Origin of the sequence: Halococcus saccharolyticus DSM 5350, from assembly GCF_000336915.1 — an archaeon.
GTDB classification, from domain to species: domain Archaea; phylum Halobacteriota; class Halobacteria; order Halobacteriales; family Halococcaceae; genus Halococcus; species Halococcus saccharolyticus.
Window position 1 is genome coordinate 1 of the sequence record NZ_AOMD01000005.1, and the last position, 56,876, is coordinate 56,876.

55 protein-coding genes, 2 pseudogenes and 1 riboswitch (1 of these 58 running past the window's edge) are annotated in these 56,876 nt (G+C 64.3%); of the genes and pseudogenes, 19 read left to right on the forward strand and 38 right to left on the reverse strand.

The window, feature by feature from the left end; all coding sequences use genetic code 11:
• Positions 1-760 (forward strand): GNAT family N-acetyltransferase (locus tag C449_RS01370; RefSeq protein ID WP_006076080.1); only part of this gene is annotated, 760 nt, incomplete at its 5' end.
• A gap of 23 nt (positions 761-783) precedes the next feature.
• Here the strand turns inward: C449_RS01370 and crcB (C449_RS01375) are convergent.
• Together crcB (C449_RS01375) and crcB (C449_RS01380) are read right to left on the reverse strand one after the other, a co-directional pair.
• Positions 784-1,149, reverse strand: a complete 366-nt coding sequence (gene crcB, locus C449_RS01375) for a fluoride efflux transporter CrcB (RefSeq protein WP_006076081.1) — start codon at positions 1,147-1,149, stop codon at positions 784-786.
• Entirely contained in the window at positions 1,146-1,538 is a 393-nt protein-coding gene (gene crcB / locus C449_RS01380) for a fluoride efflux transporter CrcB (RefSeq protein ID WP_006076082.1), read from the reverse strand. The genes crcB (C449_RS01375) and crcB (C449_RS01380) overlap by 4 nt, the downstream gene beginning before the upstream one ends.
• 6 nt (positions 1,539-1,544) lie before the next feature.
• A riboswitch (Fluoride riboswitch) is annotated at positions 1,545-1,612 on the reverse strand.
• 93 nt (positions 1,613-1,705) lie between these two features.
• Between crcB (C449_RS01380) and C449_RS01385 the strand changes: the two genes are divergently transcribed.
• Positions 1,706-2,188, forward strand: a complete 483-nt coding sequence (locus tag C449_RS01385) for a DUF456 domain-containing protein (RefSeq protein ID WP_006076083.1) — start codon at positions 1,706-1,708, stop codon at positions 2,186-2,188.
• Between the two features lie 56 nt (positions 2,189-2,244).
• Positions 2,245-2,409 (forward strand): hypothetical protein, encoded by a 165-nt coding sequence (locus C449_RS18190; RefSeq protein ID WP_006076084.1) that lies wholly within the window; start codon positions 2,245-2,247, stop codon positions 2,407-2,409.
• A 23-nt stretch (positions 2,410-2,432) separates the two neighbouring features.
• Here the strand turns inward: C449_RS18190 and C449_RS01390 are convergent, their stop codons facing one another.
• The 9 genes from C449_RS01390 to C449_RS01430 all read right to left on the reverse strand — a co-directional run bounded on the left by C449_RS01390 (position 2,433) and on the right by C449_RS01430 (position 12,899).
• Entirely contained in the window at positions 2,433-3,176 is a 744-nt protein-coding gene (locus tag C449_RS01390; protein ID WP_006076085.1) for a GNAT family N-acetyltransferase, read from the reverse strand.
• 190 nt (positions 3,177-3,366) lie between these two features.
• A complete protein-coding gene (locus C449_RS01395) occupies positions 3,367-5,055 on the reverse strand; it encodes a potassium channel family protein (protein WP_006076086.1) in 1,689 nt (562 codons plus the stop codon).
• Positions 5,056-5,195: 140 nt separating this feature from the next.
• On the reverse strand, positions 5,196-5,564 hold the full coding sequence (locus C449_RS01400) for a hypothetical protein (RefSeq protein ID WP_006076087.1): 369 nt from the start codon (positions 5,562-5,564) through the stop codon (positions 5,196-5,198).
• Between the two features lie 43 nt (positions 5,565-5,607).
• Complete coding sequence (locus tag C449_RS01405) at positions 5,608-7,281, reverse strand: FAD-dependent monooxygenase (protein WP_049913805.1); 1,674 nt, start codon at positions 7,279-7,281, stop codon at positions 5,608-5,610.
• Complete coding sequence (locus C449_RS01410) at positions 7,274-9,250, reverse strand: electron transfer flavoprotein subunit alpha/FixB family protein (protein ID WP_006076089.1); 1,977 nt, start codon at positions 9,248-9,250, stop codon at positions 7,274-7,276. Before C449_RS01410 ends, C449_RS01405 begins: the two co-directional genes overlap by 8 nt.
• 3 nt (positions 9,251-9,253) lie before the next feature.
• Positions 9,254-10,126 (reverse strand): electron transfer flavoprotein subunit beta/FixA family protein, encoded by an 873-nt coding sequence (locus C449_RS01415; protein WP_006076090.1) that lies wholly within the window; start codon positions 10,124-10,126, stop codon positions 9,254-9,256.
• A 119-nt stretch (positions 10,127-10,245) separates the two neighbouring features.
• The gene (locus C449_RS01420; protein ID WP_006076091.1) at positions 10,246-10,575 is read right to left on the reverse strand and encodes a 4Fe-4S dicluster domain-containing protein; all 330 of its coding nucleotides are present in this window, start codon (positions 10,573-10,575) and stop codon (positions 10,246-10,248) included.
• Between the two features lie 119 nt (positions 10,576-10,694).
• Entirely contained in the window at positions 10,695-11,126 is a 432-nt protein-coding gene (locus C449_RS01425; protein WP_006076092.1) for a hypothetical protein, read from the reverse strand.
• Between the two features lie 57 nt (positions 11,127-11,183).
• Positions 11,184-12,899 (reverse strand): glutamate--tRNA ligase, encoded by a 1,716-nt coding sequence (locus C449_RS01430; RefSeq protein WP_006076093.1) that lies wholly within the window; start codon positions 12,897-12,899, stop codon positions 11,184-11,186.
• A 391-nt stretch (positions 12,900-13,290) separates the two neighbouring features.
• Here C449_RS01430 and C449_RS01435 point away from each other — a divergent pair, with 391 nt between their 5' ends.
• Positions 13,291-14,889, forward strand: a complete 1,599-nt coding sequence (locus tag C449_RS01435; protein WP_006076094.1) for a class I adenylate-forming enzyme family protein — start codon at positions 13,291-13,293, stop codon at positions 14,887-14,889.
• Between the two features lie 8 nt (positions 14,890-14,897).
• On the opposite strand, the gene C449_RS01440 is transcribed toward C449_RS01435, so the two are convergent.
• The 15 genes and pseudogenes from C449_RS01440 to C449_RS01510 all read right to left on the reverse strand — a co-directional run bounded on the left by C449_RS01440 (position 14,898) and on the right by C449_RS01510 (position 30,636).
• The gene (locus C449_RS01440; protein ID WP_006076095.1) at positions 14,898-15,905 is read right to left on the reverse strand and encodes a transcription initiation factor IIB; all 1,008 of its coding nucleotides are present in this window, start codon (positions 15,903-15,905) and stop codon (positions 14,898-14,900) included.
• Between the two features lie 179 nt (positions 15,906-16,084).
• Positions 16,085-16,432 (reverse strand): helix-turn-helix transcriptional regulator, encoded by a 348-nt coding sequence (locus C449_RS01445; protein WP_006076096.1) that lies wholly within the window; start codon positions 16,430-16,432, stop codon positions 16,085-16,087.
• A 24-nt stretch (positions 16,433-16,456) separates the two neighbouring features.
• The gene (locus C449_RS01450) at positions 16,457-17,206 is read right to left on the reverse strand and encodes an NRDE family protein (RefSeq protein WP_006076097.1); all 750 of its coding nucleotides are present in this window, start codon (positions 17,204-17,206) and stop codon (positions 16,457-16,459) included.
• A 150-nt stretch (positions 17,207-17,356) separates the two neighbouring features.
• Entirely contained in the window at positions 17,357-18,349 is a 993-nt protein-coding gene (locus tag C449_RS01455; protein WP_006076098.1) for a formylglycine-generating enzyme family protein, read from the reverse strand.
• A gap of 77 nt (positions 18,350-18,426) precedes the next feature.
• Positions 18,427-19,311: a bile acid:sodium symporter family protein gene (locus tag C449_RS01460; RefSeq protein WP_006076099.1), complete on the reverse strand. Its 885-nt coding sequence runs from the start codon at positions 19,309-19,311 to the stop codon at positions 18,427-18,429.
• A gap of 66 nt (positions 19,312-19,377) precedes the next feature.
• Positions 19,378-21,696, reverse strand: coding sequence for an arylsulfatase (locus C449_RS01465; RefSeq protein WP_006076100.1), 2,319 nt, complete (start codon positions 21,694-21,696; stop codon positions 19,378-19,380).
• Between the two features lie 248 nt (positions 21,697-21,944).
• The gene (locus C449_RS01470) at positions 21,945-23,183 is read right to left on the reverse strand and encodes a cation:proton antiporter (RefSeq protein ID WP_006076101.1); all 1,239 of its coding nucleotides are present in this window, start codon (positions 23,181-23,183) and stop codon (positions 21,945-21,947) included.
• A 274-nt stretch (positions 23,184-23,457) separates the two neighbouring features.
• Positions 23,458-24,219 (reverse strand): annotated as a pseudogene (locus C449_RS01475) (SDR family oxidoreductase); the annotation flags it as partial.
• Between the two features lie 180 nt (positions 24,220-24,399).
• Entirely contained in the window at positions 24,400-24,807 is a 408-nt protein-coding gene (locus C449_RS01480; protein WP_049913806.1) for a (R)-mandelonitrile lyase, read from the reverse strand.
• A 48-nt stretch (positions 24,808-24,855) separates the two neighbouring features.
• On the reverse strand, positions 24,856-25,533 hold the full coding sequence (locus C449_RS01485) for a helix-turn-helix domain-containing protein (protein WP_006076104.1): 678 nt from the start codon (positions 25,531-25,533) through the stop codon (positions 24,856-24,858).
• Positions 25,534-25,772: 239 nt separating this feature from the next.
• A complete protein-coding gene (locus C449_RS01490; protein ID WP_049913807.1) occupies positions 25,773-26,363 on the reverse strand; it encodes an HdeD family acid-resistance protein in 591 nt (196 codons plus the stop codon).
• Between the two features lie 324 nt (positions 26,364-26,687).
• Positions 26,688-27,011, reverse strand: coding sequence for a YbjQ family protein (locus C449_RS01495; protein WP_006076106.1), 324 nt, complete (start codon positions 27,009-27,011; stop codon positions 26,688-26,690).
• 171 nt (positions 27,012-27,182) lie between these two features.
• Entirely contained in the window at positions 27,183-28,661 is a 1,479-nt protein-coding gene (menE, locus tag C449_RS01500) for an o-succinylbenzoate--CoA ligase (protein ID WP_006076107.1), read from the reverse strand.
• Complete coding sequence (gene menC, locus C449_RS01505; RefSeq protein ID WP_006076108.1) at positions 28,658-29,695, reverse strand: o-succinylbenzoate synthase; 1,038 nt, start codon at positions 29,693-29,695, stop codon at positions 28,658-28,660. The genes menE and menC overlap by 4 nt, the downstream gene beginning before the upstream one ends.
• Complete coding sequence (locus C449_RS01510; protein ID WP_049913817.1) at positions 29,692-30,636, reverse strand: 1,4-dihydroxy-2-naphthoate polyprenyltransferase; 945 nt, start codon at positions 30,634-30,636, stop codon at positions 29,692-29,694. Before C449_RS01510 ends, menC begins: the two co-directional genes overlap by 4 nt.
• Positions 30,637-30,799: 163 nt before the next feature.
• On the opposite strand from C449_RS01510, the gene C449_RS01515 reads away from it, so the two are divergent.
• From C449_RS01515 to C449_RS01530, 3 genes and pseudogenes are all read left to right on the forward strand, one after another.
• Positions 30,800-32,023 carry an MFS transporter gene (locus tag C449_RS01515; RefSeq protein ID WP_394295346.1) on the forward strand — a complete coding sequence of 408 codons (1,224 nt, stop codon included), beginning with the start codon at positions 30,800-30,802 and terminating at the stop codon, positions 32,021-32,023.
• Positions 32,024-32,123: 100 nt separating this feature from the next.
• Positions 32,124-32,812: pseudogene (locus C449_RS17320) on the forward strand (MFS transporter).
• A 103-nt stretch (positions 32,813-32,915) separates the two neighbouring features.
• A complete protein-coding gene (locus C449_RS01530; RefSeq protein ID WP_049913818.1) occupies positions 32,916-33,377 on the forward strand; it encodes a nucleoside deaminase in 462 nt (153 codons plus the stop codon).
• 53 nt (positions 33,378-33,430) lie between these two features.
• On the opposite strand, the gene C449_RS18040 is transcribed toward C449_RS01530, so the two are convergent.
• The 4 genes from C449_RS18040 to C449_RS01545 all read right to left on the reverse strand — a co-directional run bounded on the left by C449_RS18040 (position 33,431) and on the right by C449_RS01545 (position 36,914).
• Complete coding sequence (locus C449_RS18040) at positions 33,431-33,568, reverse strand: hypothetical protein (protein WP_161606427.1); 138 nt, start codon at positions 33,566-33,568, stop codon at positions 33,431-33,433.
• Between the two features lie 119 nt (positions 33,569-33,687).
• On the reverse strand, positions 33,688-34,962 hold the full coding sequence (locus tag C449_RS01535) for an MFS transporter (RefSeq protein WP_080504874.1): 1,275 nt from the start codon (positions 34,960-34,962) through the stop codon (positions 33,688-33,690).
• Between the two features lie 290 nt (positions 34,963-35,252).
• A complete protein-coding gene (locus C449_RS01540) occupies positions 35,253-35,882 on the reverse strand; it encodes a TetR/AcrR family transcriptional regulator (RefSeq protein WP_006076113.1) in 630 nt (209 codons plus the stop codon).
• A gap of 99 nt (positions 35,883-35,981) precedes the next feature.
• Positions 35,982-36,914 (reverse strand): 1,4-dihydroxy-2-naphthoyl-CoA synthase, encoded by a 933-nt coding sequence (locus C449_RS01545; RefSeq protein WP_006076114.1) that lies wholly within the window; start codon positions 36,912-36,914, stop codon positions 35,982-35,984.
• A gap of 287 nt (positions 36,915-37,201) precedes the next feature.
• Between C449_RS01545 and C449_RS01550 the strand changes: the two genes are divergently transcribed.
• The 4 genes from C449_RS01550 to C449_RS01565 are packed head-to-tail and all read left to right on the forward strand — an operon-like array spanning position 37,202 to position 40,623.
• A complete protein-coding gene (locus C449_RS01550) occupies positions 37,202-38,146 on the forward strand; it encodes a glycine betaine ABC transporter substrate-binding protein (RefSeq protein ID WP_006076115.1) in 945 nt (314 codons plus the stop codon).
• 37 nt (positions 38,147-38,183) lie between these two features.
• Positions 38,184-38,900: an ABC transporter permease gene (locus C449_RS01555; RefSeq protein ID WP_006076116.1), complete on the forward strand. Its 717-nt coding sequence runs from the start codon at positions 38,184-38,186 to the stop codon at positions 38,898-38,900.
• Positions 38,897-39,952 (forward strand): ABC transporter ATP-binding protein, encoded by a 1,056-nt coding sequence (locus C449_RS01560; protein ID WP_006076117.1) that lies wholly within the window; start codon positions 38,897-38,899, stop codon positions 39,950-39,952. Before C449_RS01555 ends, C449_RS01560 begins: the two co-directional genes overlap by 4 nt.
• The gene (locus tag C449_RS01565) at positions 39,949-40,623 is read left to right on the forward strand and encodes an ABC transporter permease (RefSeq protein WP_006076118.1); all 675 of its coding nucleotides are present in this window, start codon (positions 39,949-39,951) and stop codon (positions 40,621-40,623) included. Before C449_RS01560 ends, C449_RS01565 begins: the two co-directional genes overlap by 4 nt.
• Positions 40,624-40,859: 236 nt before the next feature.
• On the opposite strand, the gene menD is transcribed toward C449_RS01565, so the two are convergent.
• Both menD and C449_RS01575 read right to left on the reverse strand, forming a co-directional pair.
• On the reverse strand, positions 40,860-42,722 hold the full coding sequence (menD, locus tag C449_RS01570) for a 2-succinyl-5-enolpyruvyl-6-hydroxy-3-cyclohexene-1-carboxylic-acid synthase (RefSeq protein WP_006076119.1): 1,863 nt from the start codon (positions 42,720-42,722) through the stop codon (positions 40,860-40,862).
• The gene (locus C449_RS01575; protein WP_006076120.1) at positions 42,719-44,167 is read right to left on the reverse strand and encodes an isochorismate synthase; all 1,449 of its coding nucleotides are present in this window, start codon (positions 44,165-44,167) and stop codon (positions 42,719-42,721) included. Before C449_RS01575 ends, menD begins: the two co-directional genes overlap by 4 nt.
• Before the next feature lie 255 nt (positions 44,168-44,422).
• On the opposite strand from C449_RS01575, the gene C449_RS01580 reads away from it, so the two are divergent.
• Both C449_RS01580 and C449_RS01585 read left to right on the forward strand, forming a co-directional pair.
• Complete coding sequence (locus C449_RS01580; protein WP_006076121.1) at positions 44,423-44,638, forward strand: DUF7120 family protein; 216 nt, start codon at positions 44,423-44,425, stop codon at positions 44,636-44,638.
• Between the two features lie 71 nt (positions 44,639-44,709).
• On the forward strand, positions 44,710-44,988 hold the full coding sequence (locus tag C449_RS01585) for a UPF0058 family protein (RefSeq protein ID WP_006076122.1): 279 nt from the start codon (positions 44,710-44,712) through the stop codon (positions 44,986-44,988).
• 237 nt (positions 44,989-45,225) lie between these two features.
• Here the strand turns inward: C449_RS01585 and C449_RS01590 are convergent, their stop codons facing one another.
• Genes C449_RS01590 through C449_RS01600 form a run of 3 tightly spaced genes read right to left on the reverse strand, consistent with a single transcriptional unit; the run spans position 45,226 to position 46,711 of the window.
• Positions 45,226-45,825, reverse strand: a complete 600-nt coding sequence (locus tag C449_RS01590; RefSeq protein WP_006076123.1) for a flavin reductase family protein — start codon at positions 45,823-45,825, stop codon at positions 45,226-45,228.
• A complete protein-coding gene (locus tag C449_RS01595; protein ID WP_006076124.1) occupies positions 45,822-46,310 on the reverse strand; it encodes a VOC family protein in 489 nt (162 codons plus the stop codon). Before C449_RS01595 ends, C449_RS01590 begins: the two co-directional genes overlap by 4 nt.
• Before the next feature lie 29 nt (positions 46,311-46,339).
• Complete coding sequence (locus tag C449_RS01600; RefSeq protein WP_049913811.1) at positions 46,340-46,711, reverse strand: DoxX family protein; 372 nt, start codon at positions 46,709-46,711, stop codon at positions 46,340-46,342.
• 289 nt (positions 46,712-47,000) lie between these two features.
• Between C449_RS01600 and C449_RS01605 the strand changes: the two genes are divergently transcribed.
• Positions 47,001-47,339, forward strand: coding sequence for a winged helix-turn-helix transcriptional regulator (locus tag C449_RS01605; protein WP_049913812.1), 339 nt, complete (start codon positions 47,001-47,003; stop codon positions 47,337-47,339).
• Positions 47,340-47,350: 11 nt separating this feature from the next.
• Here the strand turns inward: C449_RS01605 and C449_RS01610 are convergent, their stop codons facing one another.
• Both C449_RS01610 and C449_RS01615 read right to left on the reverse strand, forming a co-directional pair.
• The gene (locus tag C449_RS01610) at positions 47,351-48,385 is read right to left on the reverse strand and encodes a tyrosine--tRNA ligase (protein WP_006076127.1); all 1,035 of its coding nucleotides are present in this window, start codon (positions 48,383-48,385) and stop codon (positions 47,351-47,353) included.
• A 526-nt stretch (positions 48,386-48,911) separates the two neighbouring features.
• Positions 48,912-51,143 (reverse strand): glycoside hydrolase family 3 N-terminal domain-containing protein, encoded by a 2,232-nt coding sequence (locus C449_RS01615; RefSeq protein ID WP_006076128.1) that lies wholly within the window; start codon positions 51,141-51,143, stop codon positions 48,912-48,914.
• 136 nt (positions 51,144-51,279) lie between these two features.
• On the opposite strand from C449_RS01615, the gene C449_RS01620 reads away from it, so the two are divergent.
• Complete coding sequence (locus C449_RS01620) at positions 51,280-51,735, forward strand: universal stress protein (RefSeq protein ID WP_049913813.1); 456 nt, start codon at positions 51,280-51,282, stop codon at positions 51,733-51,735.
• A gap of 69 nt (positions 51,736-51,804) precedes the next feature.
• Here C449_RS01620 and C449_RS01625 read toward each other — a convergent pair whose 3' ends face one another.
• Complete coding sequence (locus C449_RS01625; protein WP_006076130.1) at positions 51,805-52,182, reverse strand: hypothetical protein; 378 nt, start codon at positions 52,180-52,182, stop codon at positions 51,805-51,807.
• Positions 52,183-52,409: 227 nt separating this feature from the next.
• Here C449_RS01625 and C449_RS01630 point away from each other — a divergent pair, with 227 nt between their 5' ends.
• The 4 genes from C449_RS01630 to C449_RS01645 form a co-directional block, all read left to right on the forward strand.
• Positions 52,410-54,314: an ABC transporter substrate-binding protein gene (locus tag C449_RS01630; protein ID WP_006076131.1), complete on the forward strand. Its 1,905-nt coding sequence runs from the start codon at positions 52,410-52,412 to the stop codon at positions 54,312-54,314.
• 156 nt (positions 54,315-54,470) lie between these two features.
• A complete protein-coding gene (locus C449_RS01635) occupies positions 54,471-55,472 on the forward strand; it encodes an ABC transporter permease (RefSeq protein ID WP_006076132.1) in 1,002 nt (333 codons plus the stop codon).
• Positions 55,459-56,487 carry an ABC transporter permease gene (locus C449_RS01640; RefSeq protein ID WP_049913814.1) on the forward strand — a complete coding sequence of 343 codons (1,029 nt, stop codon included), beginning with the start codon at positions 55,459-55,461 and terminating at the stop codon, positions 56,485-56,487. The genes C449_RS01635 and C449_RS01640 overlap by 14 nt, the downstream gene beginning before the upstream one ends.
• Positions 56,487-56,876 carry the start of an ABC transporter ATP-binding protein gene (locus C449_RS01645; protein ID WP_006076134.1) on the forward strand. It continues 699 nt past the right edge of the window, so the window shows 390 of its 1,089 coding nt (coding positions 1-390); its start codon is at positions 56,487-56,489; its stop codon lies off the right edge, out of view. The genes C449_RS01640 and C449_RS01645 overlap by 1 nt, the downstream gene beginning before the upstream one ends.

The following is a 56,876-nucleotide window of genomic DNA, read 5'->3' on the forward strand; positions in this document are numbered from 1 at the left end:
CCTCCTGCCGGATGTGCTCACGAGCCAGTGCCGGGATCTCGAGGCCGGGAAGACGACGGGCGAGCGCGTGCTCCGGATCGCCACCCATCCTGCCGTGCGATCCCAAGGACTCGGGTCACGACTACTAGACGAAATCCGCGCGGCAAGCGAGCACGATGCGATCGACTGGCTCGGGGTCGGATACGGCGCGACGCCCGACCTCGTCAGTTTCTGGGACCGCAACGGCTTTTCGCCTGTGCATCTCGCGATCACCCGCAACGACCGCAGCGGCGAGCACTCCGCGCTGATGCTCGCACCGCTCTCGGAGCCCGGCCGCGATCTCCGTGACCGCCACGCTCGGTGGTTCACAGAGCGGATCGGCGGCCTGCTGACCGACTCGCTCGCCGACCTCGATCCAGACGTCGTTCGCGCCGTTCTCGGTGCGAATTCGGTCGAAGCGCCGCTCGATCTCTCGGCCCACGAGTGGCGCACGGTCGCGGCCGCGGCCTACGGCCCGGGGCTCGCCGCCATCGATCCCGACGCCTTCCGCCGGCTCGCACTCGCTCATTTCACCGATCCCGAGAGCGACCGGCTCTCGGCTCGTGAAGAACGCCTGCTCGTCGCCCGAATTCTCCAGAGCCGCTCGGTCGAGTGGGTGGCGGACGACCTCGGCTACGTCTCGACCCGAGAATGTCTGCGTGCGCTCGGCGACGCCTACCGGCCGCTGGTCGATCGGTACGGCGATGCAGCGGCCCACGAGGAACGCGATCGCTACGACTGATAGCCCCGACTCGGCCCCGCCGATCAGCCGAGAACGGTCCGCACCACGAGCCACGCGACACCGATCGCTGCCAGCGAGCCGAGGAGATTGACGATGGCGTTCGCCGCCGCTGCGGCAGACTCCCCCTGTTCCACGAGCCGAACCGTCTCGAACGAAAACGACGAAAAGGTGGTGAAAGACCCACAAGCGCCGGTCCCAAGGAAGAGGAGGATCTCCTCGCTAGCGCCGGCGAACGTCACGAGACCGAGCACGAAGCTCCCGAGAACGTTGACCGCGAGCGTTCCGAAGGGGTAGGTTTCGCTGTCGACGCGCTGGCTCACGTAAGTCCGACAGAGCGCGCCGACCGCGCCACCGGTGCCGACGAGATAGGCTGGATCGAGCGGGATCACTCGCCAGCCCCTCCGTCGACGCGCCGGGCGAGGCTGCGGCCCGCGAGCACCCCGGCGAATCCGAGCGTGTAGGTGACGAGCACGTTCGCAATCATCCACACCGGCTCGGCGAGCAGCGTGGTCTGGAGTGCGAACGTGCTGTAGGTCGTCAGCGAGGAGAGAAAGCCGGTGGCGACGACGGCCCGCGTCCGCTCGGCGAGCACGCCGGCGTAGACCGCCTCGTAGAGGACGAACCCGAGAGCGAAGCTTCCGACGACGTTGACGACGAGCGTTCCGGCGGGCCCGGGAATCATACGCGCCACGAGATACCGGAGGTTCGAGCCCGCAAACCCGCCGATACCGATCAGTACGATCGATTCGAGCGTCCGAAGCGGATGGGGTCCCGACATGGCTGTCTCCGAAAAGGAGTCATCAGCTGGGTAACCAGCGGTTGGGGCAGGCGGACTCCATCGCCCGATACCGTTCTCTCCGGAGCGACGGTATATCCGCGCTACGGAATCGTTCACGCCACGGTCGACACCGGTGTGACTAACCCGCGCGCCGTCCACGCTCCCGCATGGTCGATCCCCTCACGATCGTCGCGCTTGCGCTTCTCGTCGTCGGTGTCGCCGGCAGTGTCGTTCCGCTACTCCCGGGGGCGCTGCTGTCGCTCGCCGGTGTGTTGCTCTACTGGTGGCAGTCCGGGTACGCCGAACCAGGCCCGATCCTGCTCGTCGTCTTGGTGCTCGTGGGTCTCGTCGGTGTGATCGCCGACTACTTCGCCGGTGCGGTCTCGGCCGCAGCGGGCGGCGCGTCGACGGTCACGACCGTGTTCGCGGCGATCGTCGGCATCGTCCTCTTCTTCGTTGTCGGCCCGCTCGGCGTCATCGTCGGTGTGATGGGAACCGTGTTCGTCGTCGAGTTCTACCGCCACCAAGACCCCGAGCAGAGCCTCCGAACCGCGATCTACGCCGCCATCGGGATGCTCGCCTCGACGGTGATCCAGGCACTGCTGACAGTGACGATACTCGTGACGATGGTGCTCGTCCACTTCCTCTGAGACCGACAAGCGGATCGCGCCATAACGGTTGTAACATCGCGCCGCGTACGTCGCCTATGACGACGTGCGCCGAGGCGGAGTGCGAGGAGCTGGCAGCGGTGCGGCTCCACGTGCCGTGGGACGCGAACCGAGAGGTCTGTACGGCCCACGCTCGCGCGCTGGTCCAGCAAGAAGGCATCGTCGCGGAGCCGCTGGAGGATGCGGCCGAGGAGTGGCGTTGATCGTTCCTGATTTCCGACGTTGGCTACGGTCCGAGCGCCATCATCACCTCGTCGATGTACTCCTCGCCGATCTTGTAGTGACCTTCGCGCGTGGCCTCAACCTCGCCGCCGTGGGCCTCGAAGAACGCGATCGCGTCCTCGTTGGTCGAGGGGATCGAGTTGTAGATCTTCTCGTAGCCGTTTTGCTCCGCCCAACCGAGCCCTCGATCGAGGAGTCGGCCGCCGATCCCGTGTCCTTGATACTCTTCAAGCACGCCGAGGGTGAGCTCGGCGGTATGAGAGAGCTTTTCGAGCTCGGGTGCATCGAGGTGGATCCACCCAACCACCTCGTCGCCCACCGTGGCGACGAAGAACATCCGCGAGCGGACCGCGTTCTCCCGCACGAGGGCCTCCTCGTGATCGACAACGTCCGCGACGCTCTCCGCGACGGTGTAGGTCTTTTCGCCGGCGACCTGACGGATCACGCCAACCAGTCCGGAACGGTCGGTCTCGATCGCGGGCCGGATGGTGTACTCCACGCCCTCCTGCTCGAACGTCTCCTCGTCGGCCGCGTCGCTCCCTTCGAACGCCGCCTCGACCATCCCGGCGGATTCGTGGACGAGACCGTCGCGCTTCAGGATCGCGAGGTGGTGTCTGAATCCGCTGGGATCGAGTCCGAGTCTGTCCCGGACCTCGGTAGCTTCGACCGGATCGTCGGCGTCCTCGATGTACTGGTAGATGCTCTTTCGGTCCTCGTGGGTGAACTCGAACGCCTCCGATACTTGCATGGAACCCGGTAGCACACCACGTCACTTAACGGTTCCCCGGTTCCACGAAGACACCCCGAGCCCGAAATCCGTCGGTGATCTCGTCCGACGTTGCAGTCACACCGGATCGGTGGTCCTGTTTCGTGGGATCGGTTAGCAACCGTCCGCGTCGGACAGGTCTTCGGGCCCCGTTCTGCAGCCACGTTCACAGTCACTCAGAAACTGCTTCGGTCGGCGAGACGTCGAACCGTTTCTCGAACTGCTGGACCGCCTCATCGGTTCCAACGATCACGAGCCGTTCGTCGCCCGTGAACTCGCGCTGGGGGTCGACGGTGCTGGAAAACTCAGAGTTGTCCGTCACAGCGATCACCCGACAGCCAGTGGTCTCGTAGATATCCGACTCGGCAAGCGTCGATCCGGCAAACGGGGACGCAGAAACACGGACGAAGCGGACCTGACTCGCCGGTGCGAGCACGTCCTCGCCGCGAAGCTCCCTTGCGATCATCCTCGCACTCACTCGGGGAACCGAGAGAACGTAGTCGGCCCCGGCGCTCAACGCTTTTCCCGTCGTATCCGTATCGCTCACCCGAACCAGTATCTCGATGTCCGGATTCAGCGACCGCGCGAGCACCGTGGTCAACAGCGATGACGAGTCGTCAGGAAGTCCGATGATGATCGCACCCGCGGTTTCGATACCGGCTTCGTACAGCACCTCTCTCTCTCCCGCATCGCCGACGACGTCGACCGACTCGCGGTCTTCGATATCGATCGTCACGTTGTCGATTCCCGCCTCGGCGATGGTCGACTGTGTCGCCTCACCGCCTTCGCCCAAACCGGCGAGGACGACACGCTCGTGGTGACGGAGCGACCGCGCGGGCCTGGTGAAGTCACTCACCTCCTCCAAGGCACTGTGCTCGCCCGATACCAACAGCACCGTGTTCGGGCGGATGATCGCGTCGGGAGACGGCGGTAGTTGGAGTTCTCCGTCGATCCACGCACCGACGATGTTTGCCCCCGTTCGTTCCCTGATGTTCGAGTCGCGGATCCGCGTTTCGACCAGCTGGCTCCCCGGATGAACCGGTATCTCGGTTACTTCGATGTCGCCTCCCAGGCCGACTGTGTCCGTGAGTTGGGATCGCAACGAGGAAACCGCCTTCTCGGCGAGTCTGTAACCCAACACTCCGCGCGGCGAGAGAACGGTGTCCGCACCCGAGTCCAGCAACACGTCCCGCATGTCGTCGTCATCAGTGAGGACGATCGTCTCGATGTCGGGGCGGAGGGTTCGCACCGTCAGAATCGTGTCGACGTTCGCATCGCCCGCATCGGCGATGACTGCCCGAGCGGAATCGATACTGGCTCGCTCGAACGCCTCCGTGTCCTGCGGCGAGCCATGGATGACCGAATACTCCTCGTCGGAGAGGTCTCTGGCGTTTTCTTCGGAGGACGAGATCAGCACGTACTCGATATCTAGCTCCCGGAGTTCGTCGAGAAGCACGGCTGAGTCACGCCGATACTCGCAGATGATGACGTGGTCCTCCTTGGGCGTGAGTCGACTGTCGAGGTCGACCTCGGTTCGGCTGTACAGCGGGATCACGAGGACTCGAAGCGTGAAGAAACTGACCGCGATGCCGGCGATCTGGGCCAGTACGACGAACAGGAACATCAGTGGATGGCTCCATATCCCCGAGTCCTGACCGTAGCCGGTCGTCGTCATCGTTTGGATGACGAACTCGAGCGAGGCGAAGATCGATTGATCCACCCCCTCTAGCCGTTCCAGCGCGACGTTGTACGCGACCGTCGACCCGACGACGAAGAGCCCGAGCCCGACGAAGAAGTAGGCGACGCGTCGATTCCGCCGAGAGAGTTCGATTTCCGATAGTGACGTGGGGAAGGAGACCATCGTGAGCTAGTGGCGATTTTCGACCGTTCCGGATGAAAAGCGTTCGTACTCACCACTCTCGTCAAGGCCAATAGAACGGTGAGTGGGGGGTGTTTCGTGTCTCTGGAGCAGCGCGAATCGAGTCGCCGCTATCGGCCGGGTCACGTGCGTGCCGGCACCCGTGTCAGCAACTGGGCGGTATCCCGGATGTTGTTAGTATCGAGCAACAGCTCGGCCGCCCGCCGAACCGTGACGTCGGGCTCCATCTCGACACCGTAGCAGCGGGCGTACAGCGCGAGCCAGGCGTTCGTCGCTCGGTGAATCTGTTCGAGTTCCGCGGCCGAGAACTCGACATCCCACTCGGCGGTCCGCGCTTCGAGGTACAGCGCCACAAGCGGGCCGAGACCCTCCCGAAGAAACGCCATCGCGCGCGCCTCGTCCGGCGGATCCGAAGGCGGATCGAACTCCCGACGGTCGCGCTCTGCCTGCTCTGCGAACCCCGCGATCCGGTCGGCGTAGCCCGACGTCATCTGCGATGAGGACCGGCCCGTTCCAGCACCGAGTGCCGGTCCATCAGCCTTCCCTGAACTCGACGCCCTTGCCGCCACGGGGGTGTTCCCACTGGGTGTCGGCGACGATGGCGCAGGTCCCGCACTCGACGCAGGGCTGGGTGTCGAGGCTCACGACGCGCTTCTCGTCACCATTGGTTTGGACCGTCTCGTCGCGGTAGCAGCCGCCGCCGTAGTCCATCGCGCTCACCGGGCAGGCCGTGACGGCCGCGCCGCTCGCCTCGAAGGAGTTGTCATCGACGACGATGTGAGGGTTGCCCACGTCCGTGTCGTAGGTCAGATCGCCGATGCGTTCCTCCAGGCTCGGCGGTTCGACGGTGGACTCGGCTTCGACTTTCGCGCCGAGTTCCTCGCCGATGAGGGTGGGTAGGGTGACGTACGGCGTCTTGGTGTCGGGCATCATCGTCGCGAGGTACGGCGAGCTATATGCCTTTTCGAGCAACCCAGCACGATCGGCCATCCGGACACCGAGCCGGCCGACCGACGAGTCGAGCGCCCGCTCGGCGAGTTGGGTCGCAGTATCGTTCTCGCCGAGCGTGCTCGCCACCTCGTACCGCGCGGGCCGGAGCTTCGCCATCACGCCCTCGTCGTGGAGCCGGCGCTCGTAGCGCTCGCCGGCCGAGTCCGGCTCCCCTCTGGAACGCGCCTCCACGAACGCCTCCGCAGCGAGCGCGCCAGCCGTCACCGCATGGTTCATTCCCTTGATGATCGGACCCTGGGCCTGCATCTGGCCACCCGCGTCGCCGACGAGTACCAACCGGCCCTGATGCGGCGACGGGTTCGCAGCCTTCTTCGAGTCGGGGACGAGTTTCGCCGAATACTCGCGCTCGTCGTATTCGTCGCCGAGCCATTGGGCGAGTACCGGATGGGTGAGGAGTGCGTCGAGCAAGTCCTGAACCTCGGCCTCCTCTTCCACGATACTGTCGAGGTGGAACACGTTCCCGATACAGAGTGAGTCCTGGTTGGTGTAGAGGAACCCGCCACCCCGGACGCCGTCGTAGAGGTCGCCCGAGAACAGGTGGGCCTCGCCCTCGTCGTCATCGATTCCGAACCGGTCGTTGATCGTATCGCCTGGCATGTCGACGACGGCCTTCACGCCCTGGAACCACTCCTCGGGCTCCTCCCAGTCCATCAGCCCCGCTTCGCGCGCGAGTTCGGAGTTCACGCCGTCCGCAGCGACGACGAAGTCGGCCTTTATTGGATCGAGCTCCTCGCACGTCACGCCGACGATCTCGCCGTCCTCTCGAAGAAGGCCGTCAACTTTCACCTCGGTCAGGAGGCCGCCGCCGGCCTCGCGCGTGATCTCGTGGACCTGCTCGGCCATCCACGAGTCCATCTTCCGCCGAAGGACTGCGTCGGCCCACTCGGTGTCGTGCTCGTGGCCGTCGGTGATGTCGAACGTTCGGACCTGCTCGCCCGCGATGTTGTGGATGTAGTAGTCGGTGACAGGCCGCTCGGTCGCATGCTCGCGAAAGCCCGGGAAGATGCCGTCGATCGTGTACGGCGCTGATTCCTCGGCGTAGATCAGTCCCCCCGTGACGTTCTTCGAGCCGGCGTCGACGCCCCGTTCGAGAACGACGGTCTCGACGCCGTTGCGCGCGAGCGTCGCGGCCGCCGCCGCGCCGCCCGGTCCCGCACCGACCACCACCGCCTCGTAGTGTTCGTAGTCGTCAGTCATCGGTTGCCCCTCCATCGGCCGCAACCGCCTCGACATCTAACTCGCCCGATTCCAGCGCTGCGGTGAGTTCCGGCAGCACCTCGAAGAGGTCGCCCTCCACGAAGAAATCCGAGAAGTCCCGAATGCGTGCGTCGGGATCGGTGTTGACCGCGACGATCGTCTCGGATTCGTCCATGCCGACCTTGTGCTGCACCGCCCCGGAGATCCCGGCGGCGATGTAGAGGTCGGGCTCGACGACCTGGCCCGTCTCGCCGATCTGGCGCTCCTCAGCCGTGTAGCGCTCGACGTGCCCGTCGAACTCATACGAACCCGTCACGATCCCGCGCGAGACCCCGAGTCCGGCATCCTCGAACGCGTCGGCGAGGTCGATGCCGAGTTCCATTCCCTTCGTGGGATCGTCGCCGATCCCCCGGCCCATCGCCACCACTACCTCGTGACCGGTCAGATCCACGCCCTCGTCCAACTGGTCGTGATCGGTGACCGAGACCCGGAGCCAGTCGTCGTCGAGTTCGAGATCGTGTTCGACCACCTCGCCCTCACGGTCGTGGTCGGGTTCAGGAAGGTCGAAGCTCCCTGGGATCACCGACGCGCCCTGGGGGTGGAACTCTCTGGTCGGATTGTCGAGACACAGGATGGTGGAGTACTCGAACCCCGAGAAGTCGGGGCGCTTCATGTGTAGCACCCGCTCGAACTCCTTTTTCGTGCCTGGCCGCCCGGTCTTCGCGGGGTTCGAGATCATCGCCTCCTCGATGTAGAGGTCCGAGCAGTCCGAGGCGAGTCCCGAGTCGAGTTCACCCTGGACCAGCGCCGAGAGGTCCCGCCCGTTGTTGGTCGCCGGGAACACCGTGTACCGGGGTTCGTCGTAGTCGCGCCAGTCCGCCTCGTTCGGTCCCTCGTCGGCGGTCGGGTCGCCACCCCACCGAGCCATGTCACAGAACAGCTCGGTGTAGGGCTTGTGCTGGAACCGTTCCAGCCGATCGTCTTCGTGATGAACCACCACGTCCGCACCGTAGGCGATCACGTCCTCGATGTGCTTCTCGACGTCGCTGCCGATCAGCACCGCGACGACTCGTTCGTCCGTCTCGTAGTCGTCGTTGTATGTGTCCATCAGGTCGCGAGCCTTCCCGAGCATCTCCTTCGAGACATCGATCAGCTCGCCCGCCTGAGTCTCGCAGTAGACCCACATGTCGCGGTAGTCGCCGTCCTCGATCGCCTTGACGTACTGCTTGTCCGCCGTCGGGTGGTCGAGATCGGGGTGTTTCTCCTCCGGCGGCACGACCTCGATCTCCTCGGGCGCTTCCTCCTCCTGGACCGAGTCGATCCGGTTCTGGATCAGGTTGACCGCCGCGCTCCGGTCCTCCCCGGACTGTTCGGCGTCGAGCACCTCCTGGAGTCGCTCCTCGTCGTCGATCCCCTGGAGCGCGTTGCCGAGTTCGGCGGTCGAGAGGTCGCTCGGATCAATCTCGCCCTCGGTCTCTTCGGCGTCCTCGGTGACCTTGTCGATCCGGCTCTCGATCAGCGTCTTCACGTTGTCGCGGTCCTCGCCGCTCTCCTCGGCCGCGAGGATAGCTTCGAGTTCGTCGGCGTCGTCGACGCCCTTGATCGCGGGGCCGAACTCCGCGATGTCGTACTCCGCGGGATCGAGCGCGAGATCGTCAGCGTCGCTTGCGCCGCTCGACTCGCCAGCGCCCTCGTCGCTCGCGGAGGTGGCCCCCTCCTGATCACCCTCGACCTCGTCGGCGGACTCGCGGTACTCGCCCTCGGTTTCGGTTCCCTCCTCGACCACCTCGCCCTCGGCGGGACCGACCTCGCGCATCCGCGCGCGGATCGCCTCTTGGGCCGTCTTTCGCTGCTGGCCGTCCTTCTCTGCATCAAGCATCCCTTCGAGCTCGCGAGGGCTGTCGATTGCGGCCAGTTCGTCTTGAAGCTGTTCGACGGTGTGCTCGCCAGGGTCGGTGGTTTCACTCATGTATCAATCACCCGCCGCCTCCGATCGTCCGCCAGCGAACGGCTGCATCGCTTCGAACACCTCGCTCATCTCCTCGCCGTCGTCGGGGTCGACCATCGTCGCCTCACGCTCGGCGGGCGCTTTCGGGATCGGGTCGACCGACGAGACGATCGTGGGCGATCCATCCAAACCGATGTAGTCCGGGTCGAGGTTCAGGTCCGCGTGATCCCACGTCGTCAGGTGCTCCTCGTGATCCTGAGCGCGCTCCTCGGTCTCCGCCTGAAGATCCTTGAGCGTCAGTCGGTGCGAGGCCTTGCGATACGTCGGCTCGAACTCGGGATCGGCGACGATGAACGCGGGCATCGGGGCCTCGACGGTCTCGATCTCCTCGATGTCGCCCTCGACGAGACGTTTTGCGCGGACCGTACCCTCGTCTTCGTCGACATCGAGCGCGACGACGTGGGTGATGATCGGCCAGTCGAGACACCAGCACGCCTGGGGGCCGGTGTGGCCGGTCTCGCCGTCGGCAGTCTTGAACCCCGCAAACACGAGGTCCGGCGTGTCGTCGAGTTTCTGGAGGCCGGTGGCGAGCGTGATCGCGGTGGCCCACGTGTCGGAGGCGGCGAGTTCACGATCCGAGAGGAGGTAGAGGTCGTCGGCGTAGACCGTCTCCATCGCCTCTCGGAGGACGTCGCCGTAGCCCGGCGGCCCCATGCTCATCACGCTGAGCTGGCCGCCGTGGCGGACCTTGGTCTGGAGGGCGGTCCGCAGCGCATGCTTGTCGTTGGGGTTCATCACCGTCGGAGTGTTTCCACGTTCGAGATGACCGTCCTCGTCGAACGCGACCTGTCCCTCGCGGAAATCCGGTACGCCTTTCGTCAGAACGACTGAGTGCATTGGTATGGATACTCCCGGGTGTCTCTCTCTGGCATAGCCTCCCGCCGACTATTACCGTGTTGGTCTGTCGTAGATTCTTGCCGGTACTCGATCGACGGTCCGCCGTCCAGTTCCTCGGTTCAGGTACGGCCTGCCCGGCCGGCGTCGACGTCGATTGCGTCCACGGGACAGACGTCGACGCACAGCATACAGTCGATGCACTGGGCTTCTTCTGCTGGGTCGGCCTTGATCTCGCTCTCGGGGTGATCGGGCGAGTCGACCCACTCGAAGACATCGACAGGACAGTCCTCCAGACAGGCCCCGTCGGCGATGCAGAGGTCGAAATCGACCGCGACGTGGGTACCGTGGATTCCCAGCTCGTCGGGTTCGTCCACCGGCCCCCAGACGTCGTGGCCCTCGTGTTCGTCGACGATCTCGCGGTTCTGTTCGAATTCGGGATCAATGGCCATCGGTACCGAAGGTCACGACAGGAGTCTACTTAAGCTTTGGACCAGCGACGCCTTCGGCAGGATCGATGCGTGGGTGGTGACCGACCACCGTCCAGGGACCAGGGTCAGTTCGGAATCCGCTACGAACCTGGTGAAGAAAACAGCGTCGACACGCGCGCGTTCTCCTTGAGGCGAATCCCGCCTGCCGGAACCGACAGCGGAACGCGTTCGAGTTCCCGGACGAACAGTGTGGGATGGAACGCGCCGCGATCGCGAACTGCATCGCGCGTCTGGCACACGAGCGGTTCGTCGGCGTGCACCGATTCGTTGAACAGGACGAGATACTGGCCCTCGTCGAGGTTCCACCACTCGTAGTCGTCGTTTGGGTTTCGTTTCTCGGTTTCGTGAGGCGTTGTCGTCGCGGCTTCGAGTTCGCCGCCGCCGAAATCGACACGACCTGATTCCTCGATTTCGTGGATGGCCGCGACCGTGAGATCGAGACCGTGGTCACCGACCTGAGTGTCCTCGTGGACGATCCCCTCGACGTACTCCGTAAGCGCTGTTCCGCTCATGATCGCCGGCCGTAGGGCCTACGGGCGGCAAAAGGTTGGTGGCCAGCGGGCCGATCCCTACGGATGCGCGAAGTACGCGACCGTCCGATCGTCTTCCTGGCGGTCGATCCGGGCGAAGCCGATCCGCTCGAACTGCACCATCTCGTCGGGGTCGTAGCTGGCAATTCCGGGTTCGGCGTGGCCTTCGACGTCGCCGTCAGGCGTTCGCAGGCGGAGGGGGTGATTGCTGTCTGCGGGGACCCAGTGGATCACCGGGACGTCCTCCTCTCGGACGACTTCGATCCCGTCACCGGTGAACTCGAAGGCGTCGCGGGTGTGGCGCACGGAGCCGTAGCCCTTGAGCCAGGCGCGCTGCCCGTTCGGCGGCACGTCGTCGGGTTCGACCAGCACCCCGCCCTCGACCGGGATCTCGCGGACGCCGCGCTCCTCGTGGTTCGGGTGGACCGGCGGTTCGCCGGTCTCGGGGCCATTGATGACGGCTTTCTCGACTCCATCCCGAACGAGAAAGGCACGGTCCGTCGCGTCGTCGATCCGGTCACGGTTTGCGGCGTAGATCGAACTCATCGCGAGATCCACATTGGAAGTCGATGTCCCGAGGTTCGCCATCGCGTCGGTGATGGCTCCGCCGCGAATCCCGCGCCGGCGGAGGCTCGCGATGGTTGGCGCGCGCGGGTCATCCCAGCCGTCGAGATCGCCCGTCTCGATGAGCGCCTTGATCGTCGAGGTGCTCATCTTCACGTCGTAGGCGTCGATCTGGACGTGGCCCCAGTGGAGCACTTCGGGGTACTCCCAGTCGAAGTAGTCGTAAAGGAATCCCTGGCGCTTTGCGGAGTCCTGGAGGTCGATTCCGCGGATGACGTGAGTGATTCCGAACAGGTGGTCGTCGATTCCCGACTGGAAGTCGAGCAGGGGCCAGCAGCGGTACTCGCCCGCTTCCTCACGGGGGTGTGGCGTATCGATCATCCGGAAAGCGACCCAGTCCCGGAGTGCAGGGTTCTTGTGCTCGATGTCGGTTCGGACTCTGAGGACCATCTCGCCTGCCGCATACTCGCCGTCGACCATCGCTTCGAACTCCTCGCGGGTGGTTTCGGCGTCTTTGTCGCGGTGGGGACACGCCTCACCGTTGTTCTTCAAGTCGGAGAACTCCGCGGCAGGGCACGAGCAGGTGTACGCGCCGCCGTGGTCGATCAATGCGCGCGCGTGCTCGTAGTACGTCTCCATCCGGTCGGAGGCGCGAACCGCCTCGTCGGGTTCGAACCCCAGATAGTCGATCGCGTCGAGGATCGCGTCGTAGGCTTCGAGATCGGGGCGTTTGGTTTCGGGATCGGTGTCGTCGAACCGGCAGAGCATCCAGCCGTCATAGCGTTCCTTGTACCGACCGACGACGGCGGGCATGCGTGCGTGACCGATGTGCCACGGGCCGTTGGGGTTGGGTGCGAGGCGCATTCGAACATCCGTGTCCTCGTCGACGTTCGGCAGGTCGGGGAGTGCGCGGTCGTCGGTCTCGTCCTCGCTTTCGAGTTCGGTGAGCTGGTCGGGCGCGACCACTTCGAGACGCTTCTCGCGACCCTCGGTGTCGAGTTCGTTCACCCGTTCGACGACCGGTGCGACGACGCCCGGTACCTCGTCGCCGTATTCTCGGAAATCGGGGTTTTCGCCCATCAGCGGGCCGACGACCGCCCCGACATCGGCCTCGCTGTCGTGTTTGACCGCGTTGAGCAGGGCGTGTTTCTCGGCCTCGTGTTCGATTCGTTCGCGGAGTTCGTCGTTCATTGGCGATACCTCAGCCGCCCGCGACGAAAACCCGTCGGGTTCGCGCGGCGGTTGCGGTGCGGCTGCGGTGGCGGTCGGCGGTTGCGGCCGTGGCGGTGATGTGGTGGCGGGCCTGGCGGATGAAGGGCGAGCTGCGCGAGCGAACGCAGTGAGCGCACATCGAGGGCTTCGGTGGTGCTGTGCGGTGGCGGGTATGAGCGGTGTCGTCCGCGCGAGCGCAGCGAGTGCGGTTCGCCGCGAGCGAACGGAGTGAGCGAGCGGATGTTTTTAGTCCAGGTTTTTACGAGGAGAGGTGCCCACAGCGCGAGCGCAGCGAGCGCGAGGACACCCGACGAAGTAAAAAAAGTGGGCGAAAGGGCTTAGTCCCGGCCCCCGAAACCACCGATCGTTCATGAAGGTGGAAATGCTGACCACCGATTTCCTCGACCGCGCCGTCGAGTGCTACGACGACGCTGTGGGGGTCGTCGCCCACGACGGAACCGAGTACACCTACGCCGAGTTCGAAAAGCGGGTGAATCGAGTCTCGAACGCACTCCTGGAGATGGGGGTCGAACAGGGTGACCGGGTGGCGCTGCTCTCGCCGAACACCCACTACTTCCTCGAAACGCTCTACGGCGTGAACCAGATCGGGGGCGTGTTCGTGCCGATGAACTACCTCCTCACGCCCGACGACTTCGAGTACATCCTCAACGACTGTGAGGCGGGGGTCGTGATCGCGGACTACGACTACGCCGAGAACGTCGAGGCCGTCCGCGACTCGGTGCCGGCAGAGGCGTTCGTTGGCTACGAAGCCGACGATATCGACGGCGACTGGACCGATTACGAGGCGTGGCTCGCCGACGCCTCGACCGACGCGCCGGAGCGACCCGAGATCGCGGAGGACGACGACGCGAGCATCAACTACACCTCGGGCACGACCGGCGATCCGAAGGGCGTCGTCAGAACCCATCGGACCGAACACTGGCATGCCCTGGTCTTGAACCAGCACATGGAGGTCGCGGACGACGACACCTACCTCTGGACGCTGCCGATGTTCCACTGCAACGGGTGGGGACACACCTACGCCATCACGGGGATGGGCGGGACGCACGTCTGCCAGCGGACGTTCGAACCCGAGGGAACGCTCCGGCGGGTCCGCGAGCACGACGTGTCGTATCTCTCGGGCGCGCCCACGGTGCTCAATCGGCTCATCGTCCACTACGACGAGAACCCGGACGCCGTGACGATGGGTGATCGTGACGTTCGGATCTCCACCGCCGGCAGCGCGCCAGCGACCGCGACCCTTCAGACTGTGGAGGACGAGATCGGGTGGCGGATCATCCACCTCTACGGACTGACCGAGACCGCGCCGATGATCACCACGTCGAACTCGCCGCGCCGCCTCGCCGAGCGCGGCCGCGATCTCAAGGTCAACCAGGGCGCGGAGATGATCGCCACCGATGTTCGGGTAGTCGACGATGACGGCGAGGACGTGACCGCCGACGGCGAAACCCTCGGTGAGATCGTGGTGGCGGGCAACCAGGTGATGGATCGTTACCTCAACAAGCCCGAAATCACCGAGGAGGCGTTCAACGCAAAGCTGCCAGGCTACTTCCACACCGGCGACCTCGCCACGATCGACGAGGACGGGATGGTGTCGATCCAGGATCGGGAAAAAGACATCATCATCTCCGGCGGCGAGAACGTGTCGAGTATCGCGGTTGAGGACGTGCTCTACGATCACCCCGACATCGCCAAGGCCGCCGTGATCCCGACCCCGAGCGACGAGTGGGGCGAGGCGGTGACGGCGCTCGTCGTCCAGAAGGCGGATGCGGATCTCACGACCGAGGCCGTCAGAGAGTTCGCCGGCGAGCACCTCGCACGGTACAAGGTCCCGAAAAAGGTCGATTTCGTCGACGATCTCCCCGAGACCGCGACCGGGAAGGTCCAGAAGTACCAGCTCCGACAGGACTACTGGGAGGACGAGGAACGACTCGTCGGCCAGGGCTGAGCGCCTGTTCAGGCGGCAGTTGCGGACGGGCTCGTGGCCTCGGTATCGCTCTCGATTTCGAGAAGTTCGTGGTACCGATTCCGGATCGTCACGTTGCTCACCCCGGCGACCTCACTGACCTCGTCCTGGGTGAGCTGTCGGTTGGTGAGGATCCCGGCGGCGTAGAGCGCAGCGCCAGCGAGCCCGACGGGACTCTTGCCACTGTGGGCGGCCTGTTCTTGGGCCGTCCGCAGTAGATCACGGGCGCGTCGCTCGGTCTCGTCGCTCACGTCGAGATCGGAGGCGAATCGCGAGACGTACTGCTGGGGATCCGGTGGGCCGATTTCGAGGCCGAGCTCCTGATTGATGTAGCGGTACGCGCGCTTGAACTCCATCTCGTCGACGCGCGAGACCGCGGCGACGTCCTCGACGCTCCGGGGCAGCCCCATCTGGCGGATGCCGGCGTAGAGCGCGGCGGTCGAGACGCCCTCGATCGAGCGGCCGGGCAGGAGGTCCTCGGCGAGCGCGCGACGGTAGATCACGCTCGCGGTCTCGCGAACGTCCTTCGGAACACCGAGCGCGCTTCCCATGCGCTCGATCTCGCCGAGCGCCTGCTTGAGGTTGCGCTCCTTCGAGTCCCGGGTCCGAAAGCGCTCGTCCCACGTACGCAGACGCTGCATCCGCTGGCGCTTGCGCGCACTCAGCGCGTTGCCGTTGGCGTCCCTGTTCTGCCAACCGATCTGGCTCGACAGCCCTTTGTCGTGCATCAGCTTCGTGGTGGGCGCGCCGGTGCGTTTCTTCCTGTCGCGCTCCTGGCTACTGAACGCCCGCCACTCGGGGCCGTGATCGATCTCGTTCTCGTCGACGACGAGACCGCAGTCGCTGCAGACGGTTTCGCCGTGTTCGTCGTCGTCGACCAGTCGACCGTCACACTCGGGACAAACCCGTTCGGTCTCGTTCGTGGTGCGTTCACGTGATCGCTCGTCGGTCTGTTCGTTCGGTTCGTGCGTGCGGGTTCGGGTTGTGTTGCCTTCCAAGATAGCTACGGGTGAGCGGGTGCTCTGATGGTTGGTTACAGCGGCTATGCAGGGGATTGCTACATCAGCATGTACGGTCCGAAGCCGCTTAAACCCTCGGCCAAATCAACCGGGAGTATCGGCGTCTAGTACCTCTGAAATGGCCGAAATCGGCCACTAGTAAGACGGAACTGAAATCGTCAATCCTCGTACGCGAGCTGCATGATCCACTGGGAGAAGGCGTCGCTCTCGGGTTCGACGTCCTCCTCGCCGACCAGCGGCGAGAGGTTGTTCCCAGCCATCAGCAGGGAGAAATCGAGGTCGCGCGCGGCGGGGGCGATGTAGTAGGTGTTGTGGCCCTCGTAGACGGTGTCCTCGCGCTGGACGAGACCACGTTCTTCCAGCGATTCGGCGATCCGACTGCCTTTGCGCGAACTCACGTCAAGCTCCTTCCAGAACTCGCTCTGGTGGATGCCTCCGGTCGTGCGGACGAGTTCGAGACCGGCGCGCTCCGCCTCCGAAAGGTCCCCTTCGGCTGCCGTGCTCATGGCTGCTCAACGAACGGGGGTGGGTTAAACTTGGCTTTCGACTGGTTCGAACTCCGTTCGACACGGCGGTCCGTCGGCGTACTGATACTCTCCACTGCCGTCAGCACCGATCGTGAGCAGCGACGACGACCGGGTGCCGAAGTCGAACTCCTCGTGGTGGACACAGACACCGTAGTCGTGATCGCCAAGCACGTCGGCGGCCCGGTCGCGCCACTCTCGGGCGTGCTCGCCCGGTTCCGGCTGAAGCGCCTCGCGGACCTTTCGCCCGTTCTCGGCCTGCTGTTCGCCATGCTCGGGCCACGACGCCGGAATCGTAACTCGGCCGATCGCGCCGACGTTCATCACGACGTGGACGCCCGGATCGAGGGTTTCCACCCGTAGCCCGCCATCCCATTCGAGCAGCACGGCGGCGTTCGCGTCCGCGACGAGGAGGTTGAACCCCTCGTACTCGTCGGCCTCGACCGCACGTTCGGTGAGTCGAGCGGCGTCCTCGGCCGACTCGCAGTCGAGAGCGTCACGAACCAGTAGCCCGCGCGAGCGCTCGCCCGCGAGATCGGCGTCGGTCCAGCGGTTCGTGATCGCGACGAACACTCCATGTGCGTTGTACCCGATCCACGTCCCGCCAGCGTCGGCGTCGCGCGGTGCGACGACGCCAGGGTTTTCACCGATCATCGCGGGCGGCTCCGATGGCCGATCGAGCGCCTCGTCGCGGTTGGCCGCCACGACCACGGGGTGGTCGGCGAAGGCCTGCCACGCGACGACGAGTGTGCACATACTCTTTCGTTGGTGATGCGGAGTCTAAACCTCGCCGGTGAAGCCGAAGACCGATTCGACCCGATCGTCGACGGCGCGCTCGTCGGATTCGGGTTCACCACGATCGAGGACTCGCTGTACCTCACCCCACAGTCTCGCGGTTGTGACGTTTCAGGAGGGGACTTCCACGACGCACCGGAACCCGACGTGACTGGTCGAGGTATCGACTGGTTCCGGATACCGGGCGGCAGGTCGATACCGGAAACAGTAGTTCGGCGCACAGAGGTGCGAACCGCCTTTCAGCACTTTCCGAGGGATTCCGGACGGGTCTCTCGGGTCGACACTTTGCTCTTCAGTGACGGTACGAGAACCAGTCGGCGTACAACACGATGGTTCGGCATCGTTCGTGGATGGGTCGGCACTGTACCAGTCCTGAGTCCAGTCCCAGACGTTCCCTGCCATGTCGTACAGTCCGAATCCGTTGGCCGGAAACGAGCCGACGGGCGAGGTGCGCTCGTAGCCGTCGAGTGTTTTGTTCTCCTGTGGGAACTCGCCCTGCCAGGTGTTCGCCATCAGTTGCCCCTCGGGAACGTGTTCGTCGCCCCAGACGAATCGCGTCCCCTCCAGCCCTCCACGAGCGGCACGCTCCCACTGGGCCTCCGTCGGGAGGGTCTTGCCAGCCCACTCGGCGAACGCCGCCGCGTCCTCGTAGGCGACGTGGACCACTGGATGATCCATCCTACCCTCGATGTCGCTATCTGGCCCAAGCGGGTGTCGCCACTCCGCACCCGGAACGTACTCCCACCACTGGCTCGGGTCGCGGCGGTTCACCGGTCCGTCGGGTTGTCGGAACACCGCCGACCCCGCGACGAGGGCGTCCGGGTCTGCGTCGGGATAGTCCGTGGGATCGGGATCGCGCTCGGCGACCGTCGTGTAGCCCGTATCGGCGACGAACGCGGCGAACTCCCGGTTCGTGGTCGGCGTGCGGTTCATCCAGAACCCGTCGATCGAGACCTCCCGGATCGGTCGTTCCTCCGGGTAGAACTCCTCTGAGCCCATTCGAAAGGTTCCGCCGGGTATCCACTCCATCTCCGGTTCCGGCGGTTCTCCCGGTGGCGCTTCGTCCGTTGCCGTTTTCGTCCGCGTGTTCGGGTCGCGTGTCATCCGTTGTGTTTGTCGATTGATTTGGTTTCGAATCGTTCGTTGTTTTCCTCAGTCCAGGTGGTCGCTACACCGCTGGGTCAATCGTCAGACACCACCTCCTCGGTCATCCGTGTCGAGTTCGATCGATCCGTGCGCTTCCCGAGTTCGCCGCCGACGACCAACAGCACCGCCAGCATCATCAGTGCGCCGACCAGGAGCGTGACGATCACGTCGGGATCCGTGAAGTTCCCCGCGCCCACGACGAGCGCGGCGGAGATGTTCCGTTGTGCCGTTCCCAGCCCGACGACGGACCTGGTCTCGACGGTCGGCCCACCCAGCACGTATCCAGCCGCCAGCGAGAGGACGACGAGCACCAACAGGGCGACGATGAGTCCGGTCCCGATGACACCGACGATGTTCTCGAAGTTCAACACCAGCATGAGCACCATCAGGAGGACCAGCGACGTGCTGGCGGTCTGTGCCATCGTCGGCTGCAACGTCGACGCCACGCCCGCGTACCGACTTCTGATCACCAGGCCAGCGGCCAGCGGCAGGAGCATCAACACGACGAGCGAACTCGCGATGTCGAGCGGGTTCACCTCGACGCCGGGGAGCAACAGCGGCAACACCAGCGGGACGTACGCGACCGTCACCACCATCAGTAGGACCATGAGTCCCACACCGAACGCGACGTCACCCTTGGCGGCCTGGACCAGTGTCGGCAGGAACGGCGCTCCGGCGGCGGTCGCGAGCAGCACGAGGCCGATCGACTGTGGCTCCGAGAGGGGCACGACGAGGAGGATCCCGAAGGCGACCAGCGGCACCACGACGAAGTTGGCAAGCAGTGCCTTCGCGACGCGTCGCGTGTTCCTGAGCGGGGTGACGATCTGATCGAGGGTCAGGCTCAGTCCCATCGCGAGCATGCTGGCCACGACGAAGACCAGCACCGCGAGCCGAGCCAGCGACTCCAGAACTACCGGCATCTCGAACCGTCTTCGTCTCCGGTCATGGTGGTGTGACGACGGGCCACGGCGCGGTGGCGAGGTGGCTCACTCCCGGGCCATGATGCGATCCATCTCGGCCTCGTGGTGGACGACCGCGTCGCCGCTCACGTCGACGGTCACCCGATCGAGGTCGCCCGTGAACGCGAACGGGGCTCGGTCACGGTAGACATCAGAGACGGCGTTGGTCGCGTCGCGACCACAGCTCAACCCCGCGGTCAGGCCCGTCGTTATCGGAATCGTCACGGGAATCTCGCCCTCGCCGACCTGTTCGTCGCCGTAGTAGAGCCGAACCGTTCCCGGCCGGCCCTCGCCGTTTTCGAGGTCAAGGTCGCCGGTCGTCTCGAACTCCATCCGGACCGAAACCTCGCCTTCGGGAAGCGGTTCGTCCGCGATCACCTCGTACTCCTCCTTGCCGACGTAGTTGTGGACGTAGCGGAGTTGACCGTCCATGACGTACAGCGAGTAGCCGCCCGACCGGGAGCCGTTGGCGATGAGGACCCCCTCATCCTCGCCGTCGGCTGTCGTCAGGTCGGCGGTAATGCTGTGATCCCGGTTGAGTACCTTGACCGCGGCGTTCTCCGGAATGGGCTGGCCCCCGGGGTAGTAGACGTACGTGTCACGGGGCCTGCCGGGCTCGGGGCGTTCCTCGGCGAAGCGCTGCGTGCCACGACCGTCGAGCGGCAACACGTCGTGTTTGCCGGCTTCGGTCCACCACAACTGGATGAGTTCGAGGAGCTTCTCGGGGTGTTCGTCGCTCACGTCGTGTGCCTCCGAGAAGTCCTCGGCGACGTGGTAGAGCTCCCAGCCGGAGTCTTCGAGACTCGTCGCCGAGAGGTCTTCAGTGGTGATCGGTTTGTTGAACTCCCACGGGTGGACCGCGCGCCACCCGTCGTGATAGATCGCCCGGGTGGCGAACATCTCGAAGTACTGGGTGGTGTGCCGTTCCGGGGCGTCCGGTTCTTCGAAGGAGTAGGCGAAGCTCGTTCCCTCGATGGGTGATTGGGGGACGCCCTTTATTTCGTCGGGGGCGTCGATATCCAGACACTCCAGCACCGTGGGGACGACGTCGATGGCGTGGATGAACTGCTCGCGAATCTCGCCACTAGCCTCGATACCCTCGGGCCACGAGAGCACGAACGGATCGCTCGCGCCGCCACGGTAGGTCTCGCGTTTCCAGCGGCGGAACGGCGTGTTGCCGGCCCACGTCCAGCCCCACGGGTAGTGATTGAAGTACTCCGGGCCGCCGAGGTCGTCCATCGCTTCGAGGTTTTCCTCTAGATCTTCCTCAACGTTGTTGAAGAAGTGATTCTCGTCGACGGAACCGTTCGGGCCACCTTCCGCGCTCGCACCGTTGTCCGAGAGCACCATCACGAGGGTGTTCTCCCGCTCGCCGAGCTCTTCGAGGTAGTCGAGGACTTTGCCGATCTGGTGGTCGGTGTGTTCGAGGAACCCGGCGAATATCTCCATCATCCTGGCGTAGAGGCGTTGTTCGTCATCGGAGAGCGAATCCCACGCTCGGACGTCCTCGTTCTGTGGCGACAGCTCCGTGTTCTCCGGGACGACGCCGAGTTCTTTCTGGCGCTCCAGAATCTGCTCGCGCGCCTCGTCCCATCCCATGTCGAACTCGCCTTCGTACTTCTCGATCCACTCCTCGGGCACCTGGTGCGGTGCGTGACACGCACCGGGACAGAAGTACGTGAAGAAGGGCTTGTCGGGATCGACCTGTTTGGCGTCACCGATGAAGTCGATGGCGCGCTGGGCGATGTCCTCGGTGAGGTGATAGCCCTCCTCCGGCGTCGTCGGTGGATCGACCTGGTGGTTGTCGTGAACGAGCGAAGGTGTGTACTGGTCGGTGTCGCCACCGAGGAATCCGTAGTATCGTTCGAAGCCACGGCCGAGCGGCCACTGATCGTACGGTCCCGCAGCGCTGTTCGTCTCCGAGGGAGTCAGGTGCCACTTGCCGAGCGCGTAGGTGCTGTAGCCCTCCTCCACGAGCGTCTCGGGGAGGAACCCGTTCTCGTGGGGGATGTGGGCGTTGTATCCCGGAAATCCCGTCGATACCTCGGCGATGCTGGCCATCCCGTTGGAGTGGTGGTTCCGCCCGGTCATCAGACAACTCCGGGTCGGCGAACAGATCGCCGTCGTGTGGAAGTTGTTGTACTGAAGGCCGTTCTCGGCGAGACGGTCGATGTTGGGCGTGTCGGCGATCCCGCCATAACAGCCCCAGTGGCCGAACCCGACGTCGTCGAGGGTGATCAACAGAACGTTCGGTGCGTCCTCCGACGCTCGCGCCTGGTCGGGCCACCACGGTTCGGATTCGTCGTACGTGCGTCCAATGCGGCCGTGAAATTCCTGATTTGCCATCGTGTTCCCCCATCACTCCGTCGATCGGGCCTCGGATCGAGTCGTGTGCTCGTTTACGCTGCGGAGCGCTCAGCCGTCCACGATTCGGTGGCCTCGATTTCGGAGCCGTGTTACCAACACTCCCTAGCCGATGATAACTTTTGCTGAAAATATATTTTTTCAGCTACGAATTTCTGAGCCGGGGAGTTCGCAGAGCCCACTGTCGTCAAATCGGTCGACGAGTGCCTTGTGGAACCGTTGGCGGATGCCTATTCGTTGATTCCGAGTCTATCGACGAGTCCGCCCATCGTCTGCCCGTTGACGAGCAGCGTGAACGCGGCCACACCGAAGACGAGCGCGTAGAGCTGTTCGGTGAGTGGCTCGGGGAGCACCTCTCCGACGTCAAGCACCAGTGCGATCGAGACCGATGCGTGAATCCCGCTCCACGTCAGGACGTGCTGATAGGAGCGGGGAATTCTCGTGGCGAGAAATCGGTTGAGAACGCCGACCAGCGGGTAGATAACGATGGCTCGGGAGAAAAAGACGAGGACGATGGCGGCGACGATCTCCGGGCCGTACTCGACGAGGAGCGGCCAGGGTGTGACGATACCGATCGCCACGAACAGCGCCGTGTTCGCGAGGAACCCCGCGACCGACCACGTCGTCCCGACGGTCGCGTGCGTCTCCGGGGCCATCGCGGTCCGGTTTGCGCGGGACGCGAAAACCATGCCGGCAGCGAGCGTCCCGATGACGCCACTGGTCCCCAGCGTGTCGAGGAGGACGTAAACGCCGTAGGCGAGCAACAGCGAGACGACCACTGCGGTCATCTCGTCGTCGCTCGCCGCGACGAGTTCGGCAGCGACGTACCCTGCAACGGCACCGACGAGGATACCTCCCACGACGGCGACGACGATACCCACACCGACGGTGACGAGGAACTCTCGACTCGTGAACAGGTCACTCGGGGGTACCGATGGGGACTCCGTTTCGAGGAAAGCGGTCAGCACGACGGAGTAGACGACGATGGAGACACCGTCGTTCAGGAGACTCTCGCCTTCGACGACGATGCCGAGTTGTTCGGGGACACCGAGTTCCTCGAACACAGCGAGAACCGAGACGGGGTCCGTCGGCATCACGATCGCACCGAAGAGGATGGCGACGGCCACCGAGAAGCCGAAAACGATCGGTCCGACGACGGCGACGACGGCGATCGAGAGGAGAAGACCCACGATCGCGAGCGCGAGAATGGCGACGAGGTTCTCCCGAAACGCCGCGACGTCGATGGTGACCGCGTCCTCGAAGATGAGTGCCGGAAGCAAGACGAGCAGGATGAACTCCGGAGTGAGTTCGAACTGGATCGGCGATCCGACGGCCGAAACGGCGATCCCCGCGATGAGAAGACCGTTCGTGTACTGTATTCGCGCGGACCGCTCGGTCAGCAATCCAACGACAGCGGCGATGGCGAGCAGGTAGAGCAGTGTAACCAACTGCTCTTCGAGTGCTACCATAGGCAGTCAATTCTCGGGCGTTGAGTTAACTGCACCCCTCGAACGAACACACTCCCTGTCGAATCGTTCTCCGACGGTGCGAGACGTGGTTACTGCGCGACCCCGAGCCAGCGTCGTACTATAGGGATTAGCAATCAAATCCATACCTTGGTTTGCATACCTTCCGGTGGCTGTCAGGAATGGCGTGCAAGATAGAGAGCGCGTATCGGTCACGGGGCTCGATTGAATTCAATACTATGACGAGTGGAATATTCACCGGCCAATCTTTGGGACTCGGTTGGACTTGGTCCGTCGGTCGGATCATGACCTCATTAATGTCCATGTGCTCCGGCTGGGACACGACGAACATAATCGTCCGGGCGATATCGTCAGGTTGGAGAGCCCGCATCGAACCGACGTATTCCTCTACCCCTCCTTTGATATCCTCATCAGGAATGTGTTCGAGGAGTTCTGTACTGACCGCACCCGGTTCAATCGTCGCCACACGAATTCCCTCCGAGGCGACGTCCAGACGGAGCGAATCGCCGAACATCTTCACGCCGGCTTTCGCCGCGTTGTAGTGAGAACTGTTCGCTTGCAGGAACCGTCCGACGACTGAAGAAAGGTTGACGACGTGCCCGCTCTCTTGGTCCAGCATCGTGGGAATCACAGCGTGTGTGAGAGAGATGAGACCAGTGAGATTGACATCGATGGTCGTCCGGAGTGTTTCCTTGTCAGCATCCGCAATATGCGTCAAAGGCATGAGTCCCGCATTATTCACGAGAATGTCGATGCGACCGTATTCGTCGGTCGTCGTCTCGACTAAATTGTCGATGTCGTCGTCATCGGTGATGTCGGTCGGAACGACGAGTGTCTCACCGTCTTCGTTCTCGATCTGGGCTGCGAGATCGTCGAGTTCGTCCTTCCGTCGGGCAGCAAGTACGACACTCGCGCCGCGCGATGCCAGAGACTTGGCTGTTGCTTCACCAATCCCCGACGATGCCCCAGTAACGATTGCAACCTGTCCCTCTAGTTCGGAACCAAACTCCGCTGTCATCAACTGAAAAGAGGGTAGGGAATGGGTTAGATTCGATGCTATCTCTAAAGCACGTTTATGTACTGAGGATTATCGGGCTCAGCAGTCTCATCCAGTTCGTCGTCTGGCCATGCAGTCATTGATTACTTCTCGGAGTAGGGGAGTATACTCGAGTGCAGGTCCAGCTGGAATAGTTTTGGATTAGCTCTCTGACCCCGGGTGGTACTCCTCGTCGGTGACGTGTTCGAGCCAGGTGACGGTTTCTCCGTCCTGTTCCTCCTGAATGGCGATATGAGTCATCGCGTTGTCCGACGTCGCGCCGTGCCAGTGTTTCTCGTCCGGCGGGAACCAGACCACGTCGCCCGCACGGATCTGTTCGATTTCTCCGCCCTCGCGTTGCACGAGACCGCAACCACTCGTCACGATTAGCCGCTGGCCGAGTGGGTGGGTGTGCCACGCAGTGCGAGCCCCCGGGTCGAATGAGACGGTCGCCGTCGCTGCACGGGCTTCATCTTGCGGGTCAAACAGGGAGTCGATCCGAGCGTTTCCGGTGAAGTATTCGTCGGGTCCTTTAGTGGCGGATTGCGAGCAACCGTTGGTGATATGCATGGTTTGTCCTCTCTCACCAGTTGGGTATCATCTGACTTGGTTCCGAGGCTATCTAGAAAGGGTGTTTAAAGGCTGCTGTATCTCGAGTGAGGAGGTGAGGAGCTGGCGCTCGCCACGTCGGAGGAGATTCGACAGGGACGGTTGGGAGATGTCTAACACCTCGGCAAGTTCTGCTGCCGACACTTGGCGTGGGCTCTCGTAGTAGCCACGCGAGACTGCGAGTTCCAAGGCCTCTCGCTGACGGTCAGTGAGTCCATCTCCTGTTGGGTCGTTGGAGGAGGAGGGCTCGGGCGTAATGGAGACGAGGTCGAGCGAGATTCCGTGGTTCTCAAATGTAGTATGGAAGTCGTGGAACGTCTCGTAGTCTGGGAATTCCTTCGTTTCGTGCCAGCCCTCGGACGTGATCAGCGTCGATTTCATCTTCACGCTCTCGAAGCGTTCAGGATCGAAGGCCGGGGCGATCGAGTCATCGAGTTCTACCGTGAGCTTGTAGACAATTGTATCGTCCCGCTCGCCGAACGGCGTCACCGATACGACCTCATCAAGTGCTGCGAGTTGCGCGTCGGAGACGTCATCCTCAGCGTTGATTTCAACGATAAACACCTGCGCGTTTGGCTCGATACAGAGGGAGTGAGAGCACACGATTTCGTCTGGTGGGAGCGTCTCCGGGATGCTGACGAGCGGGAGAACGGATGACCGAAGTCGGAATTCCGTCGTGATGGTCATTGCGGGGAGTCAGGCCGTCCACACGCTTAAGCAGTCGGACGCCGCGGGTAGGTGCCACCACAACTGCGTCGGATCTGTCTCGTAACGGTGTCCTATACACTCCTAGCGGCACATTCGTCGAATTCTGTGGTCTCGAAGAACGCTTGCTGAATACACGCTCTATATCTTGCACACCGATTTTCAGCAAATCAATAATCTGTGATTTGAGAGACTCTAAAACCAGTACTAATCCCTGTAGCTCAGGCACTGCGAGACGTCGTGCCAGACGATGTGGTGTCGCGTGTGGCTTTGCGGCTCCCCATGGCCAACACGATCATTGTCGCCCCCGTGCTGAGCAGTTTGATCCCGAAGACGAGGCCGACCACCCACAGCGCACTGATCGGCCACCCGGCCCAGACCAGCGCGCCGGCGACGATGCCGATGACGCCGCTGGCGAGCAGCCAGCCCCACCCGGACGCCGGACGGAGCCGCACTCCCATCACGATCTCGATGAGACCCTCGATGACGAAAAACACTGCCAGCAGGAGCGTGAGCGTCAGCAACCCGAGGATCGGGTTCGCTATCAACGCGATGCCGCTGACGACGTAGGCCACCGCGAGCAAGGCCTGCCAGATGAAACGTCTCGTTCCCTCGGCAGAGAAGACGTGAACAGCGTGGCTGATGCCACCAATGACGAGCAATACACCGAGTATCGGCGAGAGGGCGATGCCGGTCACGAACGGCGAGAAGATCGCGATGATCCCCAACACCGACACAAGCACTCCGACGCCCGCTAGTACTTGCCAGCTGCCAGTGAATGGTGGGCTTTTTCTGTTGGTTTCTGTACTCATATTCGCATCCTGCTATGCCATACGATACCTACAACCATAAATCGTTCGAGATGTTCCATAATTGATTGAAGGTGGATTTTTCGTGACGCCGTGAGGCGATTCGGCTGATTGACACTGAGCGAACCACCACGTTATCGAGTACGGGCCGAACACACGAGCCCACTGGACATCGCCCAGTACACCGTCGATCGGCCGACGAGTTGGACCCGGAACCAATCACCGTGGATATCGTGTTCGGACGAGAGCAGCGATCCTAACCGTAGCAGGACTGTTTCGACGTATCACCGGTTGCGGTGAGACGGGAGTGGCTTTCGGGCGAGTCGGTTACCGAGTCTTCACTGCGGTTCCCGATAGATTGACCCACAACATTCCTTCGGACATCTCCTCGTAATCGAAGGCAGCACCGACGACGGCGTCCGCACCGAGATCCTCCGCTTCGGCTTCGATGTCCCTAAGTGCCTCCTTGCGACCTTTGGCGACTTTCTTCTCGTAGGATCTGCTTCGCCCACCAACGACGTCGCGAACGCCGGCGAAAACATCGCTCACGACGTTCGCGCCGATGATCGCCTCGCCCGAAACGACGCCGAGATACTCGGTGATCTCCGTTCCGTCGAGTCCGTCCGTAGTCGTAATGACAACTTCTGCCATGCGAGTACCTATATCAATATCAGATAATAAGATTTCCGGGCATACGGTCCGGATTCGTCTTCAGGACAGCGAATGCTCGTTGCGAGTGATACTGTCATCACGGCTGATGCCGTTGCCGTGCCATCATTCGACGAGTCAACGACGGCGTTTGACGGTTCTATCCAATGATCGCTAACGGAGAGTCTCGCGAACCACATCGCGCTCCACGGTGCCGGAGGCCGTCCGCGGAAGCGAATCGACGAACGCGATCGTCCGCGGGATCTCGAAGCCGGCGAGACGCTCCCGGCAGTGAGTTCGTAGCGTCTCGGCATCGAGATCGTCGTCGGCGACGACGAGTGCGCCGACCCGCTCGCCCCACTCGGGGTCGTCGAGGCCCACGACCGCCGCGTCGTCCACGGCTGAATGGGCGCGGAGCGCGTCGGCGACCACCTCGGGATCGACGTTCTCCCCGCCGGTGACGATCTGTTCATCGAGTCGGCCCGTGACCCACAGTCGCCCCTCGGTGTCGCGATAACCGACATCGCCGGTGTGAAAGCCGTGTTCGGAAACCGCTGCCGCGGTGGCGTCGGGGTCGTCGTAGTAGCTCGCGAACACTGTCGGCCCTGAGACGGCAATCTCACCTGTTTCGCCCGGAGCGACGCGTTCTCCTGCGGCGTCGATCACGGCGACGTCGGTCCCGACGAGCGGCTGACCGACGGTGCCCGAGTGGGCGAACGCTTCGTCCGGGCGAGCGGTGGCGACCTGGGAGGTCGTCTCGGTCATCCCGTAGGTCGGATGAACTGGAACGTTTCGGCGCTCACACCGCTCGATGAGACCTGTCGAAGCCGGCGCACCGCCGAGCAGGACGAACCGGAGCGAGTCGGGGAGATCGCCAGCGTCGAGCAGTCGCCGGAGCATGGTCGGGACGAGCGAGACGCCGGTGCAGTCGTGCTCGGCGAGCGCGTGGTGAGTTGCTGCGGTGTCGAAGCCCGTTCCGTCATTGCCGACGAGAACGGTCGTCGTTCCGTAGAGCGCGGAACGGACGATCGGCGCGAGTCCGCCCATGTGGTAGACCGACAGCGGGCTCAGCCACCGGTCGTCGGGCAGGACGCCGAGCCGGAACGCCGAGGCGACCGCGCTCGCGACCAGGTTCCCGACCGTCAGCACGACGAGCTTCGGCCGGCCGGTCGTGCCCGACGTAGCGAGCATGAGACATGGATCGTCGCGAGACCACGTGGTCGGTTCGAACTCGGCCGTTTCGACATCGATGAGCGTCGTGACCTCGGTGCGTTCCGTGTCATTGACCGACGCGATTGGAACTTCACTCGCCTCAACAGCGTTCGCCTCGGTGTCGGCCTCGCAAATCAGACCAGCGAGGTCGGCACGTTCGATCCGCCCACCAAGCTCGCTCGGGGTCAGTCGGGTGTTCAACGGAGCGAGCACGCAACCGAGGCGCAGCGCGGCGTGGAGCAGCCGGACGGCGGCGGGACGAGTGTCGAGAAGACAGCCGAGATGGTCGCCTGGATCGATTCCCAGTTCCGCGAGGCGGCCTGCAGTCCGATCGACCGCCGCATCGAGTTTCGCGTAGCTCCACTCCCGGCCGGAACCGGCGTCGATCAGTGCGGTCGCGTCGGGCGTCGCGCGGGCGCGGTGGGCGAGAACGTCGTTCATCGGACCTCCCGGTTCGGTGGCTCCGGGGCGGAACCGGGGTCCTGTGGAACGCACACCTCGCCGTCCATGACCGGTGCAGGATCCGAAACGAGATCCTCAGCGAGCCGGTCGGCGGTCGCGAGGCCGCACGCCGGCGGATCGGAAAGACTCGCGGCGACGTGGACCGCCCCCGTCCGCGCGAGCGCGCCGTCGATCGTCGTGGTGACCACCGCGTCGAGGCCGGCCTCACGGGCGCGCAGCGCGGCCTCCCTCGCACGATCCGGTCCACCGAGCACCATCGGTTTCACGACGAGTACGTCCGCCACGTCCGCAGTCAGCACAGTCTCGACGGCGTGTTCGGCGAACGACTCGTCGAGTGCGATACCGACCGCCCCCCCGCGGAGCGTGGCGTGGCCGGCGAGGTCGTCCGGGGCGAGCGGCTGTTCGACGAACGCCACGTCGAGATCGGCGAACGTGTCGAGCGCCATCCCCGCTTCTTCGCGACTCCACGCGCCGTTCGCATCGGCGCGCAGCTCGGTCTCGTCGCCGACCGCGTTTCGGACCGCGTCAAGCCGAGCGACATCCTCGGCGACCTCGCGTGCACCGACCTTGACCTTGAGCGTCGAGAACCCCTGCTCGACCGCCCGAGCCGCCTCGTCGGCGGTTTCTTCAACCGTTCCATCGCCAACGGTCGCATTGACGGGAACTCGTTCCGTATGTTCGCCACCGAGATGGCGGTACAGCGGAACGCCAGCGGCCCGTGATCGTGCGTCGCAGAGCGCGAGTGCGAGTCCGTGACGGGCCGCCGGAGCACCGTCGTCGAGCGTTGCGAGCGCAGCGTCCCAGCCGTCGGTTGCAACGGCTCGTCGAGCACGACCGAGCGCGTCGCGGCATTCGTCGATCGATTCGGTCCAGCCGGGCAACGGCGTCGCCTCGCCGACACCGCGGATGCCATCCACATCGACGAATACGAGAAACCCCTCGCGGGCGTCGATAGTGCCGCGGGCGGTCGCGAGCGGTGTAGCGAGTGCGAGCGAGAACCGCTCGATCCTCATGCGAGCACTCCCGGGAGGGCGAGACCGATCGCGAACAGGGCGGAGTGAGCAGCGAGTAGTTTTCCTACGTGTTCGAGCGCGGGGTTGAGTGCTGTCCCGTCGGTTCTGGTCAGCACTGTCCGAGCGATCCGTGCGGCGTATGGCAACGTGAGAAGTGGGGCGAGCACCGCAAGATTGCCATCGACGAGCCAGAAGACGATCGGGACGGTGTACGCCATCCCCAACATGAGGAGGAACTCGACCCGGCTCCACCGGTAGCCGATCAAGACCGCGAGCGAGCGCTTGCCAGCGGCCCGGTCGGTTTCGAGATCACGGACGTTGTTGACGACGAGGATGTTCGTCGAGAGCGCCGCGGCCGGGAGGCTCGCCACCACGGCCGCGAGCGGCAGCGTTCCGGGTGGTGGTGTGAGCGGAAAGGGCGAAGCGGCGGCGGCCGCTTGGACGTAGTAGGTGCCGGTAACCGCAACGAGACCGAAGAAGACGAACACGAACAGATCGCCGAGTCCGTAGGAGCCGAGCGGGTAGGGGCCGCCGGCGTAGAGGACGCCTGCGGCGACGCTCGCGAGGCCGATCACGACGATCGGGAGGCCGCCAACATAGACGAGATAGGTGCCGACGAGGATCGAGAGCGCGAAGGTCGCGATCATCGCCCACCTGACCTCCGCGGGGGCGATCAGTCCGGACTGAGTGACCCTGGTAAACCCCTCGCGGTCGTCGGAGTCGACCCCGGATTTGGCGTCGTAGTAGTCATTGGCGAAGTTCGTCCCGATCTGGATCAAGAGTGCGCCGATCAGCGCCGCGAACGCGGGCAGCGGGGCGAACGCACCCGTCCCGAGCGCGAGTCCGGTGCCGACGATCACCGGCGCGGCGGCCGCCGGCAGCGTCTGTGGACGAGCGGCCATCACCCACGCTTGCCGCCGTGAAACCTCCTGCGTACTCATTGTCGGAAAATCGGTCTCGCGCCGCATAGTGACTACGGTTTCAGGGGTGGGCCAAACGGTCGAAACGGGATGGCCTGGATGGTCGACACGGAACGTACGGAACGGTCGACACAGAGGCGAGAGGGATGGCAACGGCACAAAGACGAAGAGGTTTGTAGTCACCCTGGGAACCACCGACGTGAGCTACGTAGAGGCCTCCAGTCGCCGGTCGCGATACGAGACGGTCGGACTCGTCGTCGGTTTCTTCCTGCTCTCGACCGCCGCGGCAGCGTACGAGATCGCGCCCGCAAGCGTCCTTCCACTGGTTCGCACATCGATGGGGATCGACGCGAGTGCGGCGGGCTGGCTGATGAGTGTGATGTACGCGACCGCCGTCGTCGCCAGCGTGCCGGTCGGGATCGCGCTCGATCGGGTTTCGGTGCGGCGAGCGATGACGGTCGGCGGGATCGCGCTGGTCGTGGCGGGCGTCTGGGGGTGGTTCGCGGCGGCGGCCGGCGCGTACTGGTGGTTGCTCGTCTCGCGCGTGCTCGGCGGGATCGCGTACGTGCTCTTCTGGAACGCCGGCGCGAACACCATCGGTCGCGCAGTCGGCCCCGACGTCCGCGCGACCGCGGTCGGGATCTTCACCGCGAGCGCACCGGTCGGATTCGCGCTCGGCCAGTTCGGGAGCCCGCTGCTCGCGCGGCCGTTCGGCTGGCCCACAATCTTGCCCGCGTTCGCGGCGATCGCCGTCGTCGGCCTCGGTATCTTCCTGCTCGCGACCCACGGGCGCTCGATCGACGTCGAGGCGGACAGCCCCGATCGCGACGGTTTCGTTCGTCTCTTCACCGATACCGCCGTCTGGACGCTCTGTGCCTGCTGTTTTCTCGCGTACTCGCTGTACCTTTTTCTCAACACGTGGCTCCCGAGCTTCATGGTCGAGCAGTTCGGCGTTCCGTTGGCGGTTGGCGGGGTTCTCACCGCGCTCTTCCCGGCGATCGGGGTCGTCTCGCGGTCGAGCAGTGGGGCACTCTCCGATCGAGTGTTCGGGCGTCGTCGCCGCCCCGTGACCGTGGCCGCCTTCGCCATCGCGACGCCCGCCGTCGTCGCGTTCGCCGTGGTGTCGCGCGTTGCGGTGCTCGTCGTGGTGTTGGTCGTCAGCGGTTTTGCGGTCCAGCTCGCCATCGGCCTCCTGTTCTCGTACGTGACCGAGGTCGTCGCCGCCGAGGTGCGGACCACGGCGGTCTCGCTGCTGACGAGCGTCGGCCTGTTTGGCGCGTTCGTCGCCCCGATCGCCGCCGGCCGGATCATCGACGGAGTGGGCTACACCCCGGCGTTCGTGCTCGCGGGTGGTGTTGCGCTGCTCGGCGTCGTTCTCGCGTGGCATGCGCCCGAATCAGACGGGTGAGTCGCGGCCCGTCCCCGGATCGATTCGGTATCTCTTTTTTGTCCCGCGTCACCGACGAACGGACGATGGCTACGAGTCGAGTCCAGTAGTCGGAGGGGCGATGAGCGCTCACTCCGAGCGCGCACGCGAGATTCTCGGGTTCTCACGGTGGTGGCAGATCGTCGCCGCGGTGGTGATGATGGCGCTCGTGAGCCCCTATCAGTACGTCTGGTCGTCGATACGCGGGCCGCTCGCCAACGATCTCGGCATCTCACTGCCGGCGCTCGGGTTCGTATTCACGCTGTACGTGATCTTCCAGTCGGGATCGCAGTTTCCCGTCGGATGGGTCCGCGACCGCCGCGGGCCACGCGGACTGTGCCCCCGATCGCCGACGGGGTGGGACGGTTGAGCGTCGGCGGCATTTCGGACCGGCTCGGCCGCAAGCGATCGATGGCGGTGGCGTTCTCGCTCTGTGGACTCGGGTTGTTCGCACTCGTCGGAGCGGGCGCGGTCGGGACGTCGGCAGCCTTCCTCTGTGCAGTGGCCGTCGCCGCCTTCTTCGAAGGTACACAGTACACGCTGTTTCCGAGCCTCGTAGCCGATTACTACGGCCACGCACACTCCTCGACGAACTACGCGGTGCTCTACTCCGCGAAGATGATCGGCGGCGTCTTCGGCGGCACCGCCGTGGGCTGGCTCGTCACCGCGACCGACTGGTCGGTGGCCTTTCTCGTCGGCGGGGCGCTGGCGGTCGGTGCCAGTCTCGGCGCGATCGTGCTGCGCCCGCCCGGCGATGCGGCGACCGACTGAGAGGCAACTGGCCCGAGAGGTGACTTGGTCGAACCGGCCGATCCTTTCGAGCGAGATCGACGGCGGCCGACGAGTTATTCGGGCCACCGGACGACGAACGGTCGTGAGCGATCCGAACTTCGAGAGCTTCAACCACGAGTCGCACATGCGACGAGCGTTCGAACTCGCTCGCGAGGCCACAGATCGTGGCGACCGGCCCTACGGCTCCGTGCTGGTCCGCGACGACGAAATCGTGATAGGCGACTCGAACCGTGTGCGCACTGAAGACGACGTTCGTCGCCATCCCGAACTCCACCTCGCGTATCGTGCGTGTCGGGAGTTCGATCCCGACGAACGTGCCGCAACGGCGATGTACACCAGCACGGAGCCGTGTCCGATGTGTGCCGGCGGGATGCGTACCGCAGCGTTCGGCCGGGTCGTCTACAGCGTCGGTGGCGACGAGCTTCCCGACTTCGGCCGCGACGAACCGTCAGTCCGATCCGCGACGATTCTCGACTGTGTCACCGAGGTCGTTGGCCCCGTTCTGAACGACGAAGGACGGCGGATTCACCACGAGTTCGACTGACAACTCTCCGGGCGCTGTGGCGGCCGTCGGCTGCCGGCGGCCGGCGTCGTAGTTCAGCTGGCGCGTTGGTCGTCGATCGGCGGCGTGTCGATGTTCGTCGCCGAGCCGACGCCCACACGATCCAGAACGGATGGGCCGTTCGAGACGATGCGAACATCCGAAGCGGCGGCTGGTACGAGGACGCCGCGCACCGCGAAATTCCTCGCCGATCACCGATCGACCGCCATCGAGAGTAGCTCGAGAGGCGAAATTCGATCACCAGTCATACCGTCCGATGACGCTCACCTGTGTGATGACTATCGGTGGTCGGTCAGTCGTCGGCGGACGCGCCCGACTCCGTCGCCGAACTCTCGCCAACCGCCTCCGGAGCGGCTGTTGGACCTCGATCGAGCGCGACCGTCTCCTCGACCTGGGTGTAGACCAGCACCGCGCCGATGGCGGCCGCTGCGGCACCGGCCGCAAAGGGCGCGGCGAGACCGTACCGGATCAGATAGCCCGAGGCGAGCGGACCGATGGCGGTGCCGAGCCCGAAGCTCATCGTGAGCACCGAGAGCTTCGTGCCGGACTCGCCGCCTGTGGCGAGATCGCCCGCGAGTGCGAGCGAGGGCGCAAACACCATCGCCCCGGCGACGCCCTGGACGAAGCGCGCGCCGACCATCTGCCACGGTTCGACCACGAACCCCTGGGCCAGCGTCGCCGGCACAAGCAACAGGAGGCCAGCGACGATGAACGGCCGGCGGCCGAGGCGGTCGCTCGCGCTGCCGATTGGGGCCTGCAACAGCACCTGTGCGGCGGTGAACGCCGCGAACTCGATCCCGAACAGCGTCGCGCCCTGGTCGAGTCGAGCGTTGATCTCGGGCTGGATCGTCGAGAACAGCGCGATCCCGATCGCCATGAACAGCGACGCGACCCCGAGCGTGAACACCGGATCGAGCAGGTGGTCGTCGTCGTGTGCGAGGACGGCGATTCCGAAGCCGTCGTCGTTCGTATCCGTTGCCTCGGTATCGTCGGTCTCGTCGGCGTCCGAGACGAAGATCGTCACGACGACGGCGCTGACCAGCGCACCGAGTGCCGCGATGTAGAAGGCGGCGTCGAACCCGCTGAGCGTCCCGAAGATCGGGAGCGTGTACGGCCCGCCGCTGACGACCGCGCCCGCGATGAGCGGGCCGGTACCGAACCCGACCAAGCGGAAGGTGTTGAAGATCCCCATGTTCCCGCCGCGGGTTTCGGCGGTCGCGAGCTCGTTCACCAGCGCGATCGTCGCCGTGACGGTGAACGCCACGCCGATCCCTTGGAGCGCACGGATCAGCAGCAACGAGACGTAATCCCCCGCGAACGAGTACGCGAAGTTCGCGATTGTCAGAACCACGAGCCCGAGGACGATGAACACCTTTCGCTTGCCCGCCGTGTCCGACAGACGACCGGCGAACGGCTGGACGCCGCTGTTGAGAAAGCCGAACACCGAGAGGATCAGCCCCGTCACCAACGCTTCGGTCAGCCCGAACGCTCCGCCCGCCACGCTGCCGCTCGCGATGTACAGCGGCAGGACGACGATCAGGAAGGAGTTCCCCAGCGAATCGGCCATCCGTGCGAGCGCGAGCGCGAGGATGCGTCTGTCGAGATCGAACGGTCCCACGCTCACACGCACCTCGCCGAAACGCGACCGCTCCGCGACCGAGCCGAATCGTCGCGCCGTCTGTCGGTTTTCCGCTCGTCACCGCAGCTATCGTTGTCTCCTGTCGCGCTGCAACCGGGACGGTCGGACGATTGCCGTCCGTTTGATCGTCTCCATTCCATGCTACTCATTCTAACTAACTAGTCAGTCAGTTCTTATGAGTCTTCCGGCCACTTGCGGTGTGGGAGAAAACAACAGCCTCAGGTCCGCTCCGGCACCCGGAGATCGCGAAGTACCTGTGCTTCGAGCGCGTCGCGCACCTCGACGGCCATGTTCTCGTGATCGAGCGTGATGTGATGGACGCGACCGCCGAGCATGGTCGCGAGCACGAGCGTTGCCGTCTGCTCGGCGTCGACATCGTGGAAGACACCCTGCTCGATACCGTCGTCGATGACCGCCGTCAGCATATCGACGAGGAGCTCGTAGTTCGTGGTGAGTTGTGCGCGGTACGCGTCGTTGTGCGGGGCCTGCGAGCGGAGTTCGAGCAGCGCCGCGTGGAACTCGTGGTTGCTCCGGGTCGCTTCCTCGTCGTCACCGAGTCCGAGCAACAGTTCGTCGACGAGCGCATCGAGTCGGTCGTTCGGGTCGGCGTCCTCGCCGACGGCGAGGCGTTCGGTGAAGCGATCGAGGAGGTAGTCGAGAAAGGCGACGAGCAAGTCGTCTTTCGTGTCGTAGTGGTAGTGGATGACGGCCTTGGTCTTCTCGAACTCGTCGGCGATCGCCTGCATCGTCAGATTCGCGTAGCCGTGTTTGCTGAGCGCGCGATACGTCGCCACCATGATCTCCTCGCCGGTATCGACCGCCTCCCGATCGGTCTCCGAAGTACTCATCGCCCACATCGTGGTGTTCCACGAGTATCAGCCTTGGCTACGAGCCGCGATACGTGCCTCCTCGGGGCCCGAGACACCGGAATCGGCGGTTTCGTGCGATCAGTAATGCCAGGGAACGTCCGAAAAATCCGGTTCCCGTCCATCCATGAACGCCTCGCGTCCCTCCTGGGCTTCGTCGGTCATGTACGCCAGTCGGGTGGCCTCACCCGCGAAGACCTGCTGGCCGACCATCCCGTCGTCGGTGGCGTTGAACCCGTACTTCAGCATCCGGATCGCGGTCGGGGACTTGGCGTTGATGGTTTCGGCCCACTCCAACGCCGTCGATTCGAGGTCCTCGTGCGGGACGGCTTCGTTGACCATCCCCATTTCGGCAGCTTCGTCGGCCGAGTAGGTCTTCCCGAGAAAGAACACCTCGCGCGCCTTCTTCTGGCCGATCTGTTTCGCGAGATACGCCGAGCCGAACCCCCCATCAAAGGACGCCACGTCGGGATCGGTCTGGAGGAACTGTGCGTGTTCGCTGGAGGCAATGGTGAGGTCACAGACCACGTGGAGGCTGTGGCCGCCGCCGACCGCCCAGCCCGGCACCACACAGATCACGGGTTTCGGGATGTGCCGGATCAACCGCTGGACTTCGAGGATGTGGAGCCGCCCCGTCTTCGGCCGTTCGTCCTCGTTCGACTCAGGACCGTCCTCGCCGGCCTCGGCGTCGCTCCCGTCGCCATCGTTGTACTCGTAGCCCGACCCGCCGCGGACCGACTGATCGCCGCCCGAACAGAACGCCCAGCCGCCGTCTTTCGGCGACGGCCCGTTCCCCGTGAGGAGCACGCAGCCCACGTCAGTCTGCCGTTTCGCGTGATCAAGCGCGTCGTAGAGCTCGTCCACGGTTTGGGGCCGGAAGGCGTTCCGGACCGCGGGTCGATCGAAGGCGATCCGGACGGTGCCCGATTCCGTGGCATGGTGGTAGGTGATGTCAGCGAAATCGAACTCGTTGATCGCCTCCCACTGTTCAGGGTCGAACAGATCTGAAACCATGCGTTTCGTGCGACCCGACGGCCGAAAAAGGTTGATCGTTTGGCGACCGTCCGGTAACGTTACGTGAACCCGATTCCGTCCGATCGCTGTTCGTCACCGGCCGCACTGCCGTGGCAGTGAACGGCTGTGTCACGACCACTTGCAAGGGAAGGCACAGACAGTATCCGTGAATATCTGTGTTACCAACTGGTAGTCTCGTGATCGAACGTCACACAGAGCGATCGGGTGAACCGCTCGTTCGACCGACGACCGAACGCCGAAGCCGATACACGGAGTAACAACTGATAGTGAACAGCACACGACGCGACTTCCTGAAGCTCGGTGGCGGGGCGGCTGCAACCGCCGGTCTCGGTGCGACGGCCGGCTGTACCAGCGTCCTCGGAGCCACCGGAACGGACGCGGTGAAGGTGAGCTCGATGCGCTTTCCCGAGGCCATCCTGCTCGGGTACATGGCGCTCGAATCGCTCCGGGCGAACACCGATCTCACCGTCCACGACGAGACTGGGCTCGGCGGGACCGTGATGAACTTCCGGGCGGTCGACAACGGCGAGGTTGACCTGTTCTGGTTTTATACAGGTGGGGCGTGGGCGACGATCCCACCGAAGAAAGAACGGGTCATCCCCGACGCCGAGAAGCTCTACGAGGCAGTCAAGCGCAAGTTCGAGCGCCACTACGGGCTCGCCTACCTGAATCGCGCGCCGTTCAACAACACCTACGTCCTCATCGCCGACCGCACGTGGGTCGAACAGACTGGCGTGCAGACCATGAGCGACTTCGCGGCGTACGTCAAGCAGGGGAACACGGACTTCACGGCGGTGATGGGCCCCGAGTTCCAGCAGCGCTCGGACGGTTGGCCGGGGCTGACGAAGCATTACGGGTTCGACGGCGTCGCCAACGAGCTGAACATCCGGACCGTGAGTCCCTCTCTCGCCTACCAGATCGTCGCCACGAGCGACGCGAACGTCGGGATGGGGTTCAGCACCAACCCACAGATCCTCCAGTACGACCTCGCAACGATCGAGGACGATCAGGGCTTCTTCCCGATCTACAACCCCGCCCCGATGGTGAGCGACGCGATCGAGCGATACCCCACGATGGCCGAACCGCTGAACGCCATCGGGCCGTCGCTGAACACCGAGAAGATCATCCGACTCAACAAGGCGGTCTTGCTCGACGGGAGAGACCCCCAGCGGGTCGCCCGCGAATATCTCCAGACGGAGGGACTGATATGACGGGTCGAGCCAGGGCTGCGAACCGCGTGGTGGGAGCATGAGTCCCGCAGTCGTGCCGTTCGTCGACGAACTCGTCGGGTTCGCACTCGACAACAGCGATCGCCTCGTACGGATGTCGATCGAGCACGTCGTGCTCGTGCTCCAGGCGCTCGCCATCGCGCTCCCGATCAGCGTCGGGCTCGGGATCGCCATCAGCTACAACGACCGGGCGGCGACGGTCGTGCTCTGGATCGCGGGCGTGTTGCTCACGCTCCCCGCGATCGCCCTCTTCGGCGTGCTGGTTCCCTCGCTCGGGATCGGCGCTCCCCCGGTGATCGCCGCGCTGGTGGCGTACGCTCAGCTCCCGATCATCCGGAACACCTACATCGGCGTCACGCAGGCCGACGCCGCCGCAGTCGAGGCCGGCACCGGGCTCGGGATGAACCGGATCGAGCGCCTCCGGCGGGTCCGCCTGCCCGTGGCGCTCCCGGTGGTGATGGCCGGCATCAGGAACGCCGTGGTCATCCTTGTGGGGCTCGCCGCGATCGGCGCATTCATCGGCGGGCCAGGCCTCGGCCACTTCGTCTTCTACGGCATCAGCCAGGGCGACACCGCGATGATCGTGGTCACCACGGTACTGATCTCGGTGCTCGCGCTCGCGTTCGATTACCTGTTCGCGCTCGTCGAGCGCGGCCTCCGACTGCGCAACGGCGAACAGCTCGAACCGACGTACGTCACACGAACCGCCCGGGCGGTCAGCACACAACTCACATGATCCGATTCGACAACGTTCACAAGCGGTACGACGACGGCACGCACGCCGTCGAGGGAATCGACTTCGAGGTCGAGGCCGGCACGACGACGGTGCTCGTCGGCCCCTCGGGCTGCGGGAAGACCACCACGATGCAGCTGGTCAACCGGCTCGAAGAGCCCACCGAGGGCACCGTCCACTACGACGGGACCGACGTCCGCGACCTCCCGGCGACCGAGCTCCGCCAGGACATCGGCTACGTGATCCAGGACATCGGGCTGTTCGATCACATGACCGTCGGCGAGAACGTCGCCACGGTGCCCGAACTCAAGGACTGGGACCGCGACCGGATCGACGACCGGGTGGACGAACTGCTCGATCTGATGGGGCTCCCATCCGAGGAGTACCGCGACAGCTACCCCACTGAGCTCTCGGGCGGCCAGCGCCAGCGGGTCGGCGTCGCGCGGGCGCTCGCGGCCGACCCCGCGGTCATCCTGATGGACGAACCGTTCGGCGCGCTCGACCCCATCACCCGCGAGGAGCTTCAGGACGAGTTCCTCGACATCCAGTCCGAACTCGACACCACCATCGTCTTCGTGACCCACGACATCGACGAGGCGCTCAAGATGGGCGATCGGATTGCGGTGATGAACGGCGGCGAGCTCGTCCAGTACGACACCCCAACCCGACTGCTCGACGATCCCGCGACCAAGTTCATCGAGGACTTCATCGGCCCGGATCGGACCCTGAAGCAGCTCCAGGTGCTGCAGGTGAGCGAAGTTATGCACGAGGACGTCCCCGACGAACACGCCGACGTGGTCGAGGCGTTCCGGTCCGACGACGCCGTGATGGCCGACGGTGGCGAGATCATCCCGGTCTCGCCGACTGACAGCACGCAGGTCGCGCTCTCGCGGTGCATCCAGGCGGGCGTCGACGCGCTGCCGGTGGTCGAGGACGCCAACGTGGTTGGCGTCGTCACCGAGGCAGACATCAGAGCCCAGCACGCGCCAGACACGGACGCCGAAGCAGGGGGAGAGACGGCGACAGGAACCGGAACGGGGGCAGCCGGGGAATGAGCGTCGTCAGTGTGCTCGTCGAGACGTGGTCGTATCTGGTCGCGAACGGGGACGCGTTCCTCGAACTCCTCCGCGAACACCTCGTGTTGGTGTTCGTCTCCGAGCTACTCGCGATCGCGGTCGCCATCCCGCTGGGCGTGCTCGCGATCCGTAACGACCGGGTGCGGACGGTCGTGGGCGGTGCCGGCAACGTCGCCCAGACCGTGCCGACGCTCGCGGTGATCGCGCTGGTCTTCCCGATTCTCGGGCTCGGCTTCCTCCCCTCCGTCGTGGGGCTGTTCGTCTACGCACTCCTGCCGATCCTGACCAACACCATCGCGGGGCTCGAAAGCGTCGACGAGAGCACCGTGAACGCCGCCCGCGGAATGGGGATGAGCGACTGGAAGATCCTCCGGAACGTCCGGCTGCCGCTCGCGCTCCCCGTGATCTTCGGGGGCATCCGGACGAGCGTGGTGCTCAACGTCGGGACCGCCTACCTCGCGTACTTCATCGGCGGCGGCGGGCTCGGCGTCTGGGTCGTCAGCGGGATCAAACTGTTCAACACCCCGCGACTGCTCGCCGGGGCGATCCCCGGCGCGCTGCTCGCGGTCGCCCTCGACGGCGCGCTCGCGCTCCTCGAACGTCGGCTCGGCAGCAGCGCGACGTCGGACCAGGTCGCGGCCGCGGGCTGAGCGACGCCTCGATATCGGCCTGCGAAACCTGAGTCAGGCCCGTTCGAAGACGGTCCCGTTGCAGTTCCCGCACGACGACGGGTTGCGATAGTACTCCTTCCCGCACGTTCCACACTGCCAGTTCGCCCCGAGGAGCCTGCTGAGAACGCTCATGACGATCGATAGCGCCGTGTGAACGAAGACCTATCGATTCGAGCGGTCCGGGGACCGGAGTTACCGACAGTCCCCGCCGAAACTCACTCGTCGAGCGCGTCGGACGCCCGCTCGTGGACGGTCTCGCGGAACTCGTGGCTCGTCTCGGCATCGAACTCGACCTCGATGACCTGTGTTCCCGTCGCGTCGAGCGACGCGCGGTAGGCGTCCCGGAACGCCGCGCGACCATCGGCACGAACGAACTCGAAGCCGTACAGCTCGGCGGTCGGTGCGAAATCGAGGCCGTGTGGTGTCTCAAACTGCTCGGTGAACGGCGGGTCGAACTCGGCGATCGGCAGCATCCGGAAGATGCCGCCGCCGTCGTTGTCGACCAGCACGATCGTGGCGTCGACCCCGCACCGCACGAGTGCGAGCAGCCCGTTCATGTCGTGATAGTACGCGAGATCGCCGAGCACGAGCACGAGCGGGTCGTCGGTCGCGCTACCCGCGCCCAATCCAGAAGAGACGATCCCGTCGATCCCGCTCGCGCCGCGGTTGCCGAACACGGTGAGGTCGGCATCGCGGGGCTGCCCGAACCGGTCGGCGTCGCGCACGGTCATCGAGTTCGAGACGAACACCGTCGCGGGGTTGGGAGCGTCGGCGATCACGTCGCCCGGAACCGTGCCCTCGAAGAACTGCTCGTCGTGTGCGGTCTCGATTTCGTCCCAGTAGCGCGCCTCTGCCGTTCGAAATCGCTCGCACCACGCATCGCTCGCGGACGAGTCGAGCCGCCCCACACGATCCGCGAGTTTGCGCGCGAGTCTGTTGGGATCGGCGATTACGAGGTCGCTCGCGGTGAAGGTTGCCTCGCGCCACTCGCCCGCGGGATCGACGACAAACTGGCGTGTTCCCGACTCCTGCACCGCGTCGCGGAGGTAGTTTCTGAGGACCTTCGAGGTGGGTGACGCGCCAACCCGGAGGACGGCCTCGGGAGCGGGCCAGTCGTCGACGGCGTTCGCGTCGAGGTACGAGTCGTAGCCACCACATACAGGAACGTCGAGATCGGCGAGATGCGAACCGTACCGCAGCCCCGAGAGCGGATCGGCGAGCACCGGAAAGCCGGTCGCGCTCGCGAGTTCGGCGAACGACGACGGGTCGAGCGTCGTGCTCGGACCGGCGACGACGAGACCGTGCTCGGCTTCGAGTGCCTCGTTCACTCGTTCCAACCCGGCGTCGTCGAGGTGGGGCTGACCGAGTTCGGTCCCGACGAACGGCCCGTCGCGGCCCGTCGCGGCGAGCGGTTCGTCGGCTTCGAACCCGTCCGGCACGTCGCCTGACACGGGAACGGGTTCGAGTGGCTTTCCGAACGGGAAGTTGAGATGCACGGGACCGGGCGGCGTCCCAGTGCTGGCCGCGAGCGCGCGGGCGGCATCGACCCGGAGCGAACGGAGTTTTCGGCCGTCGGCCGCGGGTTCGGGGAGATCACGGTAGAACCGGACCGCCGACCCATAGAGTTTCTCCTGGTCCACGGTCTGGTTCGCGCCGCTGTCGCGAAGTTCGGGCGGCCGATCGGCGGTCAGGACGAGGAGAGGGACGCGCGCCTGATTCGCCTCGATCACCGCGGGGTGGAAGTTCGCGGTCGCGGTCCCCGACGTCGAAAGCACCGGCGTCGGTTCTCCAGTGCGTTTCGCCCGACCGAGCGCGAAGAAGGCCGCCGAGCGCTCGTCGAGGTGGGAGAAGATTCGAATTTCGGGGTGGTCGGCAAACGCCACGGTGAGGGGTGTCGAGCGGCTGCCGGGGGCGATACAGACTGCCGAAACGCCCCCCTTCGCGAACTCGTCGACGAACGTCTCGGCCCAGAGCGTGTTGCGGTTCGGCCAGTTCGAATCGTCGCCAGACTCGTTGTCGCGCCCAATTTTTTCACGACTGTCATGTCTGTTTCGCTCGTCGCGCTCGTTTCCAGTCATTCGCGTTCGAGTTCGTCGAGCACGGGCCGAAACTTCGGCCCGAGCTCCTCCCACTCCTCGTCGGGATCGGAGTCGGCGACGATACCGTTGCCGGCGTAGAGCCTGGCGTGGCGACCGCCGGCGACCGCCGACCGAATCCCGACCGCGAACTCGCCGTCGCCCGCGGCGTCGAACCACCCCATCGGTGCGGCGTACCATCCCCGATCGAATGGCTCGGTCCCGTGAATGACCTCGCGCGCGCTCTCGGGCGGCAGCCCGCCGACCGCGGGCGTCGGATGAAGCGCCTCGACCACGTCAAGAACGTGTGTATCGTCGTCGAGAGTGGCGGAGATCGGCGTCCGGAGGTGCTGGATGTTCGCGAACTTCCGGACATCGCGCTCACCGACCTCGACCCGGCCGAGCGGCGCGAGGCGTTCGCGGATGGCGTCGACCACGAGCGCCTGCTCGTGACGGAGTTTCTCGCTGGTTCGGAGCGATCGTGCGAGGTCGGCGTCGGCCTCGGGCGTGTCGCCACGGGCGACCGATCCCGCGAGCGCCTCGGTTTCGACCGCCTGACCCGTGATCTTCACGAGCCGCTCGGGCGGCGGGCCGAAAAAGCCGGCGTCGGCCGTGGGCTGGACGAGAAATCGATAGCACTCCGGATAGGTCCGGCGGAGGCGTTCGAGGGTGCCCGGCACGTCGATCGGCGAGGCGAGATCGACGTCGAGTGCGGTTGCGAGCACGACCTTCTGGAGGTCGCCCGCCCGGATCCGTTCGACGACCGCCGCGACGCCGTCGGTCCATTCGTCCTTCGAGGCAGTCCGTCGAGTGGCGGTGACTCCCGGCCCGCCGCCGCTCGGGCGCATCATCGGCAGGTCGGTGATCGCGTCGTGTGCGGCGTCGAGATCGGCCGTGACCGTCGCTGGATCGACGTCCGGCCCGGCCGCCGTGACGGTCAGCCACGTCCGATCGTCGGCTCGGGTGAGCTGAATCCGAGGGACGACGAACAAGGCCCCTGGGAATCCGGTCCACGGCGGAGCAGGTTCGTGCGACGGGTCGAACGCGAGCCCGCCGATGGCCCGCGGACGTGCGGCAGGTGGTCCGTCGGTGTCGCTGTCGGCGAACAGCGCCGCTGCGTCCTCACGGAGTATGTCGAATCGGTCTGGCCCGGTGGCCGTGAGCGTGGCCGCCGCGTCGCCGCCGACCAGTTCGAACCCGTCAGGTGTCGCCCACGACACGCGCGGAGCCGACTGGCTGGCGAGAAATGCTGAAAAGGACAGATCGGAAACCTCCCGCGTGCGGCTGACCAGCCGCCCGCCCGCAACGTTCGTCGGTCGGCTTTCGTTTCCTGCCTGTTCCATTACCGGACGTTCGGGTGGCAAGCCCTTGAGCGTGTCCTTCCACCGCTCTCGCCCGGTTTTCGTCACCTCGTCGCGTATCGATCGAACGGCCACGAAAGTCAGCACGACGTCAACCGACGAGTTGATGTAATTGGCGCGTCACCCTGTCAAAACCCGTCGTCTCGGTGCCGGCCAACGACCGTCGCGCAGTTCGATCCGCCGTCGCCGAATTTCTCACGGATCGTTCCGGCGGAAACGAACCATCGATCGGTCTACGGAAACAGTAACGAATGTTTCCGCTCCGACCGATGTTTTTTCGTACAAGCGAACCGATGTTCCCGTCAGAGTTAAATACCCTTCTGTCGAAGCACGATTGCTCCGATGCCCAAGGTAGAGATCACGATCCCGGAACAGCTCGAAATGCGGATCGCTCGGATGGTCGAGGAGGGAGAGTTCCTCAACCGCGAAGAAGCCATCGAAGAACTGCTTTCGGCCGGCATGCGCGCGTATCAGGCGAGTGGGCCCACGGACGAGGACGAGGAACCGGGCCTCGAAGACGACGGCATGATGGGTCACGAGGACGAGTACGTTTTCTGAACTCCCGCGAGTGGGGTACGTGACCACGCTTGGGACAACGATTAAACCGAGCGCAGTCGTACAGGAGGGTAATGCACAAAGACGAATTGCTCGAACTCCACGAGCAGATGGTGCTGATCACCGAGTACGTTCAGGACCGCGAAGAGGTCGATCCCGGACTGTTCGACGAATACGCAGAGCTCGACATCAGTCCCGACGATGTCCACAAATCGAAGAGTGAACACAAACACGCCGTGTTCGTTCTCGGCAACGCGCTCGCCAACGCAATGAGTGACGACGAGTTCTCCGACGCCGGCCGGATCGGCAAGCGCATGCGCGAGCTCGCCGACGACACGGAACAGAAGCTCTAGCACCCACTTTTTTAGACGGGGGCATCGCGCGCCTCCGGCGCGCTCAACCCCCGACCAAAAACCTGGACTAAAAACACCCGCTCGCTCACTGCGTTCGCTCGCGGTAGAATTGCTGGCGCTCCCCGCAACCGCACAGCACCGCCGAAGCCCTCGCTCGTTTCACTCGCTCGCCCTTCATCCACCAGGCCCGCACCGCCACTGCCCTCCGCAACCGCAGCCGCGTCCGCAACGCACCGCCTACTCCGGTCGCTCCATCCGAAAGCGGCCGTCGGTCCGACAGTAGTAACTCCCCGAGAGCCGGCCGACCGCGTCGAGCTTTTCGACGTCGAGTTTGCCGTCGGTCGTCACGCCCTCGTCGAGATAGACCGAGACGACCTCACCGAGCACCATCGTGTTCGAGCCGATGTCGATCGACTCGTAGAGTTCGCACTCGAAGGCGACCTCGGCCGCGGCGACCCGTGGCGGCGCGACCGCTTCGGAGGCCGCGCGTTCGAGACCCGCGTGATCGAACTCGCTTTCCTCGGGCGGGAGCGTCGCGCTCGTGGCGTTCATCGCCTCGGCGAGCGGCTCGGTGACGACGTTGACGACGAACTCCTCGGTATCGAGCGCGTTGCGCGCCGAATCAGAGAGTCCCTCGGGTCGCTCAGAGCGATCGGTGGGCGCGAACATCACGACCGGCGGAGCGGTGCTCACGACGTTGAAAAACGAGTACGGCGCGAGGTTTGCGACGCCCTCCGGTGAGAGCGAGCTCACCCACGCGATCGGCCGCGGAATCACCGCGCCTGCGAGCGTGCGGTACAGCGAGCCGTCGAGGTCGTCGGGATCGATGCGAGTCACGCGGTCGGACTACCCTGCCCCTCCGGCGGATCGATCTTCTCGCTGCCCGGTTCGGATTCGTCGACGGTGAACCCCGGACCGCTCGTAGCGATCTCGAACACCAAGCCGTCGGGGTCGTTGAAGTAGATGCTCTTGAAGTACGTGCGATCTCGGACCCGCGACACACGAACGTCGTGTTCCATCAGGTGTTCGCGCCACTCTCGGAGGGTGCCCTCGTCCTCGACGCCGATGGCGAAGTGGTGGGACGCCCCCGGGCCGGGCTGACCCTGCGAGTTCGGATACTCGAAGTACGTCACCGTCATCCCTGGCTCGCCCTCGGGGGTCGCCGAGAAGTAGTAGTGTGGCGTGCCGGGGTCGTCGTAGTTTTCGGTCATCTTGACGGTGTGGAACCCGAGCACCTTCTCGTAGAACTCCCGGGTTCGTTCCATGTCGGTACAGATGTTCGTCACGTGGTGCAGTCCGGTGGTGGGTGGTGTGTCTGGCATTATCGGAAAATTCGGGGTGGCTTCGCGAGCTATTCGTCGGCGGGACCGCGCGAGAGGAAGAACAGCGCGCCGCCGAGGAGCGCGGTGTTCTTCAGGAAGTGGATCACCTGCTGTTCGCGCTCGGCCTCCTCGCGGTTCCAGAAGTCGTGCATCGTGGGCGTCACGCCGACGAGAAAGGCCGCAATCGCACCGGCGGACAGCCGCGGAGCACGACCGAGAACGACCCCGAGGCTCCCGGCGAGGAGCATGCCGCTCGAAAGCGGCACGAGTCGGTCGGCGGCGGGCACGCCGTTCGACTCGGCGTACGCGGCCATCCCGTCGATGTCACGGAGGTTGTCGATCGCGGTGAACGCGAGTACGCCGCCGAACAGCGCGCGCCCGAGCGTCGAGAGTCGACCCATCAGGCGCTCACCGCCCCGTGAGCCGGCGATCGATTCGCGATACGTCGTCGGAGAGTAGTAGTCGGTATCACTTCGATACCGGGTTGGTGACGGGCACGTATATCCCTTCCCGGTCACGGGTGTAACGGGGTGACATCGATGCTATCGGCGAACCGAAGGACGGAGCAACACGACACGCTCGGCGGATTTCGACCGTGGACCGATCGACAAGCCGGTATCACGACGTTACCTAGTTGGAACCCGAACTCATATATCCTCTCGCGGACACGTATGTGATCAGGTATCACCAATGTCATCCCAGCAACCACGCCACGGCGAGGAGGCTTGCGCCGTCGTGGACTCGCTCGACCAGATCGGCTCCCAGTGGCGGCTGGTGGTGCTCCACGACCTCCAGGACGGCGAGAAACGGTTCAATGAGCTCAAGCGTTCGACCGACGCGAGCTCGCGCACCCTCTCGCGGGTGCTCGACGATCTTCAGAACGTGGACCTCGTGAGTCGTCGGATCGAGGAGGACGCCCCGATCGCCACGTACTACCGACTCACAGGCAAGGGCGAGGCACTGTGTCCCGTCTTCGATGAGATCGAGGCGTGGGCCGACGAGTGGCTCGATGGCGATCCTCGTCCGTAGTTCGCCATCGGTCAGTCGTACGTTTCGGGGTACGCCTCGGCCAGCAGGTCGGGCCGCTCCTCGAAACGCTCCCGGATCGGATCGATAGCCAACGAGATGTGCTCGGCGGCGGCGTTTTTGAGGTCCTGGGGGTGGAGCTCCTCGCTCACGAAGTCGGCCTCCAGGTCGTCGTAGCTCTCGTAGACGAGATCACCGCCGTACTCCTCGGGGCGTTCGATTTCGAAGGCCTCGCCGCGCTGATCGAGGATCGGGAAGACGAGGTATTCGAGGTATTCGAGCACGCCGTTGTCCTCGGTCTCGCCCTGCGGGCAGTACGCACCCTGGAGTTTCTCGGCCACGGTGTCGGAATCGTCGGTGAGGTTGACCTTCGAGGATGCGTCCGAGGCGCTCATTTTCCCACCGGTGAGGCCCGAAAGCAGCGGGGCGAACACACAGACAGGTGGCTCCTCGTCGCGATCGTCGAACAGTTCGCGGCTGAGCATGTAGATGCCGCGCTGGTCGATCCCGCCGTACGCGATGTCGGCGTCGAGCGCGTCGACGTCGAGGGTCTGCATCAGCGGGTAGAGCAGCCCGCCGAGGTTGGGGTTCTCCGCCTGGCGAACGACTTCGCTGCCGGCGCGCTGGACCCGCGAGATCGTGGTGTCGGCCGCCATCCGAAGGAGTTCGAGCGAGTAGTCGGCATCGAGTTCGAACTCGCGCCCACGCACAAACTCGATGTCGTCGGGGTCGGCTCCGGCCGCCTCGACCATCCCCTCGATCGCCTCGCGGTAGTACGCGGAGCGGGCGTCGAGCAGGTCGAACGGGCTCTTCTCGTCATCGAGGTGGGCGTGGAGATCCGCGATCAGCACCGTGACGTCGAGGTCGGCGCGGAGGAAATCGGCGAGTTTGCGGATCGTGGTGAAGTGACCGATGTGCATCTCGCCGGTCGGCGCGTAGCCGATGTACACAGTTGGATCGTCGTCGGCCAGCAGTCCGTCGAGCTCCTCGTCGGTGACGACCTCGGCCGTGTTCCGCGCCACGAGCCGCTTTCGCTCCGCGTGGTCCATACGCTCCCTGTCCCGTGCGCGCGGTTAAGCGATTCCCTTCGTGGCCTGGTGCGGTGGCCGGGAGGAAAGCGCCCGCCGACAGTTCGACGATCGCGGCTCGTTCACTCCCGGTAATTGGAAGTCAACCATGCAAAGATTAGAAGTAAAAACTCATCTTCTACCCCAAAACCCATTCACGTCGAAGAACGTCAAATACTTGTTTTCAAACCATCAGTCAGCGACTCTGGTCACGATAGAGGACAGTCGGCAACTATCCTCGTCGAAGCGCTTCGTCAAAATTAACTGGATGATTACTGCTCGACGACGTAACTTCAATTGTATCACGACTCAGATTCAAATACAGAGCTTGGGGATCGAATCGTACTTCTCCAGTCCAACTACCACCATCGACCTCGTGGAACGAGAGTACAATTGTCTTTGTCCAGATGGTTCGCAATACGTTCCCGACCAGGAACATAGAGCCAGGTACCGAGTGTTTAATTATGGCGTCACTCTAGATCATACGTTGTTGATACTGGACTCAACGTCACGCTCCGTCCGAAGCGACCTCGAACGACGACACGAGATCGTCCACCGTGACGTGGTACGTGCCGGTTTCGAGGACGTGGCCCTCGCCTGGTTCGTAGTACCCGAAGTTCGCCGCGGGAATCGACAGATCGACGTTTGCCGATTCGCCGGCATTGAGACCGACGCGATCGAACCCTACCAGGAAGCGTCGCGGACGAACGCGCGAACTCGTTTCCTGTGTGGCGAAGACCTGGACCGTCTCGGTGCCGTGTCGGTTGCCGGTGTTCGAGACCGTGACTGTCACGTCCACGTCCTTCGCCGGATCGACGTCGTCCGATCGAATCCGAAGATCGTCGAACGCGAACTCGGTGTAGCTCAGCCCGTGGCCGAACGGGTAGAGCGGATCGTAGGAGTTTGGATGCTCGTCGTCGCCGATGGGGGTGGGGTGAGCGAGGCAGTCGTGATACTGGGGGAGGTCGCCCATCGAGCGCGGGATCGAGATCGGGAGCCGCCCGCTGGGATCGTTGTCGCCGAACAGCGTCTCGGCGATCGCGGTCCCGCCCTCGGTTCCGGGGTAGTACGCCATGAGGATCGACGAGACGTTCTGTGCCATCCAGTCGACGATCAGCGGCCGGCCAGTGACGAGAACGCCCACGACCGGCGTACCGGTGTCGTGGACCCGGCGCACCAGCTCGCGCTGGGCGTCCGAAAGATGAAGATCCGAGCGCGTCGGCCACGCGCCGGTCTCGACACCCGCCTGTACGGAGGGCCCGAACTCGTGGAGATACCATCCCTCGCCGAGTGCGATCACCGCCACGTCGGCCGCCGTTGCCTTTTCCACTGCGGCATCGATATCGCGTTCCTCGTTCAGCGTCGTCCCCTGCTCGTAGGTCACGCTCCCTTTGCTCCGAGCATCGATGGCGTCGAGTACCGTGTCGCCAGGCACGCCCGCGGACTGGGGGACGCTCCAGCCGCCGAGCTGGTGAACGATGTCGTCGGCGTTCGGCCCGCCGACAAACACGTCCTCGTCCCCGTCGAGCGGGAGGAGGCCGTCGTTTTTCAAGAGCGTCATGCTGTCGCGGGCAGTCTCGCGGGCGATCTGTCGGTGGTCGGAGTTACCGAGGGTTTCGTGGGCCGCGTCCGCGTCGACGAACGGGTCCTCGAACAGCCCCATCTCGAACTTCACTCGAAGGACGCGGCGAACGCTCTCGTCGAGTCGACCTTCGTCGATCTCACCGGATTCGACGAGGTCGACGAGGTGTTCGGCGTGTTCGACGTGCCCGACGGAGGCGACGTCGAGTCCGGCGGTGTGGGCGTGGCGTACACCGTCGCGCTGGTCGCTCGCCGTCCGGTGGTCGTCGGAGAGGTGGCGGACGCCGTTCCAGTCCGAGACGACGTGGCCCTCGAACCCGAGGTCGTCGTGGAGGAGATCGGTGAGATACGTCTCGGAACCGTGGACCGGCTCGCCGTTGATCGAGTTGTAGGATGGCATCACCGATGCGACGCCCGCATCGAGTGCCGCCTCGAAGCTCGGGAGGAAGGTGTTCCGGAGCTTGTACTCGGAGATATCGACCGGTGAGGCGTCCTCGCCACGCTCTGGCTCGCTGTACGCCGGGAAGTGCTTGGCAGTGGCGACGACCGAATCCTCGTGATCGATCCCGTCGCCCTGGTAGCCACGCACCTTCGCCGCGACCAACTCGGCACACAGTCGGGGACTCTCGCCGAACGTCTCGAAGATACGCCCCCACCGGGGGTCACGGCCCACGTCACAGGTCGGCGAGTAGTTCTGGTGAGCACCCATCCGGCGCACTTCGGTGGCTGTGACGCTCGCAACGGTTTCGGTGGCTGTGGTGTCCCACGTCGCCGCCGTTCCGAGCGCGTTTGGAAACACCGTCGCACCGGCGACGTACGCGTTTCCGTGGACTGCATCGACGTTCAGCAGGAGCGGAATCCCCAAGGCGGTCTCCTCCAGTGCGAACCGTTGGAGGTCGTTGACTGTCTCGACCGTCTCCTCGATCCCTGCGCACAGCGCGCCAGCCCAGCCGAACGGCGCGGCGACGCCGATGTGGTGATCGCGGATCGCGGCCTTCGCGTCCTCAATGTCGTTCTCGTGGCGGAGCTGTCCACACCACGTTCCGACGAGCTGGCCCGCCTTTTCCGCCGTGCTCATTCGATCGAGGAGATCGTCGACACGTACCGACGTGGGTCGATCCGACTGACGGTACGGAACTCTCGTATCGTGCGAACCCATGGTCCGAAATTTACTCAACCGAGTAAAAACGTTCCGGCGGTGGGATCATCGACGCGAGATCGATCTCTGGCGGCGTTGTTTGGTGTCGGGTCACTGCCCGGTGGCTTTATCACTGAAAGCCGTGAGTGGTTCGAACATGGAACGTGGACTAGTCGTCGCCGAACGGACCGACGAACACCGGGCACTCCTTCGGGAGGCCGGGGAGCACGCGAAGGGGGCGAACGCCGAACTCGTCCTCCTCCGATTGATGACCGAAGCGGAGTACGAGGCCGACGCCGAAACGCTCGCGTCGATCGGCTCGGTCGAGAACGTCAGCTACGACAGTCGGGCGGTTCTCGACGCCGCTGCGAACGACCTCCAGAAGATGGCACGCGACGTCCTCCCCGAGAACGCCGGTGTCGAGACCGTCGCTAAAGCGACCGACGAAGACGACATCGCCACCGCCGTCCTCGACACCGCAGCCGACCACGACTGCGATCACGTTTTCGTCCTCGGCCGTCGCCGCTCGCCCGCCGGTAAAGCGCTGTTCGGCGATGTCGCCCAGCGAATCGTGCTCGACTTCGATGGGTACGTCACGCTGAACACCGGTTAAACGCTGTGTTTTCGTGTCCGAAGGCTGATAGAAAATGGCCTCGATCGCTCGCCCCGAACGCCGCTCGCGTCAGACGGAATCCGATTCCGCCGTACGATCGAGAGACCCTTTCGCGTCCCAGATCGACGTCATAAGGTCCGCGAACACGACTGCGCGACGGGGAATCCCCTCGCCGTCAGTCTCGTCGCCGTCGATCGTCTGGAGGGCGGTGACGAACTCCCGATCGAAATCCATCCCTGCGACCGTCTCGCCGACGTCAAAGCTGAGCGTTCCGTCGGGGTCGGTGTCGAGCCACCCGACGGCCCGCTGTCGTTCGTCGTATTCGAGGGAGTACGTCGCCCCGCCGACGAGACGACGAACGTCGGCCATCGATCCGATTTCGAGCCAGCCGTCGTCGGTCTCGACGTATAGCACATCGTCCCGAACGTCCGTCTCGTACCGCTTCATGCCCCCTGTTCGGCATGAGAGCAATAAAACCCTCGTCCTGGATGGCGGAATCGAACGGATCCACAGTTCCTGCTCCGATCGACGACATCCGCTTCTCCTGGTGAAGGTTGCCGAAACAGGACGATCTCCCGAGCAGCCGACGCAACGCTTGCCGGTAATCGACGGGGCTATATGATAGATTTCACCACAACGCTTATGGTTAATCATACCCCGGGTGAGAGTGGACCATGGCAGACGACGCCAATAGTTACAGCGACATAGTGAGCCGACGCCGGTTCATCGAGATTACCGGCATCTCCGGTGCCGCCGCACTTGCAGGTTGTTCTGGCGGTGGCGGTGGAAGCAACGAGAGCGGTGACGGTGGTGGCGGTGGTGGCAACGAAAGCAACGGTTCCGGGGGTGGCAGCGGTGGAAGCTCTGGGAGCGGTGGCGGGAGCGGCAACGAAAGCGGTGGAGGTGGCGGCGGCCAAGTGTACGACACTCAGCATCTCACCTACACTAACCAGCAACCGTCGAACATCCAGTGGAATTCCAGTAACACGTCGGGTCTCGCCCAGATCTCGGACGATCTGCTGTTCGATCATTTCGCCAAGTATAATTTCGCCCGCAGCGAATTCGTGCCGTACGCCATCTCGGAGTGGAACTACGGCGGCGATACGTTCGAGATGACGATCCGCGACGGTCTCACGTGGTCGAACGGCGACGACGTGACGTCGGCCGACATCGTCACGCAACTTCGACTCGGATTGAGTCTCGGCCTCGGGTTCGCGGACTACACCGAATCTATCGAAGCGGTCGACGACAGCACCGTCCGGATGAACTTCGGTTCGGAAGTCAACCAGCAGATCGTTCAGTTTCAGGTGCTGAGCGGGAACTGGGTCAACCAGCCGGAAAGCGTCTTCGGCAAGTTCGTCGAACAGATCAATCAGAACGAAGAGGAGGGGCTCAGGAGTCTCCAAGAGTTCGCGTGGACCGATCCGATCGCCAGTGGTCCGTGGTCGCTTGGTGGCACCAGCCAACAGCAGGTGCTCCTCGAACGACGCGACGATCATCCGGACTCGGGGAACATCAACTTCAGCGAATACGCCTGTCGGTTCCTCGACGGGAATCAGGCGGCTCAACAGGCACTCATCAACCAGCAGATCGATTCGGTGTTCACCCTGTTCACCCCGCCACGGATCGTGAATCAGATGCCCGACGCGATCCAGCAGGTTCAGACACCGGCGGCGTTCGGTTTCGGACTGGTTCCGAACCACAACCACCAGCACGCCGGCGACCGCGCCGTGCGACAGGCGATTCAGTACGTCATCAACCGACAGCAAGTCGTCAACAACGTCTCGAAACCCTCGAAGCAGCCGACGCCGATCCCGACCGGGATCACACCCGACACCTTGGAGCAGTATCTCGGTGACGCGATGGGTGACTTCGAAACCTACGGGATGGACAGTTCCCAGACAGACAAGGCCACGCAGGTTCTCGAGGAGGCCGGCTACTCGAAATCGGGCGGGACGTGGCAAGACTCCGAGGGCAACACGGTCAGTCTTCCGGTCATGGTGCCTGCGGGGTGGAGTGACTGGAACACTGCCGCCCAGACCGTCGCCGACCAGCTCGCCTCGTTCGGCTTCGAGAGCGCCATCGACGCACGCCAGTTCGGCACGCTGCTCGGAAGCACGTGGCCGAACGGTGACTTCGTACTCACTGCGGGTGGGTGGCTCGACGGCGCACCGTCCGGAGCGTACCCGTACTTCTCGCTGCGTCACCAGTTGGTCTACAACGACCGGGGCTACGGCTACAACTACCCCGCGGCCAACCAAGAGCGAGGAGGCTCGAACGCTGACATCACCGTCCCTGCACGAGGGGGCTCGGGCGAAATGACGGTCAATCCAGCCGACCGGATCGGCGAACTCTCCCAAGCCACCGAGGAGTCCACGGTCAACGAGATCACTGTCGAGCAGGCGTGGGTCGCCAACCAGGACCTGCCGATGATCCCCGTGATGGAGAAGCTCGAACAGACGTTCCTCACTGGCGGCAACGAGTGGAACATCCCCGAGGAGGGTGCCGAAATCTCACAGGTTCGGTGGGCCAACACGTGGCTCCCCCGACAAGGCGAGATGCAGTACGCTGGCAACTGAGACAGCACCGGCGACCGACCACAATTCATATTGCGGATTAGCTGTATCGCGTTACACAGGGACATGGAGATACCCATACCGAATCGTACGTCGAGTTCGGCACCCGAACGGGTGTCGACGATCGAGGACACGAAACTACCACACACGACTTGATCCATGAACTACTACGTCGAACGGACGATACGTGCATTGTTGACAGTATGGCTCGTCATTACGCTCACTTTCGGCATGATCCGGCTGCTCCCCGGCGGGCCGCTGGTACAGCTCCGCGCGGAGTTGAGCCGACAGGGGTACTCGGCCTCACGAATCAACGCCCTCATCGAGAACTACCAGAACGTCCAACCGGACCAGCCGTTGTACGTTCAGTACTTCGATTACGTCACATCGCTCTTACAGGGAGATCTCGGTCAGTCGATCACGAACCCTAATTCGGTCGCGTCCATCATCGGGGACGCGCTTCCGTGGACGATGTTCATCATGATAACGTCGGTGATCCTCATCTTCGCCATCGCCATCGTCTGGGGAGCAGTCATGGCCTACCGGGAAGGCTCCACGTTCGACATGGCGTCGAGTAGCGTCTCGATCCTCCTCGGGTCGATGCCGTTCTACGTGCTCGCCATCGGTCTCGTCGTTCTCTTTTCGTACAAGTTTCAGATTCTACCGGCCCGATACCGGACGAGTCCCGGTGTCGAGGCTGGCCTCTCCGTCAAGTTCGTCGTTGACGCGCTCCGCCACGCCGCCCTGCCGATCGCCTCGCTGGTCATCACCGGCGCGGGGCTCCAGGCGCTCGCGATGCGGGGTAACTCCATCTCGGTACTCGGTGAGGACTACGTCCGGGTCGCCCGGTTGCGTGGTCTCTCCGATCGGCGTATCTCGACGCGATACGTCGCGCGCAACGCCATCCTGCCGATGTACACCGGCTTCCTCACGCTGATCGGGTTTTATTTCGGCGGCTCGCCGATCCTGGAGGAGGTGTTCACCTACCCTGGCATCGGCTACTACCTGTTCCAGGCGCTCGAAAACCGGGACTACCCACTGATGATGGGGATCTTCCTCGTCATCACGATCGCGCTGGTGCTCTCGGTGTACATCGCCGACCTCACGTACGGCAAGATCGATCCGCGGATCAAATCGGGTGAGTCCAGTGAAGCCTACTGAATCCGAATCCGTGGGCGGCGAGTTCTCCTTCGAGACGACCAGTTCGGACGTCGAGGTCACGTGGGGTGAGCGCCTCCGTGACTTCTACGAGGAGTTCATCTACAAGCCCGGCGTCGTCGCCTGGAACGACCGGCGAACCAAGATCGGCGGAGCCATCCTCACGGTGTACGTGGTGATGGCGATCGCTTCGCTGTTCTATCGCCAGCCGACGTCGAACCAAGCGGCCCGAGGCCTCCACCCATTTACGATCTGGAGTGCACCGCTTGGATCCACCGCATCGGGTGAGGATGTCCTCGCGATGGTGATCCACGCCACCCCGTCGATGCTGATCATGATCGCCACCGGTGGGGTGTTCGCCACCGGCGTCGCGGTCGTCATCGGCACCGTCGCCGGCTACAAAGGCGGGCTCATCGATCGGGGACTGACCTCGTTTTCGGACGTGATGATGTCGATCCCCGGTCTGCCGCTGGTGATGGTGCTGGCAGTAGTGTTCGAGCCGACGAATCCCGCCATCATTGGTGTGCTGATCACGGTCAACTACTGGGCGGGACTCGCGCGCGCCATTCGTTCACAGGTGCTCACGCTCCGCGAGAACTCCTATGTCGAGGCCTCACGGACGATGGGTGCGAGCACGCCCCGGATCCTGTTCAAGGACATCATTCCGAACCTGATGCCCTACGTCCTGGTGAACTTCGCCAACGCCGCCCGGTACGTGGTCTTTACCTCGGTCGGGCTGTACTACCTCGGCATTCTCCCGACGTCGGTGGCCAACTGGGGGCTCCAGCTCAACAACGCCTACAAGCAGGCCGGAGCGCTCGTCGGCACCGGTGCGCTCTACCAGCTCGTGATCCCGATGCTCGCGATCATGGGGATCGCGCTGGCGCTCATTCTGCTGTCCCAGGGGCTCGATCGGGTGTTCAACCCCCGCGTCCGGACGCGGCTTGCGGGCGGATCCGAATCCACTGCCAGCGAGACCGGCGACGAAACGACCGCGAGCAACGAGGTGATGACCTGATGTCGATGGAACGAACCAAACAACGCGATGCCATCGGTGCGTCCGATCCGATCATCCGGATGAACGACGCGTCGGTGACCTACGACGACGGCGGATCGTACGTCCTCGACGGCGTCTCGCTCGAGATCGAACGGGGCGAGATCCTTGGGATCGTCGGCGAGAGCGGCTCGGGGAAGTCGATGCTCGCCTCGGCGATGCTCGATGCGGTACCGAACCCCGGACTTCTCTCCGGCGAGATCGTCCACCGATCGAGCGACGGGACCGAGACCGACATCCTCGAACTCGCTCAGTCGGAGCTCCGTTCGATGCGGTGGGAGGAGATCTCGATGGTGTTCCAGGGCGCGATGAGCTCGTTCAACCCCACGATGAAGATCCGCGGACACTTCGTG

Coding starts and splice junctions, on each gene's coding strand:
- C449_RS01410 (WP_006076089.1), bottom strand. CDS start 9,250: ATGAGTGAAACCACCGACCCTGGCGAGCACACCGTCGAACAGCTTCAA.
- C449_RS01620 (WP_049913813.1), top strand. CDS start 51,280: ATGGAACGTGGACTAGTCGTCGCCGAACGGACCGACGAACACCGGGCA.
- C449_RS01510 (WP_049913817.1), bottom strand. CDS start 30,636: ATGAGTACGCAGGAGGTTTCACGGCGGCAAGCGTGGGTGATGGCCGCT.
- C449_RS01565 (WP_006076118.1), top strand. CDS start 39,949: ATGAGCGTCGTCAGTGTGCTCGTCGAGACGTGGTCGTATCTGGTCGCG.
- C449_RS01420 (WP_006076091.1), bottom strand. CDS start 10,575: ATGGCCATTGATCCCGAATTCGAACAGAACCGCGAGATCGTCGACGAA.
- C449_RS01435 (WP_006076094.1), top strand. CDS start 13,291: ATGAAGGTGGAAATGCTGACCACCGATTTCCTCGACCGCGCCGTCGAG.
- C449_RS01455 (WP_006076098.1), bottom strand. CDS start 18,349: ATGACACGCGACCCGAACACGCGGACGAAAACGGCAACGGACGAAGCG.
- C449_RS01610 (WP_006076127.1), bottom strand. CDS start 48,385: ATGGACCACGCGGAGCGAAAGCGGCTCGTGGCGCGGAACACGGCCGAG.
- C449_RS01555 (WP_006076116.1), top strand. CDS start 38,184: ATGAGTCCCGCAGTCGTGCCGTTCGTCGACGAACTCGTCGGGTTCGCA.
- C449_RS01385 (WP_006076083.1), top strand. CDS start 1,706: ATGGTCGATCCCCTCACGATCGTCGCGCTTGCGCTTCTCGTCGTCGGT.
- C449_RS01625 (WP_006076130.1), bottom strand. CDS start 52,182: ATGAAGCGGTACGAGACGGACGTTCGGGACGATGTGCTATACGTCGAG.
- menC (WP_006076108.1), bottom strand. CDS start 29,695: ATGAGGATCGAGCGGTTCTCGCTCGCACTCGCTACACCGCTCGCGACC.
- C449_RS01615 (WP_006076128.1), bottom strand. CDS start 51,143: ATGGGTTCGCACGATACGAGAGTTCCGTACCGTCAGTCGGATCGACCC.
- C449_RS01595 (WP_006076124.1), bottom strand. CDS start 46,310: ATGCCAGACACACCACCCACCACCGGACTGCACCACGTGACGAACATC.
- C449_RS18190 (WP_006076084.1), top strand. CDS start 2,245: ATGACGACGTGCGCCGAGGCGGAGTGCGAGGAGCTGGCAGCGGTGCGG.
- C449_RS01415 (WP_006076090.1), bottom strand. CDS start 10,126: ATGCACTCAGTCGTTCTGACGAAAGGCGTACCGGATTTCCGCGAGGGA.
- C449_RS01535 (WP_080504874.1), bottom strand. CDS start 34,962: ATGGCCGATTCGCTGGGGAACTCCTTCCTGATCGTCGTCCTGCCGCTG.
- C449_RS01635 (WP_006076132.1), top strand. CDS start 54,471: ATGAACTACTACGTCGAACGGACGATACGTGCATTGTTGACAGTATGG.
- C449_RS01395 (WP_006076086.1), bottom strand. CDS start 5,055: ATGGTCTCCTTCCCCACGTCACTATCGGAAATCGAACTCTCTCGGCGG.
- C449_RS01480 (WP_049913806.1), bottom strand. CDS start 24,807: ATGCATATCACCAACGGTTGCTCGCAATCCGCCACTAAAGGACCCGAC.
- C449_RS01495 (WP_006076106.1), bottom strand. CDS start 27,011: ATGGCAGAAGTTGTCATTACGACTACGGACGGACTCGACGGAACGGAG.
- C449_RS01390 (WP_006076085.1), bottom strand. CDS start 3,176: ATGCAAGTATCGGAGGCGTTCGAGTTCACCCACGAGGACCGAAAGAGC.
- C449_RS01540 (WP_006076113.1), bottom strand. CDS start 35,882: ATGAGTACTTCGGAGACCGATCGGGAGGCGGTCGATACCGGCGAGGAG.
- C449_RS01560 (WP_006076117.1), top strand. CDS start 38,897: ATGATCCGATTCGACAACGTTCACAAGCGGTACGACGACGGCACGCAC.
- menE (WP_006076107.1), bottom strand. CDS start 28,661: ATGAACGACGTTCTCGCCCACCGCGCCCGCGCGACGCCCGACGCGACC.
- C449_RS01545 (WP_006076114.1), bottom strand. CDS start 36,914: ATGGTTTCAGATCTGTTCGACCCTGAACAGTGGGAGGCGATCAACGAG.
- C449_RS01470 (WP_006076101.1), bottom strand. CDS start 23,183: ATGGTAGCACTCGAAGAGCAGTTGGTTACACTGCTCTACCTGCTCGCC.
- C449_RS01465 (WP_006076100.1), bottom strand. CDS start 21,696: ATGGCAAATCAGGAATTTCACGGCCGCATTGGACGCACGTACGACGAA.
- C449_RS01605 (WP_049913812.1), top strand. CDS start 47,001: ATGTCATCCCAGCAACCACGCCACGGCGAGGAGGCTTGCGCCGTCGTG.
- C449_RS01460 (WP_006076099.1), bottom strand. CDS start 19,311: ATGCCGGTAGTTCTGGAGTCGCTGGCTCGGCTCGCGGTGCTGGTCTTC.
- C449_RS01580 (WP_006076121.1), top strand. CDS start 44,423: ATGCCCAAGGTAGAGATCACGATCCCGGAACAGCTCGAAATGCGGATC.
- C449_RS01485 (WP_006076104.1), bottom strand. CDS start 25,533: ATGACCATCACGACGGAATTCCGACTTCGGTCATCCGTTCTCCCGCTC.
- C449_RS01400 (WP_006076087.1), bottom strand. CDS start 5,564: ATGACGTCGGGCTACGCCGACCGGATCGCGGGGTTCGCAGAGCAGGCA.
- C449_RS01425 (WP_006076092.1), bottom strand. CDS start 11,126: ATGAGCGGAACAGCGCTTACGGAGTACGTCGAGGGGATCGTCCACGAG.
- C449_RS01430 (WP_006076093.1), bottom strand. CDS start 12,899: ATGAACGACGAACTCCGCGAACGAATCGAACACGAGGCCGAGAAACAC.
- C449_RS01445 (WP_006076096.1), bottom strand. CDS start 16,432: ATGAGCACGGCAGCCGAAGGGGACCTTTCGGAGGCGGAGCGCGCCGGT.
- C449_RS01450 (WP_006076097.1), bottom strand. CDS start 17,206: ATGTGCACACTCGTCGTCGCGTGGCAGGCCTTCGCCGACCACCCCGTG.
- crcB (WP_006076082.1), bottom strand. CDS start 1,538: ATGTCGGGACCCCATCCGCTTCGGACGCTCGAATCGATCGTACTGATC.
- C449_RS01630 (WP_006076131.1), top strand. CDS start 52,410: ATGGCAGACGACGCCAATAGTTACAGCGACATAGTGAGCCGACGCCGG.
- menD (WP_006076119.1), bottom strand. CDS start 42,722: ATGACTGGAAACGAGCGCGACGAGCGAAACAGACATGACAGTCGTGAA.
- C449_RS01405 (WP_049913805.1), bottom strand. CDS start 7,281: ATGACTGACGACTACGAACACTACGAGGCGGTGGTGGTCGGTGCGGGA.
- C449_RS01600 (WP_049913811.1), bottom strand. CDS start 46,711: ATGGGTCGACTCTCGACGCTCGGGCGCGCGCTGTTCGGCGGCGTACTC.
- C449_RS01490 (WP_049913807.1), bottom strand. CDS start 26,363: ATGAGTACAGAAACCAACAGAAAAAGCCCACCATTCACTGGCAGCTGG.
- C449_RS01585 (WP_006076122.1), top strand. CDS start 44,710: ATGCACAAAGACGAATTGCTCGAACTCCACGAGCAGATGGTGCTGATC.